This is a genomic window from Fictibacillus sp. UD (assembly GCF_043558025.1).
Lineage (GTDB): Bacteria > Bacillota > Bacilli > Bacillales > Fictibacillaceae > Fictibacillus.
On the sequence record NZ_JARUHH010000012.1, the window covers coordinates 1 to 57,671 of the forward strand.

Consider the following 57,671-nt stretch of genomic DNA (forward strand, 5'->3'; position numbering starts at 1 on the left):
GAAGCACAAGCTGTTACCGTACAAGAGTTCATTCCTTTTGCACCAATTGTAATTGAAACTTGGCCTGAAGCCATGTCCGGAATCATCATCGGTACGAAGAATGGACTTACACGTCTAACCCCTTTTGCTTCAAAAATACGAAACTGCTCTTCATGTGTATCCATTCCACCAATACCAGAACCAATCCACACACCTACGCGCGGAGCGATTTCTTCAGTGATATCTAAATTTGCATCTTTAACAGCCATGATAGACGCAGCAACAGCAAATTGTGTAAAACGATCCATTCGGCGTGCTTCTCTTTTATCCATAAAATCTTCCGGGTTAAATTCTGTTGCTTCTGCGGCAACTTTTACAGGAAACTTTTCAGAGTCTCTTCTTGTAAGCGGACCTACCCCGCTTTGACCTTCAACAATCTTTTTCCATGTTTCTTCTACACTGTTTCCAAGAGGAGTTACGGCTCCCATGCCTGTTACGACTACTCTTTTTTTCATTGTAAAACCAACTCTCCTTTGTACATCATTGTTAGTTAGGGCTTATCTTCCCCAGCGAAGCGCAACAGCACCCCAAGTAAGTCCGCCACCGAATCCAACAAGTACGATTGTATGATCTTCTTTTATTCTACCATCTTTTAGTGCTTCTTTTAATGCCATCGGAATGGATGCTGATGACGTATTGCCAAAGCGATCGATCGTCATGACCATTTTTTCTTTCGGTAGTTCTAATCTTTCTCTTGATGCTTCCATAATTCTAATATTAGCTTGATGTGGTATTAAAAAGTCAACGTCTTCTTTAGTAAGCCCTGCTTTATGAACTACATTCAGTGATGACTCACCCATTTGCCGCACTGCAAATTTAAAAACTTCGCGTCCGTTCATATGGATAAATTCATTTTGATAAAGATGTTTTGCACCTGTTCCGTCAGATCCAAGCTCAAATGAAAGAATACCTCTTCCTTCACTCACCTTAGATAGAACTGCAGCACCTGCTCCATCTCCAAAAAGTACAGCTGTATTACGATCTTTCCAGTCTGTAATCTTTGATAGCTTTTCAGCACCAACGACTAGAACATTTTTGTACGTGCCCGTTTCAATAAATTGCTTTGCTACGACCAAGCCGTAAATAAACCCAGCACAAGCTGCGCTGACATCCATTCCAACAGCGTTTTTGGCACCTAAATAATCTTGGAGCTGGCAAGCAACTGAAGGAAAAGGATTATCTGGTGTAACTGTAGCTACAACAATAAGATCGATCTCTTCTGCTGAAATACCTGCATCTTTCAGTGCATCTTCAGCTGCAAATCGAGCCATATGAGATGTTGTCATTGATTCTTCTGCAATTCTACGTTCTACGATTCCTGTTCGAGTCCGAATCCACTCGTCGTTTGTATCTACCATTTTTTCCAGGTCGGAGTTCGCTAGAATTTTTTCCGGGATATAGCTGCCCATCCCAATGATTCCTGCATTCATAACATTACCCCTTTGGCTTAAAAATTTTAAATAGTTTATATCAATTATTATGACCTGGTACTAATTTTATGTTATCTATATGAATTTGTCTAGTTAAAGTTCTTTTCTTTCACCAATACAGTGCTTAGGGCATATCCTGTATGGAAGAAAAATGTAAGTTTAGTGAAATTGATACTAGGAGTGGTTCAACATGCATAATCCTCAAGCTAGACAGCAGCCAATGTATCCTCCGCAGTTTCCTGGACGTTTCCCTATGGGCCATAATCAGCATCAGCATATGCAACAAGGTTTCCCACCTCCACAACATTTTGGTGGCCCTGGATTCAGAGGCATGCCTGTACCTTTTCACCAACCAATGCCTCGCCCATTTTTACATTCTTTCAGAACGCAGGAAGGCTCACTGGATTATAATAAAATTTTCGCCGTTATCGATCAATCCGTTAAAGTCGCACAACAGATCTCACCTATCTTCTCTGCGTTTAAAAAGAAGTAAAAAAGCCAACCCGACACGGGCTGGCTTTTTCTTATGTTTACTTATTCTCTTCTTTACCAAGTTCGTAAGCGTCGTTCATCACATTCATCAAAAGCTGAAGCATCGGCTGAACATCTTCCATACCTAGCTCAATTCCTTTTTTCTCAAGAAATGCTTGTGCTTCAGGCAGATTACTCATAGCGATCTGCATAAATTTCATGTTGCGTTCTGTATCCATTTTTTAAGATCCTCCCTTTCTATATGTACACGGATTATTAACCCGCTTTCTATTATAAAGAAAAGTGAGTGATGGACAAATGTTTTGTGATTAAATTTCATTATAAATGCTGACCGTTTTGTTATCCCTTCACTAATACTGGCTAGGGTATTCGGATAATTTATTCAAGAAATTTCCGGAATAATCCTAGAAATTTCGAAAGAATTACAGCGAGTTTTGCTCATTTATCGGCGAGTCGACATACCTCGACACCGATTCACCAACTATATACCCTAAACAATTTACAATTATAGCCCCACAAAATCAAAATAGGTGCTCCCGAAATCTTCAAGAGCACCTTTACAGCTATATTTCTTTTGAATTCGGCTTTGATTTTTTGTTTTTGTTTCTAAAATGCATGATCTGCTTCATGATGCCTTCTTTTATTTTCGTCTTTGCTCGAAATCCAAGTTCCGCTTCAGCTTTTTCACCTTTAATCCTCATCTTTCTTTTTTCTTTAAATGATAATTTATCTGCTTTTAATTCGGTCAAGCCTTCCAACCACTGGTTTGGGTTTCCGCTTGAAATGTTATAGATTTCGTTCTTTGCTGGGGACTTTCCGGCTAAGTACAGCGCCTCAGCTGCATCGTCAACGAATAACACGTCTTCTGTAATCGAATCTTTTGAAATGGACTCACTTCTTTCCTGATCCTGATCTTCTATCGATATCACTTGCTGGTACGTATGATGCTCTGGCTGCCCTGGTCCATATACTGTTGGTAACCGCATTATTACAAACGGAAAATCGTACTGTTCGGCTAACTGTTTCACCATATTTTCTTCTGTTAGCTTGATAAGTCCAAACAAGGTTTCTGGATTTTTAGGGGAAGTTTCAAGAACATCACCTTGTCTTTTGCCATATACATCATACGAGGAAACGTATACAAGTTTTGTTTGACTATTCGCAAATGAAGCCACTTTTTTCAATACAGAAACATGCCTTTGTACTTCATCCTCTATATTTGCCCACGGTGCAGTAGGTTTGACTGAACAAGCCAGGTGAAAGATTACATCACATCCGTTAGTGTGAGGCTGAAGGTCGGCTTCATTAATATCCATAGGAAGGTATTGAAATCCAGCGTGACGTGCAATATAGTCTATCCGGTCTGGAGAAGCTGCCATATCTATGCCGACTACATCAACTTCTTCATCCAATAAACGGCTGCACAAATGATAACCGATAAAACCTGCCGCTCCTGTTACAAATGCCTTTTTCATGTAAGAGCCTCCAGTTCCATTTTTCTCCTCTTACTATCCTATGGGGAAGCTCCTAAGAATACGATACTTTTTTTCCACACAAAAACCTCATTGATTACTTCTTTTCAATGAGGTTCATAACACTTTTTCATGATTTTTAAAAAACGCTTGAAATGCCCTGGCTGGATTGAATGTCGTTTCAGGTACATGAATGGAAAGGGTAATCGGGGCATGAATATCTAGTCTTCTCTTTTCGTATGACCTGCTGTGATCTTTGAAATTAAAAGCTACACCTCTTGCGGCATGCCATATTTGAACCGGAGTTTTTGCTTTAAGATCTTTTATGGAAGGAAGACTGTCAATAAGAAGCTCTACATCATCTACTTGTGTTTGATAAGCGGAACTAATTTCTCTTATCAGCCTTTTAAAGAATAAACGGTTTTGTCTTTCATGGTTAAAATGATGCTTTAAATCTATACAAGGATTAATAAAAAGGGCGGAACGAATTTGATTTTCCATGTCCTCCATAAGTCGCAGTGCAACGAGCGAACCCATGCCCTCCGCGATCAAATGTATATTGGGATTTAAGATTTCATGTTTCATTACATAATGGTATAGTCTCTTTGCAAGTATTACTGATGCAGGACTGCCCCAATGTCTTCCATATAAGTTAGAATAAAATATGGTGTATCCTTGATTTTTGAGGGATTGTATGAGGTTAGCGCGTTCAGTGTTTTGTTTCCAAAGACTTGTATATTCATCAACATAATGGCTGCAATCGCCGATGATCATAACTGCAAAACCATTCGGCTGCTCTGGTAGATGTATGATATTCCATTGATTATCAATTTGGAAAGTGCGTTTATCGATACTCACTATTCTCCCCTCGCATTTGCTTTTCTTATCTAATGTATGCAGGGGAAAATTTTTAGCTAAAGTTATATGCCTAAGTTTTAAGAATCGAGCTCTTTTTTAAGCTGTTCTAACGTTTCTTTTCCTTGTTGAGTCAAGTTCTTTTCATCTTGTTCTTCCAACGCCTTTAATTCCTCCCACTTTTGCTCCATTTTTTTACCTCCTTTATTTTGCACATGAAAGTGTTCAGCATGTTGGTTTATGTACCTTCTTCTTTGTTCATGCACTTTATCCTGTTAAGCATGAACAATTTATGAAAATTATTAACATTTATGACATAATGTTAGATAAAATACAGAAAGAATCTTTCCCTTTATCTCAACTTTTGTTACTATACAGAAGGGTAAAGAATTCGTTTACATAAAGAGGTGAATGTAGCATGCGTTATATTTGGACGTTAATTTGGTCTTTATTATTAAGCAATATGATTTTTTATGTGCTTGTTTCAATGCAAGGCGGAACATTCGATTTTGTAAAAGCTTCTATTTTCGGAGTAGTATTTACAGTCGTTATTTCTGTATTAGGTGAATTACTGCCAGCAAAAAGCGAAGAGATATAAGATAAAAACCCGGACTGTTTCCGGGTTTTTATTTTTGTTATGGCTTTCTTTTATATGACCACACGCGATTATGGTTTGTTGTTTCCGGAAAACGGTCACCTGCTGATAAATGAATCTGCTGTGGATCATTTACCATGCTTCCTGTCTCACCGATCTCAACATACATCCCATTATTCGGTGCTTTTTGACCATGTTTAAAATGTTTGTTCTGCCCCATTTGATGTACCCTCCTTTCTTTTATAGGTTACCCGCGGTTCGCTCGATAACACTTGCTAAAAAAAAGAAGTAATAACAACAAAAATTTGCCTAATATGCTCCATTAACTCCCGCTACGGCATGCAGCGGAAACACACAACGATAGATCTGATAGTTTCTAACATCATACTGAGCGTCTTGATTACGGTTTTCTTGCTGCTTTTCAACATACGGTATCGCAAAATAAACGTTCTGCTGATCAACATACTCAATAAATCCCGTATATGTTATACCATCCATCAACATTAATTGAACATGCTGGTTTCTGTTTTTCATACATGTTTTATATATTTTTTTAAACGGTGAACGGCCCATTCCTGCTGACTGCACTCCGAAGTTTTGTGATCCTCCAAACGGATATGGTTGTGGATACATATTACCCCCTCCTTTTACCACATCCTATTCAAAGAAAAAGAAGATGGTACTTGTGCCTAATTACAATTGTGAAGGGATTGAAAAATAAGTGGAGAAAGGTACATGTGAGCTTTGCAGAAGAGAACCCGTCGAATTAACGGTTCATCATTTGATTCCAAAAGAAGAAGGCGGCCGCTTTTCGGAAACCGCTAATCTTTGTATTCCTTGTCATAAACAGATTCACTTTCTATATACAAATGCTGAACTTGCATTACTTTACGCTACTATTGAATCTCTAAGAAATGCTCCTGATTTAAAAAAATTTCTTAAATGGTTAAGAAAGCAGCCTGCCTCTGCATTACCACGTATGAAAAAATCAAATCGACTAAAGAGAAGGAGATGATGATATGAATGAATTAGTGGGCACTTGTGGAAAATGCGGTAAAGACCTATATTGCACAGACGGCTTTTTTCAAGGGTACGTAATAGATGGATCAAATATATGCTATACCTGTTTTGAGCAAAACAAAAAGGAATCTGACGAGTAACTGCAGTCAAATTCCTTTTTGTTATTTACTTAAAGATTATAGCTTTTGCCTTTTTATTTCTCATCATTTGCAAGTTGATTGGAGTGCAAGGTGCGTGCCTCCTGCGGGACAGGTGGGCAGTCCGAAAAGTGGAAGTGGCTCGTTCAGCCCCGACAAGTAAAAGGTGAATGAGCTAGCAAGGCGCACTTTGCCTTGTGGGCCATTTAACTTTTGACCTCGAGGGGCTAGCCGCTACAACTAGACAGGTGAGACACTTATACGTGAAACGTACGAATGTGGCTCACCGCCTGCCCCGCGGAAAGCGAGCACCTGGAACGGAAATCAACTACTTTCAAAAAGTTTACAAAAACAGCCTCTAAAATAGATCAGCCACCACTAACAGGCGGAATGAAGGCTACTGTATCACCATCTTTAACTTCATCAGTAAGCTCTACATATTCTTCATTCACTGCAACGAGTGCATGTTCAATTCCGTTAAGCTGTCCCACCTGATTTTGCAGCAGACTTCTGATTTCCTCTACTGATCGGGTTGAGTCCACATCAATTGATACTTTTTCTGTTTCTGCTTGCTGTGCTAAACTTGCAAACAATAAAATGTGTACCATTATTTCTCCACTCCTTCTGGATGACCAGCAGGATAGCTTTCTGTTCCCTTTTGATTGCCAACCCACTCTTCTCCATCTGTATAATGTTCTTTTTTCCAGATTGGAACAATTTCTTTAATACGCTCAATCGCGTAACGGCTTGCTTCAAAAGCATCTTGACGGTGAGGAGTTGATACAGCGATTGTGACAGCAACATCAGAAATTTGAAGTGTTCCGATTCGATGAGTAATAGCAATTATAGCATTCGGCCATTTCTCTTGAATCTCGTCTCCAATTTTTTGGAGCTGTTTTTCAGCCATTGGTACATACGCTTCATAATGAAGAAATTTAGTTTGTTTATCCCCTGTCATCTCTCTAACCGTTCCAATAAATACAGAAATTGCTCCTGCATTATGATGGACCACTTGATCAATAACGTCTTGATTATTAATAGGCTCTGTCGCAATATTAAACCGTTTCATGATCCTTTTCTCTCCTTATGGCACTTCAGGATATAACTCGATAGATAATCTAACCATTTTTCTTCCTCTGCCCAATAAAAATGAGGGTTATCTGTGCTTTGTTCAATTTGATTATCATGTATTCGTGCTATAACATGTTCTGACTGACTTAAAAGGTCTTCTTCACCTTTATTGTCACGAAATAGCACTACTCTTGGGTATTGAAATGTTTTGTATCCCTCTATTAAAATGCAATCCATTTTTAATACCGTATAAATGGCTATTACTTGATCAATTGATAACTCTGAATCCAAAGACAAAATTGAATTTTTTGCTGATGTAACACTCGTTATATACGCCCCTGCATTGCGATGCCGTTCAGTGTCTTTGCCAAAATCGTTAAGTTCCAGGCTGTCACCGTGTCCGTGATGTTTTAAAACCCCGGTTTGTAAACGGTGCTTCTCTAATCTTTTGATCAATTTTGTGATTAAGGTTGTTTTTCCGCTGTTTTGGTAACCGACGACTTGGAGAATAACGGGTGGTTCCAAGGCCATGCACTCCCTTCTCCATGCCATGTAAGAACAGCAACCTCACTTCCTTTTTCCCACCCTCTTGTACCGCCTGGCAAGACGATCAGACAATTTGCTTCAATGAGTGATGAGACGGAGCTCGATTTATCCAGACCAGCAGGAGTCACGATTTTCCTATCATATTCTTCTGTTAAAGTAGCTCTTACAAACCGAGTGAAAGGATTAGGTTTAGGAAAATCACTTGCTAGTGTGGCTTTTGTGACAGCGCAATGCGGTTTATGCATCTTCATGCCTGATAAAATCACTGGCCTTACAAACAGTTCAGCACCTACAAAGCAAGCTGATGGGTTTCCAGAAAGACCAAACAGCCATTTGCCTTTGTGTACAGCTACCGTTGTCACGCTGCCAGGCCGCATAGCGATCTTATTAAACAGCACTTCTGCTCCTAACTTTTCATAGATCGCAGGAAGATAGTCATAGTCACCCACAGAGACACCACCGGTTGTGATTAAAATATCTGTCTCTTTCAGATATTTTTTTACACTTTGATACAGAGAATCAAAATCATCTTCTCTGTGCTGATATAACTTCACTTCTGCCCCCATTGCTCTTACTTGTGCTGCGGTCATGTAAGCATTGCTGTTTCTAATCTTTCCAGGCTGAAGATTTTCATGTACATCAAGAAGTTCAGTTCCTGTTGAAAGAATTCCGACGACAGGCTTTTTGTATACAGGTACCAGGTGATAGCCAAATGTCGCAAGAATCGCAACAATACCGGGTGTGATTTTTGTACCTGCTTTCACTAATAGCTTTCCTTGCTTTGTATCTTCACCTTGGAAAGAGATATTTTCATCTTTTTTTACAGATCTTTTTATTTCTATATAAGGTGTTTCTTGATTTGTCATTTCTTTTACAAGTTCGAGCATGATTACAGCGTCTGCACCCTCTGGAATCTTTGCCCCTGTCATGATGCGAATTGCAGTACCGCTTTTGACGCTATTTGATGCGACATGCCCCGCTCCTATAGTCTCAACTACTTTTAACGTTACTGGGTTGGTTTGGGAAGCAACCTTCGTATCTGCAGAAAAGATAGCAAATCCATCATAAGGGGAACGGTTAAAAGGAGGAACGTCATGTGTTGCTATTAAATTCTCCGCTACTATTCGATCATCACTCTCAGTAAGAGGTACTTTCTCTGTACCCCATAATCTTGAATGTGTCATTATTTTATGTACAGCGTCAGCTACGGGAAGTGGTGTTCTTTTTGTAACAGGCAAAGAATTCCCTCCTTTAATTAATTTTCAGAAAATAAACACTTTTCAGTTTACTTTTGAGGACAAGTTTGTTATTATTTTTTTAAATTATAGAAAGGATGTTGAACATATGAAGGTTTCTTATGAATATTACCACCGTTCTGGCTATAAAGTAACCATTACCGACATCCCAGAAGAATTTAACGAACAAGGAGTTTTCTCACTCCGCATCATGCATTCCCTGCAAAAACAAATCGACGAAATTGATCATATGTATCAGCCAAAAAGAACATATAGACTTAAACTGGAAGAAACGGGGTAATGATTACACCGTTTCTTTTTTTACTTTCAATTGTTGTGTGATCCATTCTACTGCATTTAAATAGGCAGCACGTGAAACTTTATGACCTGATGTTTTGTCGTTCATATAAACGGATTGACTGTTTTTAGTTAAGGTCTCAACATATGGTTTTGCAAACTCATAAGGGATAACAGCATCGACTTCACTATGCCAAATAAATAACGGTCTGTTGTTTAATTTTTCGATATTCATCGTAAGATCATAATCCTTGATAAAGGCAATGGATTTCTCAAGTTCATTCATAGTAAGCGGGATCTCATAACCAGCTTTTTGTATTCTTTCAATTTGCCACCTTGCAAATTTTTCGTGAGCTGGTGTACCCATAAGCGCACATCCAGCATTAATTTCATGGTTATTTACAAGTGATCCGTACGTAATAATAGCCCCCATTGAAGTTCCACCAACAGCGATTTGGCCTTCTGCAACGAGTTCGTTATCATTAGCCCAGTCGATTATTGTGTTAACATCCTGGATGCCTTGATGAACAATATTCCAAAAATCGTAATCCATACTTTTTGGAGGGTTTGATACAATGCGTTCCCCATGATGAAGAGCATCTGGTAAGATCACTCGAAATCCTTTTTCGGCGAGGGAATAGGCAAAGTGTAAATTATGTTCTTTGGCACTTGTGTATCCATGTATAAAAATAAACAGCGGCAATGCTTTACCGGTATTTTCTTTTTTTCAGCCATTAAGAAAGGAATATCGTTAACCGTTCCTTTTTGTATTGAAACCATAAAGTGTATCTCCCTCTTTCTCTTTTTTTCCATCTTATCATGAGACATGTTTCTTTTTCATGAATGAAGACCTGTCTGAATAGACTTTTTCTAAGTAAAATAATACACTTTACGTAAAGCATTCTAAAAAAGGCAGGTACTTTCGTGACACAACCATACTTAATTGCACTGGATCTTGACGGAACGTTATTGACAGATGAAAAAAAGATTCCCCGTAAAACTAAAGAAATACTTTTTAAGCTGATTGATCTAGGACATCATGTTTGCATTTCTACTGGCAGACCGTTCCGTTCATCTAACATGTATTACGAAGAACTTGAGTTGAAAACTCCCATCGTTAATTTTAATGGAGCATTCGTGCACCATCCGCATGACGCTGAATTTGGTATTCACCATTCACCACTTGAACTGAATGTAGCCAAGAGGATTATTACAGCCTGTGAAACGTTTAAAGTAAAAAATATTATGGTAGAAGTTTTGGACGACGTCTATTTAAAAAGACCCGATGAAGTAATTGTAAACACCTTCATCATGAATGAGAATCCTCTTCAAATTGGTGATCTGCATAAAACGCTTAAAGAAGATCCAACGGCGATTTTAGTTCATCCAGAAGATCATCATATTGCAGAATTAAGAGCGATGCTTGAAAAAGAACATGCTGAAGTGGTTGATCAAAGAGTCTGGGCAGCACCTTGGAATATTATTGAGGTTATCCGCTCTGGAATCAGTAAAGCAACAGGGCTTAAAAAAATCGCCGAATATTATAATATTCCGCAAGAACGCATTATTGCTTTTGGCGATGAAGACAATGATTTTGAGATGATTGAATATGCAGGCCATGGTGTGGCAATGGGAAATGCTATTGATGAATTGAAAGAACGTGCAAACTATGTAACATTAACAAACCAGGAAGAAGGAATTGCTCATTATTTAAAAAATGTTTTGAAATTGGTTTGATTTTTTTCGTATACCTTTGTTGATCTTGAAAGTGTTGATTTCCGTTACAGGCGCTCGCTTTCCGCGGGGCAGGCGGTGAGCCACATTTGGACGTGTAACTCTTAAGTGTCTCACCTGCCCGCCTGTCCCGCAGGAGTCTCGCACCTTGCACTCCAATCAACTTTGCAAAGAGGACATGGAAAAAAGCTACTACTTACAAAAAAGAAGCAATCCAAAAAATCTCCAGCCGAAAATCAGCTGGGGATTTTTTGTTTTTCCATTTCTTTTTATGTTGGAATGATTTTATGACTACATATTGTACTAACTACGGTAAAAACTAAACTTACGGGAGAAAAGGAGGTATTCCAATGAGCAAAAAGAGCCGTTCAAAACGCACCATCAAGCAAGGTGCAGATATGGTTAGCCAAGAAACAACAATGGCTTTCAGTAAAGATGAACAAGAAGATCGTAAACGCGAAAAAGAAGAGAGAAATTCATTAGGAGGCATATAACGATGGCAAACAAATTATTTCAAATCGCTAAAAATGCCGTTCAGCAGGCTGTTGGCAAGGTACAAAATTCAACACATGAGCTGAATAACAATATTTCAAACAGTCAACATTCCGCTCATGCTGAACTTTCTGGTCATGATATGGAAGTTGCACAAAATGCTCTTTCTTCTGCGATGGCTAATTCATCAGATGCAGAGCGTGCGCAACTTGCTGAATTTCAAAAGGAACTTGATGCACATTCTCATTCTGGAGCATCCCAAAATACACTTTCTGAACAAATTACTTCTGGACATGCTGAACCCGGCCACTCAGAGTCTGGGCAGCCTCAATCTTTCTCTCAAGCGACTGGATTAAGTTTAGAAGACGCACAGAGCCTATTGGAAGAAAATCCAGATTCTTTAAAGTAAAAAAATAAATAATAAACAGCTTTCTCTTTTATGGAGAAAGCTGTTTTTTTGGAAAAGTTATCGCTGTTAACATGTTTATTTTTCTTAGTACCAGTTCAGCTAACTCCTCATAGCCAAACTTATTAAAATGGAGCCCATCGTCAATTACATATTTTTGAATGTTTCTTTCAACGAGGGTTTCGAACAAAGGGACATATGAGGTTCCCTCGTGTTTTGCGACCTTTTTTACGATCTGAGCGTATTTTTTCATTCTTTCATTTGTCCGAGCTTTTTGCTGTTCTTCGTAAACTGGTGCTGGACTTATTAAGATCACTTTTTCTGCACCAATCTTATTCACCATGTATGTGAGGTTTTTTTCGTATTCTTTTAAAGGAATGAGTCTATGATCACTTGAATCGTTCGCTCCAAAAAGAATCGTCACAAAATCAGGCTGATGACGTAATACATCGTCTTGCAGTCTGACTAGAGCAGCCCTTGTCGTTTCTGCAGGGATACCAGCATTCATGACCACCCACTCTGTTAGCTCTTGCCTCAAACGGGAAGTTAATCTTAGCGAGCCATCTTTACTCTTTTCTTTTGAAGTGATGCTGTCTCCAAAACAAACAAGAGTCTTCATTCTTACTCATCTCCCTTTCGATACCTATTATTAAACTATTCGAAAGAAATTTCCATTTATCAAACGTCAAACACTCAATAAATTTGTTATAATGTGTTATGTGAAAGAGACATCTAACGTTTTAGAGTAATTTTGGGGGCATTGTATGAAAATATATCGTGTAACGAATGAAGCTGAATCACATATCATCGAAGAAATTGCACACTTATTTCTGCAGCAGCGAACGATGGATGGTGAGCCAGAAGAACAATCCAGAACGCTTGCGGGTATTAAGATGGCACTTGATAATCCTGATAAAAGCGGGATTATTATTGCTGAAGAAGAAAATTCTGTGATTGGTATCGCCTTTTTCAATTTGGGAGTAAGTCTTCGCATCGGTGGACCTTATTTATGGTTAAACGAGCTTTATGTACACGAAGAACACCGAAACAAAGGAATCGCACGGAAACTTTTGCTTCATTTAATCTATTGGGCTGAACGTGATGGTATCAAATCCATTGAACTCGAAACAGGAATAAACAATTCTGTAACGAAGCATTTGTATAACTCACTGGATTTTCATGATATCATCTCTAAAAGATATGCATTTCACTTTTGATTCTAAAATATGAAGGAGTGTTCAAACATGGCAATCGAATTTTCGATCCAACCTACACCAAACCCAAACGCAATTAAATTTGATGGTTCAGAGAAATTTTTAGAAGGCAGACTTTCTGCACGAGTTGGGGATGAATCAGATTCAGCTCTAGCTAAAGCGTTATTATCCATTGACGGTGTAGAATCAATTTTTGGTTTTGAGAACTTTATTACGGTTAATAAGACGAACGACAGTGACTGGAACGAATTAATGCCAGAAATTCAAAAAGCGTTAGAAGAGAATGCATAAAATTTAATTTATCGTTGGAAACCAGCCTTTTTTTAATTCAGGCTGGTTTTTTAAATTGAGGCGATATTGATTACTTAAATCTTTGTAATGGCACAGCAAGTATATCAGTCCTCTCACCATCTTTTGGACTGAAATAGAAAAGTTCTAACATAAGCGTACCGTTAATGGGAAGGTCTTCCTCTGGAATTTTAATCGCAAAAGAAAATGGTGCCCATGCTGGTGCAGCTTCACTCGTTTGCTCATGCTTCTCTACGAAAATGGTATGTCCATCTGAAACTGTATAAGCAAAAGATGCCTCGAAAACTCTTGCCTCTCCAGAAACCTTGTAAACACCATCTTTGCCGGAAAAATGGATGTTCCGAAATGAATTGTTCTTCACGTCACCTAAGCCGGCTTGTAAGGTAAGTGTTTCTTCCACTGTTAAATCTTCTGTCTTAAGAGCTCCTGGTGTGATCTTACTTGGAGTGAAAGCCGCTTTCACTTTATAGATTCCTGCTTTTCTTTCTTCTGCAGGAACCCTCCACTTCGATTTCCATATATGGCTTGCTCCAGCTTTAATCTGAACGTTCTCTTGTTTCTGCTCATATGTTTTACCCTTTGAATGTCTAAACACCTCTTTGTTCGATGAATTTGAAACGGTTACATCGAACATTTTAGAACTTTTGAAACTCAGTGTTACCGTGTGATTGCTTTGGTTTTCAATCACAGCCAAAAAGTCTATTCCATTATTTCTTTGCTGAATGGAAATGACAGGCTTTAGCTGAGAGCTTACATTACCCGTTTTACTCTCAGGTTTCTTTTCTTCTTTGGTGCAGGCAGAAAGAATGGATGTTGTAACAACAATTGATAAGAAGATGGCGAATAAGGACTTTGTCAATTGCTTCATAATGATGATCACCTCAATTACATTTTTACCTTTATATGGTGAATTTATTGAAAAGATTCATAAATAAAAACACGGTATGGACCTTGTCCATACCGTGTGTACATTTTTGAAGATTTTGTATTTGTGTGGGGTCAGACCCCCTTAGTCATTTCTGAAGAAGCCGTAGATGCCTGTGGTGTGAACGATGTTCGTAAAGGCATTCGGGTCTACTTCTTTTAGGACTTGCTCCAGATCATATAGTTCATAACGAGTAATGACGATGATAAGCATTTCTTTCTCTTGCTTAGAAAATGCTCCTTTAGCAGGAACGATTGTAATTCCACGAACCATTTTACCGTGGATTGCTTCTTGTATCTCTTTCCCTTTTTTCGTGACAATCATAGCGGTCAGCTTTTCGTGACGCGTATGTACGGCATCAATAACTCGGGAAGATACGTAAAGTGCAACAAGTGTGTACAGCGCCTTTTCCCATCCGAAAAGAAATCCAGCAGCAAGAATGATTAATCCATTAAGGACGAAAAAGTAACCGCCGATTGGTTTGTTTTTCATTCTGGAAAGAATCATCGCTATGATATCTAATCCTCCAGTAGATGCCCCATACTTTAATGTAATCCCTACACCTAATGCAGCAATTACTCCTCCAAACACAGCATTCAGCAAAATATCCGTTGAGACAACGGTTATTGGAATGATTTCAAGGAATGCCGTAATCATGATAACACTTAAGAAGCTGTATATCGTAAATGACTTTCCTACTTTCATCCAACCTAAAATCGTAACCGGAATATTAAATAATAAGTACAGAATACCAGTACTAATAGGGAAAGCAGTATTGACAAGCAAAGATGATATTAACTGTGAAACCCCTGTAAATCCGCTCGCATAAACTTTAGCTGGAATTAAAAACATGTTCAGTGAAACGGCATTCAATAGAGAGCCTACAATAATAAAAAAGATTTTTTTAAATTCTGTTGTACCAAGATCGCTTAAGCGAAAACGTTCTGTCATGTGTGAGGGCCCCTCCTTTCTTAATCCAAGATTCATTTTTAACAGAAAAGGATATACCCCGTCAATAGCCAAATGAGCTATTTTTTATACATGAACATTGCCTTTTCATTCCATCACAAGTTAAACTATAGAAAAAAGCCAAGCAGGTGAAATAATAATGACTACGATAATTACCGATACAGGTTCAGATTTACCTAAACAGATTTTAGATGAGTACGAAATTACGATGCTCCCTTTAGTTGTACAGGTAAATAATGAAGAGTTTCTCGATCGATCGAATATTGAACCAAAGCAGCTATATACATACATGAAGGATGGCTCTGTTCCAAAAACCGCACAAGTCCCTCCATCCATAATTAAAGAAACTTTAGCCTCATTTGCTCGAAATAGACAACCTGCCATCTATGTAACACTGTCTTCCGGCATTAGCGGCACCTATCAGACTGCTGTACTTATGAAAAACGAAGTGCTTGAAGAATATCCAGACGCTCAAATTGAGGTCTTTGATAGTCAATCGGCATCATTGGGTTATGGCTTAATGGTTTATGAAGCAGCCAAAGAAGCTAAAGACGGAAAGTCTTTCGATGAAATCATACATACACTTCAACATTACCGTGATCATCTTGAACATATTTTTACCGTTGATGACCTTGAATATTTATTGCGAGGCGGACGAGTCAGCAAAACCGCAGCAGTAATGGGTACACTGTTGAAAATTAAACCCGTTTTACATATGGAAGATGGCAAGCTGTTTCCTTTAGAAAAACTGCGCGGAAAGAAAAAAGTTCTTGGTCGCATGGTAGAGATTATGAAAGAACGCGCTACATCACTTAATGACATTACAATTGGAATCAGTCATGCGGATGATACCGAAACGGCCCAAGCATTAAAAGAACTTATTATTGAAGAGACCGGAAACAAAAACATCTTAATTACGATGATTGGCTGCGCAATCGGCGCACATGCCGGTCCGGGTACAATCGCGTTATTCTTTTTAAATACACCTAAAAAAGTTTCTTAAAACATTATGAATAAATGACTACCTTCTGACAGATGTTAGTGACAGGAGGGATATTCATGACACATCGTAATACAAAAGACAACAATAAACGCCCTGAAGATAATCAGGCGATGAATCAATTGAAAAATGAAGCAGAACTTGAAATAAAGCAAAAAGGCAAACAGCCCTATTCTAAAGAGCCTGATCGTCTATAAAAAGCCAAATTAAAAAGCCCCCTTATCAGGGAGCTTTTTTCTTTTGAAAACACTTCATTTATATCAAAGGAAAATGAATAGTAAAACACGTGAAGTCTTCCCCTGAACTTACATCAATTGACCCGTTGTGTTTTTCAACGATCTGTTTACAAACAGAGAGACCAAGACCCGTCCCAAGAGACTTCGTTGTAACAAACGGTTCAAACACGTTATCAAGCAAATATTCAGGAATGGGATTACCGTTGTTGCAGATCGCCAGTTCAACTGTTTGATTTTCGCTTCTTTTTAATGAAACTTTGATCTTTCTTTCACCATTCCAGCCGCTAAGCTCTTCGACAGCGTTAACAAGGATATTTAATAACACTTGCTTGATTTGTGCGCTATCCCCTTCAATCAGAGCTTTATCTCCGAACTCTGCACTCGTAACAATATTCGCTTCCGTAAACCGAGGATACATGAACTCCATCATTTCCTTAAGCAGCGATGTTAGCGGAATTTTTTCAAGCTTATCTTCTAAGCCTCTCATTTTTGATAAATAAAGAAACTGAGTGATTTTTTCTTCAAGACTTTTCATCTCATTTTGAATGATATCGAAGTAATACTGTGATTGATCTGTTTTTTCCAGCTCTTTTTGCAACAGGTAAATGAAACCCTTTACAGATGTTAGCGGATTACGGAATTCATGTGCAAAGCTAGCTGCAATCTGACCAAGCATGGTCAATCGATCATGATGCATCTCTTGAATGAACTGATTTTTTCGGTCGATAATGGAATCCTTGAGTGCTGTGTATTCTTTCACGCTTAAAAATACAAGCTGATCAAAATAGCGCTGCATCTTTAAGACACCATCGCCTTTTGCTTGGTCATTTAACAATGAACACATTAATAGCTCATATACGATGCTCCGTCCCACATTGATGTTGTGGACAAAGTCCCCTACGTTCGCTTTAGCTTCAATCCGCTCTTTTGCAATCTTGCTTGTTAATGCATGCAATCTTTCAAGTGACCCTGTTTCCAAAAAGTTGATCAGTTCTACAATGGTTTGATGTCCGTTCTTTTTTACTTCTTCATAGAAAGGGTCATTTTGAGGCAACAGTACTCTTTCCAGCCATTTTTCTACAATGCTTGATTTTTGTTCGCTTAAAAAATGAGCGAGTTCTGTATTTGTTTTTGTGTTTGTACTGCTATCCAATATAATCACCCTTTAAGTAAAACGAATTCTCTCCCCATTATGAATGATATTGCATATTTCTACAATGCATTGTCGAAATCTGTATAATCTATGGAAAAATATACATGATGTACTACAGTATGGAGAAACTATCTCATAAATGAGTTTGAAAGGATGGTTTCCATGCATACGATGTGGAAAGGTGCAATCAGCTTCGGTCTAGTAAACATTCCGATTAAGCTGTTTGCTGCTACTGAAAATAAAGATATAAAAATGAGGTATCTTCACGAAAAGTGCCATAGTCCTGTTCAATATGAAAAGATCTGTCCTGTTTGTGAAGAAACTGTAGATTCAAAGGAAATTGTTAAAGGGTATGAATACGAACCAGGGAAGTTTGTCGTAGTAGAAAAGGAAGAATTAGACGAGCTAGCTGGTGTATCTGATAAATCCATTGAAATCATTGATTTTATCCAGTTAGATGAGATCGATCCCATTTTTTATAATCGTTCCTATTTCATCGGCCCTGGAGAAAATGGTACAAAATCATTTGCTCTTCTTAAGAAAGCAATGGAAGATACGGGGAAAATCGGGCTAGCTAAATTTACTTTAAGATCCAAAGAACATCTTGCTGCAGTTCGTGTTTATAAGAATGGTCTTGTTTTGGAGACGATTTTTTATCCAGACGAAGTTAGAAATGTTGACCATGTACCTGGTTTAACAGACGATGTTTCACTAAATGATAAAGAAGTTGAGATGGCAAAACAGCTGATTGAACAATTAACGTCTCCGTTTGAACCAGAAAAATATGAAGATGAATACCGTGAAGCCGTTCTGGAATTGATCAACAGCAAGATTTCTGGTGATGAAGTAAAAGTAGCTAAAGAAAAACCAAAAACCAATGTTGTGGATCTTATGGAAGCACTTCAAGCATCCATCAATGAAAGTAAAGGGAAAGATTCTGAAGATAAAGGAAAGAAAACGAAAGAAGCGTCATCTAAGAAAAGTACTGACGAAACAAAACCCAAAAAGAAAAAATCATCCGCAAAAAAGAAAGCTAGTTCATGATCAGTACGTTTTTAAAACCCATGCTCCCTTCTCTCTCAACCGATTTACCTAAAGGTGAGAATTGGGTATATGAAGTGAAATATGACGGGTTCAGATGTCTTTTATATTGGGACGAATCCTCCATCATCATGACTTCTAGAAACGGTCACAACCTTCATACTATTTTCCCAGAGATCCCTAATCGCTTAAAGCATTTTGAGGGAGACATTAAACACCTTTTTCCCCTTTTAATTGATGGAGAGCTTTGCATACTTGAAAGTCCTTTTAAAGCGAGCTTTGAACAGATTCAAAAAAGAGGAAGACTCAAACAAAGTGATAAAATTAAACAGGCATCTGAACTCTTCCCTTCATCTTATTGTGCGTTTGATCTACTCGCGATGGAAGGCAAGTATATATATCAGCAGCCCTTTTTAGAAAGAAAAGAAAAGCTGCAGCATCTCCTTCAAATGCTTGAGGTTTCAGTAAATGAAGTATCACTTACAAGCCGTATGAATTATGTTCCTTTTACTTCTGACATAATAATGCTGAAAAAGACGGTTCAAACATACAAAAGTGAAGGGATTGTGGCAAAGGATATTAGTAACAAATGGTCACCCGGAGTAAGGGCTAATAAATGGATTAAAGTGAAAAACCTTATAATAAATACATTTTTCGTCCTTGGCTATGATACGGAGAACGGCTTTTTCCATGTAGGTGTTATAAAAGATCATACCATTTTCTCTACAGGATTGTTTTCTCATGGAATTTCTCCTGAAGAGAAAGAAGCATTGATTCAGATTGTGAAAAAAAATCAAAACGGAAAATCGGGTTCTCTCATTTTGATAGAACCTTCAATTTGCGTAGACATTTCCTATTTGGAGCTGTATAAGAACCAACTAAGACAGCCTAGGTTTGTATCTTTCCGATTTGATGTAAATTGGGAGGAATGCACATGGGAAAGCCTGCAAAAGAACAATTAAACCTAAACGTTAACGGTGAAGTTGTCACTTTGACTAGCCCTGATAAGCCACTTTGGCCAGAACTCGGTATTGTGAAGGTAGAATATATTAATTATTTGACTCAAATCGCTCCCTATATGCTCCCTTTTTTAAGAGACCGAGCTTTAACCGTTATTAGGTATCCTCATGGCGTTGGTGATGAGCGATTTTATCAAAAAAATTGCCCGGATTATGCTCCAATCTTTGTAAACACCGTGAAGGAAGATGACATCAATTATATCGTGTGCAACAACTTGCCGACTTTATTGTGGCTCGGAAATCAGCTAGCCTTTGAGTTTCACATACCTTATCGAACAGCAAGTACGAGTTATCCGTCAGAAATCGTTATGGATCTAGACCCTCCTTCCAGAAATGAGTTTCATCTATCTGTTGAAGCAGCTATTATGATTAAAGAAATTTGTGACAAGTTAAACCTTACTACATTCATTAAAACGAGCGGAAATAAAGGTATGCAAATATACATACCGCTACCAGATGATCGGGTAACTTTTGACGATTCCCGCCGATTTACAGAGTTCCTTGCTCATTATCTGATTCAGCAAGAGCCTAAATGGTTTACAATTGAACGATTGAAGAAAAACCGAGGAAACAGATGTTATATAGACTATATTCAGCATGCGGAAGGTAAAACCATTATTGCCCCTTATTCTGTAAGAGGTAATGAAGACGCTCTTATTGCTACACCATTATACTGGCATGAAGTGAATCAGACTTTAAAACCCGAAATGTTCCCTTTAAACGTAATACATGATCGATTGAAAGAAGTTGGCGATCCATTTAAAGACTTCTTTAATGCCAAAAGTAATCAGCCGATTTTGCCTGTCATAAAAGCACTAAAAGAAAAAAGCCTCTAAGAAGATAAGAGAATCTATCTTCTTGAGGCTTTGTTTTTTTATTTGCCTGTTTTCGTAAAGTTGTTAGTGTAAGTGGTTGATTTCCGTTCCAGGTGCTCGCTTTCCGCGGGCAGGCGGTGAGCCACATTTGTACGTTTCACTCTTAAGTGTCTCACCTGCCCGCCTGTCCCGCAGGAGTCTCGTCCCTTACACTCCAATCAACTGTCACAGAAGAAAAAAAATGAAAGCAGCTTTCCTTCTTAAAACAGCATTTTATTTAGACTGTTTTTGCAAACTATGTTGCTTTTGGAAGTGATTGATCCCGTTATAGTATGCTCGCTTTCCGCGATGCCAGCGGTGAGCAACATTTTAGAAAACAGCCTTTATTTAACACTGCTGCAAGTCTGTCGTTTCACTAATTCAAATGGTACGACAACTCGCTTTGCTGGTTTATCAGGTGAGTTAATGCATTCTAGCAATCCTTTAGCAGCTTCATAACCGAGTTTAAATATATTAATATCTACAGAAGTTAATGAAGGTGATGAGAGTTCGGACAACATAACATTATTGAAACTCAATAATGATATATCTCCAGGAACACTTACTCCTAGTTCATTTAGTGTACTTAGTACGCCAAATGACATAACATCATCAATTACCAAGAGTGCGGATGGAGGCTCTTTTAAAGCGAGAAGCTCTTTAACCGCTTCCTGCCCTCCTTCTTTTAGGAACTCCTCATGCACAATATATTCGTCTTTGTAAGGAAGCCCTGCGTTTCTAATGGCTTTTTCGTATCCCAATAACCGGTCAATGGTTACTACTAAATTAAGATTTCCACCTACAAAACCAATTCGTTCATGTCCGAGTGAAATCAGATATTCCGTCATTTCTTGTGCTGCCTTAAAGTTATCATTATCAATATGAGTAATGTTTTCCGCGTTCTTAAACGGCTTACCGATTACGGTAAACGGAAATTTCTGTTCTTGCAAATAGCACATGATTCGGTCATCCACACGGGAATATAACATCACGATCCCATCAACACGGCGTCCTTGCACCATACGGACTACCCCTTCAAATATTTCATCTTCCGTATTTCCCGTTGACATATATAGAGCATATTCTTGTTCGTGAGCAATTGTACTGATCCCTCTGATTACTTCAGGAAAAAAGGGGTTTTGGAATGCTTTATCGGCTGAGCTTGGCATAACGAGTCCTATAGCCTGTGTGCTTCGGTTTGCTAAACTTCTAGCATTGAAGTTTGGATGATAGCCAAGATAGTCCATTGCTTCTTTTACTTTTCGTTTTGTTTTTTCTGATATGCGAGGGTTGTTCGCGATTACCCTCGATACGGTAGATGGAGCAACATCTGCTAATTTTGCTACATCTTTTATTGTAACTGACATGTTATAGTCCTCCTTTCAGACTATTTGGCTTTGTGTATACGCTTTCTTAATCCTACATAATTGTATAGAATTTGTAGTATAAAAGAAATATTAATTTTTACACATTGTAACGCTTGAAAGTGGTTGATTTTCGTTACAGGGGTTTCGCTTTCCGCGGGGCAGGCGGTGAGCCCCTTGCCGCTTTGCGCCCTAGGGGTCTCACCTGACCGCTTGTCCCGCAGGAGTCTCTTCCCTTTCACTCCAATCAACTTGCAAAAGAAGAGAAAAGAATATAACCAAAGAACCAATATTTTAAGAACGCCTTTTCCTTTTTAAAAATAGATATAGGATTATACCCATTGCAGCAATTAGTCCAATAGTTAGGAGATAAGTCCTCCATTGAGTGTCGGCCTTTTGCACAGCATATATCTGCGCTTTTTCTCCATCTAGAGTCAGGTCCACTTTGTTTTTCTTCACCTTAATTTCATCTTTAGATAGTAGACTTACTAGTTTTTTATTTTGTAAACCCTTATCTGCAAATGAGATGGTATTTTTCTTTTTGTCGTTGTTATAGACGATATACAATGTTTCATCTTTAAAAGAACGCTTAAAGACAGCAGTTCCGCCTTTATCTACCATCATGGAATAATCTCCTCGTCGAAGAGCAGGATGGTTTTGTCTAAGCTTTCCTAACTTGGCTGTGAAAGCTTCCATATTCTTATTTTGCGAAAAATCCATCATACGGCGGTTGTCAGGATCCTTAGCACCATCCATCATGTGTTCTGTTCCTTGGTAAAGGATTGGAATTCCAGGAGCAGTGTATAGATAGGTTAATGCCATCTTCAGTCTTTTCTCTGGATTTTCTTGCTTCAACAATACTTCACGCACGAAACGAATGTTGTCGTGATTATCAATAAAGTTACCTAGTGTGTAAGGATCTTCATAATAAAACTTGTTTCTTTCCCATACTGAATTCAATTCTGAAAGTGATTGTCCGCTTTGTCTAAATATACGAACCATTTCATTAAACAAAGGATAATCAACAAAAGATTCAATTCCTGCTTTGTTGTAATCTGCGATATATCTTGGATCGTTGTGCCACACTTCTCCAATCAAATAAAAGCCAGGCTTCGTTTGCTTAACCCGTTCAGAGAATTCCTTCCAAAAATCTTTCGGAACGTGTTTTACCGTATCTAAACGATATCCGTCAATATCCGTTTCTTTTATCCAATACTCCGCCATATCCAAAAGATAATTTCGTGTTTCTGCATTTTCAGTATTGAGATCAGGCAACCCTGCTAGCCATCCGTTTTCAACTTCTTGTTGGTTATCCCAGTTTCCGATCTCCATCTGTGGATGAAACCAGTCCTTTTTTTCTGCGTCATTTAACCAAGGGTGCTGATAGCCTGTGTGGTTCACAACTAAATCTAAAATAACTTTGATGTCACGATCATGAGCTTTTTTCACAAGCTTCTTTAAATCTTCCTTAGAGCCAAAATGCTCTTCCGTTTCGTAAAAGTCCTCAGTCCAGTAACCGTGGTACCCTTTTGGCTCATTTTTAACAACGGGTGTAAGCCAAATTGCTGTTACACCTAGGTCACTTAAATAATCAAGCTTTTCTGTAATTCCTTTAAAATCACCGCCGTGATAAGCGGCAGGATCATTTAGGTCTACTTCAAAGTCATTGCTTTTGTCACCATTCTGAAACCTGTCTACCATAATAAAGTAGATGGTTTCGTCTTTCCATGATCGCTCTTCCTTTTTTTCTGCAAGCGCTTTATTTTGAACAGATAAAAAAAGAAGAAACGACATAGCCAAGAACATCATTCTTTTGCCCATCGCCGTTCCTCCTAGAGTGCGTTGCTGTTTTTAACCTTTTGTACCACCGGCAGTAAGTCCAGAGATGAAGTAACGCTGCAATGATAAGAAAAGCAGACCAATCGGAATTGCTACTAAAACAGAACCTGCTGCAAAAAGTGTAAAGCTGTTTCCAAATTCATTCTTAATCATGTTAAACAAACCAACCGCAAGTGTCATCTTTTCATCTGAGCTGATCAGAATAGAAGCTAAGATAAAATCAGCGAACGGTGAAATGAAACTAAATAGTGCGATTACCGCAAGAATTGGCTTTGATAGCGGAAGAATGATCTGCCAAAAGATACGGAAGTGTCCAGCACCATCAATACGTGCAGATTCATCTAGTTCTTTTGGAATCGTATCATAATAGTTCTTCGCTAAGTACGTGTTCATCGGAATTAATCCACCCACGTAAACAAGTATTAATGCAAAGTGTGTATCAAGCAAACCTACTTGGTATGCAAGGATATAGATTGCCAAGATTGCTACGAATTGCGGAATCATCTGCAAGATTAAGAAAAGAAGCAATCCGTTCTTACGTCCAACAAACTTGTATCTTGAAAAGGCATAAGCTGTAAGGCCGATAAAGATAACAGAAAGCACCATTGTGATAAAGCAAATTTTCAGCGTGTTCCAGTACCAAATCAAGTAATCTGTTTCAGCGAAAAGCTTTTTATAATGAGTCAATGTTGCATTCTCAGGAATGATCGTTGAGCTCGATAAAGTGTTACCTGGGTTGAAGGAAGATCCAATTACCCAGAGAATCGGATAGATAACAATAGCAATAGCCGACAATAAAACTAGATAGGACAGAGTTAAACGAATTCTTCTTGCTGTTTTTATACTCATATTAAATCATTCCTTCGTCCTTAAATGATTTCGTTTTTCTAAACTGCCACAGGGCAAGTGAAACGATAATTAACGATAGTAATACAGTTACAGCTGCAGCCTTGCTATATTGAGCTGAAGTCATCGTTAAGTTATAGATCCATGAGATGAGGATATCTGTTCCTCCTGCATTTTGATCAGCTACTGCAGGACCACCGTTGTTAAAGAGATAGATAACGTTAAAGTTATTAAAGTTAAACGTGTATTGTGTAATCAAGATTGGTGCTGTTGTAAATAGAATCATTGGCAGTGTAATTTTACGGAACTTATCCAAGTTTGATGCTCCATCTACTGTCGCTGCTTCATACAGTTCACCAGGAATTGATTGAAGTACACCAGTCGTCATCGCCATGATGAACGGGAAACCTAGCCATGATTGAATAAAGATTAAAGCAATCTTCGTGTAAAAAGGATCTGTCATCCAAGGTATGGAATCGATTCCAAGTGGTGCTAAAATTGATTGGTTAATCGCCCCAAATGTGTCATTAAACAATCCTGAGAAAATTAAAATGGATACAAATGCTGGTACTGCCCATGGCAAGATCAAAAGTGTTCGAATAAGACCTTTAAATTTGATTTCCTTTTGGTTTAAAACCACCGCTAAGAAAATACCAACTGAAACTTGAAGCGTTGTTGCAGTGAAAGTCCAGATGATCGTCCAAGCAAATACAGAGATGAATGTTTCACGCCAAATATCTAATGAGAATATTTCAATAAAGTTTTTAAATCCTACCCAATCCACTAGTTTTGCTGGTGGAGAGTTATATAAGTTATAGTTCGTAAAAGCAAGAAGCAACATGAAAATAATCGGAAAAATGACTACAAAGATTAATAATAGGAATCCAGGACCAACCATTAAGTATGGGAATCCTTTATCGACTACATTGTGGTATTGCTCTTTTAGCGAGCTTAATTTCAAGCCATTATCACGCTTTTTCCCATTCTGGAAAGCATCATAAATGTTAAAAGAGTAAAAACCTAATCCGATCCCTACTACAAGTATCGATATAACCCCGTTTACTAACAAGAATATGGAGTGATCTCGAGGCACTTCAGTACCAAGTGTAACAATTCCCCAAAGTCCGATATTTAGAAAATCCAGAAACGCAATAAAATAACTTGCTGCTAAAATTAAGAATGCGAAACCTTTAACAAATTGTTTGTTATAAAATTGCCCCATTCCTGGAATGATGGACAGCAGAGCTGCCGTCTTACGATGTGTCATTACAGGGTTCCCCTTTCTTTTGCCCACTAACTGTTTTGTGTTTTGTTCGAAAGATCTTAGGACCCATTCACAAGCAAAATCTTTCCAACAAACACAATAGTTAGAGAAAGCAGTACCCGCGACTTTTGGGTACCGCTTTCCTCTAATTATTTATTACTTGCTGTGGTTTGCTTTAATGTTTTGTCCAATAGTCTTTACTGCACTGTCTAGAGCAGCTTTTGGCTCAGACTTACCAGTTGCAGATAATTGAAGTGCGTTTGCAGCTGGAGCCCAAACTTCTGCCATTTCAGGAATGTTAGGCATTGGAACTCCACGTTCTGATTGAACAGCTACAGCTTTAGCTGCTTCGTTATCTGCAATGATTGGGTCCTCCATTAGAGATACAACTGGAGGGATTTCTGCTGTTTTCTCGAAACGAGTTTTAGCACTCTCTTCGTTCGTGATAAACTCAACAAGCTTTGAAGCCCACTCTTTGTTTTCAGAGAATTGGCTTACATTATAACCTTTAACTCCGATGAACGTTTTTACATACTCACCGTTTGGAAGCTTAGGCATTGGCGCAACACCGATATCGATGCCAGCATCTTTGTAGCCTTGGAATGACCAAGGACCGTTCATTACAGAAGCAACTTTACCTTCTTGGAAAAGTCCGTCGATTGTTTGTCCAGCTTTTTCACCAATGATACCTTTAGGGAATAATCCATCCTTGTACCAGCTAGTAATGTAACTTAATCCTTCAACAGCACCTTCATTAGCAAGGCCAAGGTCTTGTGGATCTAGAGTACCGTTGTCGTCTTTAAATACATAGCTTCCGTATCCAGAAAGGACACCGTTTGCAAAGTAGAAGTCAGTCCAGTTTGCAAGGAATCCGTATTGTGCTCCACCTTTGTCACCCTTAGAGAAAGCAAGTACATCGTCTAAAGATTCTGGTGCTTCTGGCATTTGCTTTTTGTTATAGATGAAAACTGGTGTTTCAGTTGACTTTGGAAGACCATAAAGGTTTCCGTCATATGTTAATGCGTTAATTGAAGATTCAGTGTAAAGCTTTGTAACATCATCAGAAACTTCGATTGGTGCGATTAGTCCTTCAATTGCTAAAGGTCCAATACGGTCATGAGGAGTTGTGATAACGTCTGGTCCTTTTTTAGCTGGTCCATCAAGACGAAGCTTTTCTTGCTGGTCAAGCATTGGGATTTCTTTCATCTCAACTTTGATGCCGTATTTCTCTTCAAACTTTTTGATAGCGTCTTGAGTACCAGAACCTTTTTCTTGGTCTTCCCAGATCACTAATTTTTCAGGCTTGTCTGCCGCCTTTTCTTTCTTACCGCCAGTAGAAGAGCTGTCATCTTGCGGTCCGCAAGCAGCTAGAGCACTTGCAGCTAGAGCAAAAGTTAATGGTAATGCTAATAACTTTTTCATCAATTGTACCCCCTATTGTAATTGGAAATTCGAAGCATACAAACGTTTGCACAGATTAGCAAAAAAAATGATTTTCTGTCTTTTTTGAAGTTTTTCGCTGTTTATGAAAACGATTGCATTACGTGCTCAATTTCATTATACCTATGCTTTGAATTTTTACAATACTTTTTTAATTATTTTTGTTTTCGCTTTCATTTTTCTTGATTTATTTTATGTAAGCGGTTTATACTATCATCATTACAAGTTGAAGGCAATGTACGATCCTTATGCGGGTACAACCTAGGAAGTCTATAGGTTGTGCCCTATTTTTATTTTCTAGGATAATGAAGGGAGATTTAAATATGTTAAAAGAAGCAATCTATCACAGAGCAGGAAACAACTATGCGTATGCTTATGATGAGAAGACACTTCACATCCGTCTGCGCACCAAAAAAGGAGACGCTGATTCAGTTTCTTTAATCCATGGTGATCCATATGACTGGACAAAGGAAGGCTGGCAAACATCACAGACTCCCATGACATTAAGCGGTACAGATGAGTATTTTGATTATTACTTTATTGCGATAGAGCCCCCTTACCGCCGCTTGCGTTATGGATTTGAACTAAAAAGCGGTTACGAAACGCTGATCTATACAGAAAAAGGCTTTTATAAGGAAGCGCCATTTGATGACACAGCTTATTATTTCTGCTTTCCATTCTTAAATGGTATTGATGTGTTTCGTGCTCCTTCATGGGTAAAAGACACCGTTTGGTACCAGATCTTCCCTGAACGTTTTGCAAATGGTGACAAGAGCAACGATCCTGAAGGTTCTCTTCCATGGGCAAGTGAAGAACCGAAGTTTAACAACTTCTTCGGTGGAGATTTTCAAGGTGTGATCGATCATATTGACCACCTCGTCAAACTTGGTGTGACAGGAATCTACTTCACTCCTATCTTCAAGGCAAAATCTAACCACAAATATGATACGATTGATTACTTAGAAATCGATCCTCAGTTTGGTGATAAAGAAACGTTTAAGCAATTGGTAAAGATTTGCCACGAGAACGGTATAAAAGTAATGCTAGATGCTGTGTTCAATCATAGCGGATACTATTTTGAACCGTTTCAAGATGTATTAAGAAATCAAGAGAATTCTAATTATAAGAACTGGTTTCATTTAATAGAGTTTCCTATTCAAACAGAACCACGTCCAAATTATGATACATTTGCTTTTGAAAAATCTATGCCAAAATTAAATACAGAACACCCTGAGGTCCGAGATTATTTGCTAAAGGTTGCCCGCTATTGGATTGAGGAGTTTGACATTGATGGATGGAGACTTGATGTAGCCAATGAAGTGGACCACTCCTTCTGGAGAGAATTCAGAACAGCTGTTAAATCAATAAAACCTGAAGCTTATATCTTAGGAGAAATCTGGCATGATTCGATGAGCTGGCTGCAAGGCGATCAGTTCGATGCCGTTATGAACTATCCATTTACAAATGCAGCACTTGATTTTGTAGCGAAAGAAACAATCGATGCAAAAGTCTTTGCTGAGAAAATGACTTCTGTGCTCCATATGTATCCTGAGAACATAAATGAAGCTGCTTTCAACCTGTTAGGCTCTCATGATACGAAGCGTGTTCTAACATTCTGTGAAGAAAATAAAGATAAGATGAAGCTGCTTTTCCTTTTAATGCTAACGTCTAAAGGAACGCCTTGCATCTATTACGGTGATGAGATCGGCATGACTGGCGGTAATGATCCTGGCTGCAGAAAATGCATGGAATGGGAAGAAACGAAACAAGACTTAGATCTTTTCGGCCATATCCAATCTCTGCTGTCGCTTCGTAAAGAACATAAAGTTTTAGCTAACGATGGTGAAATAAAGTTCATATCTGCAGAAGGCAAAACTCTTGTATACGAGCGATCCACTGATGAAGAAAGTGTGCTGATTCTTTTGAATGCTAGTGATAAAGATAATGAGCTCTCATTTGAAATTCCTAAAGGCTACGTCCACCTTTTTGGCTCTGCCTTTACAAAATCGTTGCCTGCATATGGCTTCAGTATGTACAGAAAAATATAGTAATTTTTGCATAGTAGCTGGACATTCTTTAGCTTTGCCTCATTGAAAAGTTGCTTGGAGTGGAAGATGCGAGACTCCTGCAGGACGAGTGGTCAGGTGGAGACTCCTAAAGGCGCAAAGCGGCAGGAGGCTCACCGGACGCCCTGCGGAAAGCGAGCATCTGAAACGGAGAGCAACTCCTTTCAAAATACTACAAAGCAAAATCAACCACCCCCTTACCCTAAACAGTAAGGGGATTTTATTTCGGTTACTTAACTTTCCTGCTACAATAGGAAAATATTCAATCAACACGATGGAGAGGGATGTACATGAAAGGAAACAATGCCGCAAAGCTTTCCCTTTTTGCCATTACGTGGCCGATTTTTATAGAAATTATGCTTCATATGTTAATGGGTAACGCGGATACACTTATGCTTAGTCAATATTCGGACCATTCAGTAGCTGCAGTTGGCCTTACCAACCAGCTGTTATCGATCGTAATCGTCATGTTTGGTTTTGTGGCTACAGGTGCAAGTGTCGTCATCGCACAAGCGATTGGAGCTAAACTGCAGAGAACCGCAGCTGAAGTTGCAGTTGTTGCGATAATGGGAAACTTGCTTTTTGGATTGATATTAAGTGCCATATTAGTAATCTGGGGAGATGTGTTTTTAAGATGGATGAACACACCACCTGAATTAATGGCTGAAGCATCCAGCTACCTTTTGATTGTTGGAGGATTCTCATTTATTCAATCTGTCATTATGACGATAGGAGCTGCTATCAGAAGTTATGGATTTACGAAAGATGCAATGTATGTCACGATCGGCATGAACATCTTAAACGTATTTGGTAACTATTTATTTATTTTTGGAGCGTTCGGTTTCCCTGTTTTAGGAGTTGAAGGTGTAGCGATCTCAACTTCTGTCAGCCGTTTTCTAGGTTTAGTGGTGATCCTTTATCTATTATTTAAGCGATCTTCTATTCCTCTTCCTTTTTCGAGCTCTATTAAATTGTTCCCTCTGCACATTAAGAGCGTCTTAAAAATCGGATTGCCTTCTGCTGGCGAGCATCTTTCGTACAGCGGATCTCAAATGCTGATTACGTTTTTTATTACGCTGATCGGAACAACTGCACTGACAACGAAGGTTTATACATTTAATATCATGATGTTTATCTTCCTGTTTGCGGTTGCGATTGGGCAAGGTACACAGATTTTAATCGGTCATTTAATTGGTGCTAAATCGTATGATTCTGCGTATAAAATGTGTTTGAAAAGCCAGACGTACGCCATGATCATTAGCTTTTTGATGGCTGGGATTGCTTCTCTGTTTGCAAAACCGCTTCTTTCCATATTTACAGATAACCCTGAGATTATTAGAGAAGGTACCTTGTTGTTGTACTTAACATTGTTACTTGAACCAGGTCGTTCTTTTAACCTTGTTATTATTTCAAGTTTACGTGCGGCTGGTGATGTTAAGTTTCCAGTTGTAATGGGCGTCATTTCCATGTGGGGTGTAAGTGTACCTCTCGCCTACCTTTTAGGCATTACGTTTGATTTAGGCTTAGTTGGGATTTGGCTTGCGTTTACAGCAGACGAATGGCTTCGAGGGTTGTTCATGCTTTCGAGGTGGCGAAAGAGAAAATGGCAAAAACAGCATATCATACAAAGAGAAGCCACTGCCTAGATAGGTAAAAACCGGAAAACATGACGTTTTCCGGTTTTTTATTTAATCAACTATATTAATGTGATAATCAGTTAACCAGCTATCTATTTGCGCAAGGTGCGCCATTAGCTGTGGTCCTGTCATCAACTGGCCAAACCATGGCTCTTTAAAAGTTTCCCCGTTCGTATCAATGATCTCTTGCACTTTTTTGCGGTTTAGCACTTCAAAAAGTGGTGAATCCTTTTTCGAAACGATAGATTGCAGCCAGTCTTTAACTCCATTCGTATAATCTGGATGGAACGTTTTAGGATACGGGCTCTTCTTGCGGTACAATACATCTTTCGGTAGAAATCCTGTTAATGCTTTTCTCAGGATCCCCTTCTCTCTTCCGTCTAACATCTTCATGTCCCAGGGAATGTTCCATGCGTATTCTACAATTCTATGATCGGCAAACGGTACCCTTACCTCTAATGAAGCTCCCATACTCATACGGTCTTTTCGATCTAAGAGTGTAGTCATAAACCAAATCATATTGAGATAAAAAATTTCGCGGCGTCTAGCTTCTAACTTTGTCTCTCCATCCAGTACTGGTGTCTCATTCACCGTTTCTTCGTATCTTTGCTGAACATAAGATGCTAGATTCAGTTTTTTAGACCAAGAATCTTGCAGCAAATTTTGACGGGCTTCTGTTGAACGCATCCAAGGAAACATCGGACGGTTTAAAAGCTCTTCTTTATGAAACCATGGATATCCGCCAAAGATCTCGTCTGCACATTCACCCGACAATGCAACAGTAGACTGGAGTTTAATTTGCCGGCAGAACCATAATAATGAAGAATCTACATCAGCCATTCCCGGGAGATCACGAACCGTTACAGCTTCTCGCAAATGATTGATTAATAGATCATTGTCGATCACACAGCTATGATGAACAGAACCTGTCGCTCCCACCATTTGATTGATCCAGTACGCATCTGAATTCGGCTGGTAGTCGCTTGCTTTGAAATATTTATCATTGTCTACATAGTCGATGCTGAACGTGTGAAGTTCACCTTTATTTTCTTCTTTAAAATAATTTGCCGCGATTGCGGTTATTGCACTGGAATCCAGTCCGCCTGAAAGAAAAGTACAAACAGGTACATCTGCTACTAATTGCCGAGTAACTGCATCATTTACAAGATACCGTACATTTTCGATCGTATCATGGAGCGAATCTTGGTGAGGTTTGCTCTCAACGTTCCAATAGCGCCAAATCTTTAATCCGTTTTTCGTATACGTTGCTGCATGTGCAGGACGCAGTTCTTTTATGCCTTTATAAACCCCGTTACCTGGTGTTCGAGATGGTCCAAGGCCAAATACTTCCTGCAAACCTTCCCGGTCAACTTCAGCCTTAATGTCAGGATGAGCTAATATTGATTTTATTTCAGAACCAAATAGGAACATGCCGCCTTGTTCTGTGTAAAAAAATGGTTTTACTCCTAAACGGTCTCGGGCAACAAATAAACTTTGCTTCTCTTCGTCCCAGATGCCAAACGCAAAGATTCCGTTAAATTTTTCAATACAGCTTTCTCCCCATTCTATATAGGAAAATAGCAGAACTTCGGTGTCAGAGTGCCCCTCGAAACGATAGCCTAGTTGTAAAAGCTCTTTCCGGAGATCTTCAGTATTGTACAATTCACCGTTGTAGCAAAGGGTATAGTTTGTTTTGTTCTTTGACCTTGTCATTGGCTGAACGCCGCCTTCAATATCAACAACGGCTAATCTAGCGTGACCAAAGCCAGCATGTGTGGTGCTCCAGACATTAAGTGCATCTGGCCCTCTTTTAGATAAAGGTGTCGCCATTTTAATTAAAATATTTTTTTCTTTAATGAGGTTACGATTCCAATCTGCCCAACCCGTTATTCCGCACATTGGTTTCATCCTTTCTATACAAACTCCATTTCTAGTACGTATGCCCATTACTCAGCATATGCTTTTACCCCTGTATGGGTGTTACTGAAAATATTTGTGCATAATCTCCCAATTTGTATATAATGAATACATATTTCAGAAGATAAAGGTGATTATTGGATGCCACAGTCGAAGTTTTTTCGTATCGGTTACGGTTTGCTCCTCATTTTTCTTATTATTTTAGTCGGAACAAAGATTGATTTTATTTTCAGACCCATCGTCGTTCTTGTACAAACGTTATTTTTTCCGTTTTTGCTAGGGGGGGTTCTATACTATTTGTTCCGTCCCGTTGTTCAGTTTTTACATAAACGAAACGTTCCAAAGGTATTATCCATCCTGCTCATTTATCTGCTTGCAATCGGACTTTTTGTACTATTGTTCTATTCCATTGGTCCAGTACTGCAGAGACAGGTAAGTAATTTAGTAGAAAATACCCCAGCTTTGATTGACGCTATTCGTTCAAAACTGAATGATCTGCAGCAAAACGAATGGGTAAATCGTTTCCAGGAAAGTGAACAATTTGATGTAAAAGAGATTTCGGATAAAGTGTCAGCTTATCTTTCCAACAGTGCTCAAACCATTGGAACGAACATCGCAAACTTTATCGGAATCATCACCAACATTGTTATGATTTTTGTCACGGTTCCGTTCATTCTTTATTACATGTTAAAAGAAGGCGAAAAAGCACCACAAATGGTGCTGCAAACGCTGCCTGAAAGACAGCGTAATAATGGAACAAAAATTTTAAAAGACATGGATATCGCGCTAAGTTCATATATTCAAGGTCAAATTTTAGTTAGTGTTTGCGTTGGAACAATGCTGTACATTGGATACCTGGTAATTGGAATTGAGTACTCTCTAATCCTCGCTATCATCGCCATGTTCACGAATGTTATTCCGTTCCTCGGTCCCATTATCGGAGTTGTGCCAGCACTTATCGTAGCAATCGTAGATTCTCCAGCTATGGTCATCAAAGTACTTGTCGTGATGGTAATAGCTCAGCAAATTGAAGGAAATGTCATCTCACCTCAAGTGATGGGTAAAAAGCTCGACATCCACCCCCTGACAATTATTTCAATCTTGCTTGTAGCTGGAAGTCTTGGCGGATTACTCGGGTTGATCCTCGCTGTTCCGGTATATGCTGTATTGAAGGTTATTGCGTTGGATACGTATAGACTCATTAATTTGAGAAGAACAAAAGAGTTATAGTACAAGAAATAATTGGAAAAAGCACTGGCTAATTAAGGGCCCGTGCTTTTTTTCGTGGATTATGATGATAGTTTCATATGGCGCTCGTATTTTTCATATGGCGCTCGTATTTTTCATATGGCGCTCGTATTTTTCATATGGCGCTCGTATTTTTCATATGGCGCTCGTCCAGCGTGCTGTCAGCCGCTGGACGAGCTTCAAAACAGTGGCTTCTCGAATATTGCAAAAGAAAAGCACACCATTTCAATAAAAATGGTGTGCTTCAAATCATTACTTTGCTTCTTGTGGCTCTTTATCGTAGATTGGAACCCAGCCTTCTTTTGATTTGAAAATTCTTACCGCTACTACTTTGCGGTCCGCTTGCAGTGTGAAGTAATGACGGAAGTTTTCTGGAACCGAGATCAAGTCTCCTGGCTCTAGTTCTACATCAAAAAACCTTCCGTTTGGCCCCTCAATGGCAAAAATCCCGTGTCCTGAAACGATAAAGCGAACTTCGTCATCTGTGTGGTGGTGTTCTGCTAAGAAATTTTTCAGAAGTTCATCTAAGTTCGGTGTTGCGTCAGAGAGGGAAATTACATCTTCAGTAACATATCCTCTGCGCTCAGAAATATCGTCGATCTCGCTGCGGAAAGTTTGAATCACTTCTGCTTTATCTTCATCACTTAACGCGTAGTTTTCGCGAAGATGTGCTGGAAGCTTTTCAATGTCCCATTTTTCGTAAATAACTTCCTGTGAGTTTAGATAAGCTTCTACTTCACTTTGGTTTTCAATTCTTTCGTTGTTATCATGAAATCTGAGTTGTGCCATTTTTAACGCCTCCAAATGAGTTATTTTTATTAAAAAAAGATAGAGTTTGCAGTTTTATGTGGTAAGAAAACAAAAACTCAAAAGCTTCTAGGTGCTTCTTCGCTTCAAATGCGTTTCTGCCCCATACGGTGATACCGTGATTTCGAATAAGTACTGCTTTCGTGTCAGGCTTTATTACTGCACCAACGGCTTCAGAAAGCTTTAATAAATCCGCATAATTTTCCACGATAGGAACAGTTATACTGCCATCTTCTTCCCATATTCCGAATGCTTTTATCAGCTCCTGACCTTGGAAAGTAATTTCCCCTTGATCTCCATACAACTCTGAGATCAAGTTGTTATCAACCGTATGAACGTGCAAACAGCAGCCAGCATCTGTTAAGCGATAGACTTCACAATGTATGCCTGTTTCTGCTGAAGCTTTAAGGTGAGTTTCATCAACTGGTCTGCCATACTCATCAACTAGAAGAAAGTCTTCAGAAGTACGTTTCGTTTTATCCTTTCCGCTTGCTGATACAAAAAAGGTAAGCGGTGATTCACTGACTTTTATAGATACATTACCGCTCGTGCCTGGAAACCAGTTCCGTGCTGCAAGTTCATCTTTAACATCAGCAAGCTCATTCCAGCGCTGTTGTTTACTCAACTTCGTACACCTCTTTTCTCCAATGCATGAATAATGTCATGAAACGTTTCAAAAGGTGTGTAAGAAATTTGGTTTTCCTCACATTTTTCAATCAGATAGTCTCTTGCAAAAACGAAGTCAGCTAATTTGGATGCTTGCAAATCGGTGATTGAATCACCAATTACAATTTTCTCTACATCTCTGTACTGATGGTCCAATCGACGAATGAAAGAAGGCTTGCAGCAGCCGCAATCGTTCGTACACAAATCATCACATGCGTTCGGCCACAGAATTTTTATCGTGTCACCTGAAAAGTTACTAGCATTGCAGATGATGTGCTCACGCTCAATTTTGTTTTCCAGGACAGGATGGACAAAAAAATCAATTCCCCCGCTTACGATATAAAGCGGTATGTTTTCAGCTTTGGTAAAATCAATAAACTCCTGAAAGCCGTCTCTAATCTTGGAACGGGTTAATACGAATTCAATAATTTCTTGCTTTTTATCTGAAGAAATTCTTGAAAACATCTTTCCGACTCCTTCACGGATGGAGATGGTTTCATTCAAAATATCTTTCACGATCGGTTGCCAGCCCTCAGGCGAAAACTCCTCCATGATCGCGACAATGTTATCCTTTTCGGTAACTGTGCCATCAAAATCGCAAAAAATTACAGATCCATTTCTAGTCATTTAACCGGCACCCCTCCCCATAGCTCAAGGGCTTTTTGAAGTTCAGCGTGTTTCTCTGCGTATTGTTCAAAGTCTTCACCTTTCACAACCGCATCTACAGCTTGACGGAACGCTCTTGCACCGCCTGCTGCTCCATCAGGATGTCCATGAATTCCTCCACCTGCATTAATGACGCTATCCACACCAAAATCGTTATATAGAACGGGTGTTAAACCTGGATGGATACCTGCTGACGGTACCGGGAATGACTTTTTCAGTGAAATGCCGTCTGTCGTTAATGAATCAGCTATGCTTAATGTTTCATTGCGATCGAGCGCCACACTTCCATATGGAGATGGGAACAACACAAGGTCAGCTCCAGCATAGCGAAGCAGTTTTCCTAGCAAAACTGAATACCCGATTCCGTAAAGGGAAGATGAGCCAATCGCTCCCGATAATGCCGGATGTGCCATGATTGGCAGCGGAATCTCTTTGTCCTCTGCCAATTCTTGCAGCACATCTGGCCCATAGGACAGAACGTTGAACAATAATGCATTCGCACCTAATTCTGCTGCACGTCTTGCTTTATGACGAAGCTCACTTGTTCTGCCTGTCAGGTTTACCGCGTAAAGTGTCTTTTCACCTGTACGATTCTGAACGGAATCCAACACTTCTTTTGCCGTCTTAATTCGTTCTTCAAAAGGAGTAAGCGGATTTTCAAACAATATCTCGTCATCTTTTACAAGGTCCACGCCGCCTAATGCCTGTTCATAAAGCTGCTGCTTGAAAAATGAAAGGTCTTTACCAAGAACTCCTTTAAAGATGCTCATTACAAGAGGGCGATCTTGAACACCAAGAATATCTCGTATTCCGGAAATACCGTATTTTGGACCTGGAAAACTTTGTTCTAACTGTTTATCAAATTCTAAATCTATCAGCTTGATCTCTCCATCTAAAGAAAGCTTTCCGAAAACTGTAGTAAGGATGGCCGGGAGATCGTTAGAAAAGTTGGCAGAAGGATACGAAATCTTTAGCAAACCTCTCGTTCTTTTGCTGCCTAGATACTGATCAGCAGCTGCATCTCCAGGAAGTTCAATTACTTCTTCAACGATTCCTTTATGTTTTAAAAGTTGATCCTGCTCGAGCTGAGGAAGATCTGTCCAGGAACCTACGGTCAGACCGAGTGCAATTCCTTCTGCTTTTTTCTCTAAGTTATCTTTTTTGTCATGTACTAAGTATGTGGCTGTAATTTTACTCATGTTGGTTTAACTCCTTTCAAACGTGCAAAAAGCCCCTTCACGAGGAAGGGGCGTCATAATAGTGACAGTTCCGCTTCCTCTTATCTCTCAGCCTGATTTCGTAAGGCTGCAAGAATTAGCACCGTTTTCAGCTAAATAAAAAAGCTGAATGGTTGCCGGGTTTCATCGGGCTAGTCCCTCCACCTGCTCTTAATAAGAGTGCAAATTGTTAGAATATAATTTTAATTGTGATTATGACAGTGCATGAAGAATCTGTCAACCCCAATTTCTTATAGACGATGTTCGATATACAACGAAGTTTTTGAATGAGGTTGATTTCCGTTTCAGGTGCTCGCTTTCCGCGGGGCAGGCGGTGAGCCACATTCGTAACGTTTCACTCTTAAGTGTCTCACCTGCCCGCCTGTCCCGCAGGAGTCTCCCACCTTCCACTACAACCAACTCGTCAATGTAGTATTTAAAAAAACGACTAAAAATCATTCATGAGAAATAAATCTTCTCTAAAAAATTTTTAAAACACCTTAGTGATTCTGTCAGCAGCTTCAATCAATCGTTCTTCTGACGTCAAAAGGCCAGCGCGGACATAGTTGTCGCCTTCACTTCCGAATCCGATTCCTGGTGCGACTACAACGTGGGCTTTCTCCAGCAAATAGTCTGCGAATGTTTCAGATGTGTATCCTTCTGGTACAGGAAGCCAGCAGAAAAATGATCCTTTTGGTGCTTCAACGTTCCATCCGTTTTCATTCAAACGCCCGATGAACGCATCACGGCGGCGTTCATAAGTATCGACCAATTCATCCACACATTGCTGTGATCCGTTAAGCGCTTCTGCTGCAGCATGCTGCACCGCTCCAAACAAGCTCACATAAAAATGGTCTTGCAGAAGATTAATAGATTCGATAACAGACTCGTTTCCGACAGCAAAACCTACCCGCCATCCTGCCATGTTGTACGTTTTTGAAAGCGTATAAATTTCGATCCCGACGTCTTTTGCTCCTTCAACTTGTAAAAAGCTTACTGGTTTTTCACCATCAAAACCAATCGCACCATACGCAAAGTCATGACAAACTAAAATATCATGCTTTTTAGCAAGCTCGATCGTCTCTTCAAAAAACGCTTCAGTTGCTACGCCGGCTGTCGGGTTATTCGGGTAGTTTAAAAACATAAGTTTCGCTGTATCAAGTACCGAATCTGAAAGTTCATCATAACGCGGCAAAAAATCGTTTTCTTGGCGAAGCGGCATCGTCTCCATTTTCGCTCCTGCCATCGCTACACCTGACCAATAGTCCGGATATCCTGGGTCCGGAACGAGCGCAACATCCCCTGGATTTAAATAGCACTGTGATAACTCTACTAAACCCACTTTTCCACCAAAGAGTACGGCAACTTCTTTCTCTGAATCGAGTGACACACCATATTCTCGTTCATAAAAATCTGCAGCTGCCTGCTTCAAAAATCCATGTCCGCGAAACGGTGAGTATTTATGATAATCAGGTCTGTCAGCCCCCTCTTTTAGAGCTTCAACAATATGCTGAGGCGTTGGCTGATCTGGATTTCCTTGTCCAAGATTAATAACGTCATAGCCTTGTTCTACATAGTGAGATACTTTTTTTACAAGCTTGGCGAAAAATTGCTCTGGCAGCTTCCCCATTACTTCGGCCTGTTCAAAACGTTTCACATCGATCACTTCCAGTCTAATTTGAATGTTCTTGAAATTCTAATCAGTTATGTTATACGCTTAAGGAAATTCTGTAAAGACTTTTTTACACGATGGGGGTCCAATTATGAAAATTGCCTGTATACAAGTAGATGTCCAGTATGGCAATCCTGATAAAAACTATGAACACATTGAAAATAAAATACGTGAGACGGTAAATGCGCATCATCCTGATACGATTATTCTGCCAGAACTTTGGGATACAGGATATGACTTAACTCGCTTAGATCAGATTAGTGATCACTATGGAGAGCGTGCTAAAAACTGGCTAAGCAAACTATCAAAAGAGCTTAATATTAATATTGTCGGTGGATCTGTCGCGTTTCGGGACGGCAACTCTGTATACAATACATCCCTTACTTTTAACCGAAACGGAGAGCATATCGGCACTTATTCAAAGGCTCACCTGATTACGCTAATGGAAGAAGAGAAATACATCTCACCTGGAAAAAACAGCAGTCTGTTTACAATTGACGGCAATCTTTCTTCTGCTGCAATCTGTTATGACATTCGTTTTCCAGAATGGATTCGTGCACCGTTTGTTAATGGAGCAAAGATTTTGTTCGTTCCGGCACAGTGGCCGATCCAAAGACAGACTCACTGGAGAGCACTTCTTATCGCGCGTGCTATTGAGAATCAATGCTATGTTGTCGCGTGTAATCGTGTCGGGAAAGATCCAAACAACACGTTTGCTGGTCAATCCATGATTATTGATCCTTGGGGAGATATCATTGCTGAAGCTTCTACCCATAGTGAGGAGATTCTGACAGCAGATATTTCTCCGAGTTTAGTAGACGAGGTCCGTTTGAAGGTTCCAGTATTTAACGATCGACGAACCGATCTTTATTAATTTTTTTAAAAATTTGTTGTTGACAGACCTTCCTATCACGTTGTAGTATAACGATTATGAATTGCGCGAATATTAACACGCATTAAAAAAACGAATAATTTGGTCTCTTATCAAGAGCAGGTGGAGGGATATGGCCCGATGAAACCCAGCAACCGACCGTAATACCATTGTGAGATGGGGCGCCCGCATTATACGGGGAGCCGCTGATATGATTTCAGCGTATGGCACGGTGCTAATTCCGGCAAAACAACATGTTTTGCTAAGATAAGAGGCGCGGGAGAACTAACATTCCGAGCCTCTTTTCTTATACGAAAAGAGGCTCTTTTTATTTGTATCTATTCTATTCTTAGAAATTGCTTGTGATGGTTTAGCAAATTCTCTTCATTGCAAGTTGATTGAAGTGTAAGGTGCGAGACTCCTGGAGGATAAGCGGGACAGGTGAGACACCTATGTGCGCAACGCGCAGAGGTGGCTCACCGCACGCCCCCCGGAAAGCGAGCATCCTGTAACGGAAATCAACCACTTTCAAGAGCAACAATGCTATACAAAAACAGCTTTTTATTTCAAATAAATTCCGGGGGGAAACAAAAAATGAGCGTACAAGTAAAACCTACATATGAACCGTTAAACGAACTAACAGTCCTTGAAGTCGTGAAGCCTCTAGATTTCTTTGATGAAGCTGAACAAAACAGCTTGTCTGTTAAAGAAATCGGTGATGGCAACCTTAATTTAGTTTTTCATATCGAAAACCCAGAATCAAAAAAAGCATTAATCGTTAAACAAGCACTTCCCTATGCAAAAGTGGTTGGTGAAAGCTGGCCCCTTACACTTGACCGAGCAAGAATTGAAAGTGAAGCTCTCTTAAAAGAAGCTGAATCGGTTCCACACCTCGTTCCAAAAGTTTATTATTCAGATTCAACATTAGCTGTTACGGTCATGGAAGATCTGTCGGATCATGTAATCCTTCGCAAAGGACTCATTGAAGGTCACACATACCCAACTTTGGCTGAGGATATTGGAACATTTGCTGCTAAAACAGCTTTTTATTCCAGTGATTTTTATCTGCATCCATTTGAGAAAAAAGAACAAGTTGGACGTTTTTCAAACCCTGAACTTTGCAAGATTACCGAAGATTTAGTGTTTACAGATCCGTTCTTTAATCATGATACGAACGATTTCCCCGCTGAACTTCAAAATGAAGTCGAAAAAATTTGGAATGACAAAGAACTGCTTAGAGAAGTAGCTCAACTGCGATTTACGTTTTTAACAAAAGCTGAGATCCTGCTTCACGGTGATCTTCATTCAGGCAGTATCTTCGTTAAAAATAATTCTACTAAAGTGATTGATCCTGAGTTTGCTTTCTACGGACCTGCTGGTTTCGATATCGCTCACTTTATAGCGAATCTAGCTCTTAACCATCTGTCACAGAACGCTCATGCAAAAGAGCCGTTCAATCGTGAATCTTTACAGTCTTACCTTTTACAAACGATCGAGAAGACGTGGAATACGTACAGCGAAACATTTACACAGCTGTGGAACGAGAAAGCGACGGATCCTTTTGCTAAGACAGAAGGCGTTTTAGAGAACTTCTTACAAAAAACGTTCCAAGAAGCAATCGGTTATGCAGGCTGTGAAATCATCCGAAGAACAATCGGTCTTGCCCATGTTGCAGACCTTGACACCATTCCGCAAAAAGAAGTGGAACTGTTTTATAAGAAAAAAGCATTAGAGCTTGGAAGTGCTCTTATTAAAAACCAAAGTAAAATTACAAACATCACAGAATTGACTGACTTGATTAGAGGTGCTTAAGAAATGACTGTAGCTGAAAAATGGGTTCCTTCTGTTCGTTACAGAGGCGATCATCTGCTTATATTGGATCAACAACAACTTCCCCACCACACCGTTTACTTGAATGTAACAACGATTGAACATGTATGGGATGCAATATCAAAGCTTAAAGTTCGCGGAGCTCCCGCGATCGGTATAGCTGCCGCTTTCGGTCTTGCGCTATGGAGCAATACAGAAAAAGAAAATGATCTTCAGCAGTTTTTAGAAAAACTGCAAACACAAAGAGACTATCTTGCCTCTTCCCGTCCAACTGCTGTTAATTTATTTTGGGCGATCGATCGTGTCGTCGCTTCAGCTCAAGAAGCATCATCAGTTACAGGCGCGAAGAAAAGAATTGAAACAGAAGCTCTTTCCATTCAAGAAGAAGATGAGAATACGTGCCGTAAAATTGGTGAATATGCCTTGTCCCTTCTGCAAGATGGAGATGCGGTAATGACGATTTGTAACGCTGGCGCTATCGCTACAAGCAAATACGGAACCGCTTTAGCTCCGTTTCATCTCGCAAAAGAAAAAGGATGGGATCTATCGGTTTACGCGAACGAAACACGGCCTGTTTTGCAAGGTGCTCGACTGACTGCTTGGGAACTTCAGGCAAATGATATCGATGTGACGCTCATTACTGACAATATGGCAGCACATACGTTAAAAACAAAAAACATTAAAGCGGTAATCGTAGGCTGTGACCGTGTAGCTGCAAATGGAGATACGGCAAATAAAATTGGTACGTTCGGCCTTGCTCTGCAAGCTAAAGCTTTAGGCATCCCCTTTTATGTTGCCTGCCCCCTCTCTACCTTAGATCTTAGAACGGCAAGCGGTGATGACATACCTATTGAGGAGCGTCCTGAAGAAGAAGTTACTCATCTAAACGGTATCCGCATTGCACCTGAAGGGATTAAAGTATTCAACCCCGCTTTTGACGTAACGCCTGCGGAATACATTTCAGCCATCATTACGGAAAAAGGCATCGTAAGCGGCAATTATACAGAAGCATTATCAACACTAAAGGAGGAACAGAAGTGAAGCCCTACAAAGTACTAGCAACAGCTTTCCTGACAGCATCTCTGCTTTTAACAGGGTGCACAAGTGAACAGGATGCACTTACAAATAAAACAGAAACAAAACCAGCATCAGCTACTGAATCAAAATCTAAAGAAACCAAGTCAGCAGCAGCATCGAGTGAAGTTCCAGATCAGCTTCAAAAACCATTAAAGATCGCATCCATTAATCAATTTTCAATCGGGACATTCTCTTCGCAATATATTAGCGGCGTGAAGAAACAGGTTGAAGAATTCGGTGGTGAGGTTCAGATCTACAACGCTGATAACGACCTTTCAAAAATGGCTGCTTACGTCGAAACAGCGGTTAACCAGCAGGTTGATGGGATTTTAATCGACCATGGACGTGCAGATGCAATCGCTCCAAGTGTAAAGAAAGCGGTCAAAGCAGGAATTCCTGTAGTCGCGTTTGATAGCGACATCAACATTCCAGGTGTTACTGTAATCGACCAGGATGACTATAGCCTCTCTTGGAATGCTCTTCGATCGATGGCTCAAGACCTGAACGGTAAAGGTGAGATCGTCTATGTGTGGGTTGGCGGTTTTACACCGATGGAACGAAGAAACGTAATGTATGAGGCTTTTAAGAAACGCTATCCCTCTATAAAAGAAATCGCACGTTTTGGTACGGCGACGCAGAACACTGCTCTTGATACACAATCTCAGATGGAAGCTCTTCTTCAAAAGTACCCGAACAAAGGTGATATTGATGCGGTATTTGCGCCATGGGATGAATTTGCTAAAGGTGTAACTCGTGCGATTCAGCAAGCTGGCCGCGATGAGATCAAAGTATACGGAATCGATTTAAGTGATGAAGATCTTCAATTGATGCAAGAAGAAAACAGCCCATGGGTATCCACTGCAGCAACAGATCCTGCTGATGTTGGAAAGCTGCAAGTACGCTTCCTCTATCAAAAAGTTGCAGGTGAAGAAACGCCGCAAATTTATAGCGTTCAGCCTCATCTTGTTGAAAAAGAAGATCTTCCAAAATCTAAAGTTTCCATGGATGAGATCGGTAAGTACGTGGAAGGCTGGGGTAAATCAGAAGCTGGCACTTCACCTTGGATGGAAAACTTAAAGAAGGCTAATCAATAATGACTATACTCTCATTAACTTCTATACAAAAGTCGTTTGGTGATCAAACTGTACTAAAAGGAGTGGACTTTACCGTAGCTAGCGGTGAGGTCCATGCTCTTTTAGGAGCAAATGGTGCAGGAAAAAGTACATTAATGAAAATTTTATCCGGTGATTATGAACGAGACGGGGGCATCATCACGATAGATGATAATAAACAGCACTTTAAAACTCCTGCCGATGCTAAGGAAGCTGGCATTGAAATGGTTGTGCAAGAGGTCGATACAGCTCTTGTTCCTTCCTTAAGCATTGCAGAAAACGTTACGATGAATGCTTTCATCACGGGACCGGCATTCTTTTCTTGGAGAAAACGGCATAAACGGGCTAAGGAACTTTTAAGAAGAGTTGGTTTGGATCTTGATCCCTCTCTTCCCCTCTCTCATTGTTCATTAGCTGAAAAGCAGTTAGTTCTTATTGCAAAAGCTCTATCTCGTGAAATTTCATTTATTATTCTCGATGAACCTACAGCTGCCCTTAGCACGAAAGAAGCTCAACACCTTTTTAGCGTACTTCGCGAACTTCAAAATCAAGGCGTCGGAATTATCTATATTTCCCACCGATTACCCGAAGTAATGGAGCTTTCAACTCAAGTTACGGTCTTAAAAGATGGCTACGTCACGCTTCAAAATGAAACTTCTAAATGTACATCGGAAGAAATCGTGCGGGCCATGTTAGGAAACGAACTGGTTGAACTTTTAAATGACGATGAAGACCGCGTTTTGGGAGATACCCTGTTAGAAGTTAAGAATTTTAACGTCCCAGCTACAAGTGAACGTATTTCATTGTCAGTACGAGAAGGAGAGATCGTTGGAGTAGCTGGCCTTGTTGGTGCAGGAAAAACAGAAACAGCAAGAGCTCTATTCGGCGCTGACCCATCAGGTGACTATCTATCTATTAAAGGTAAAAAGATAAGAATTACGAACCCTCTAAAAGCCATCTCGTCAGGCATTGGGTTTGTTCCAGAAGAACGCCGCAAAGAGGGCATACTCGTTGATTTTAATGTTGTGGAAAACTTAACGCTTCCTGTATTAAAACAGTTTACGAAGTTTGGTTTCATTCAAAAAAGACAAGAAAAAGCTGAAGCTGAAAAATGGATCAAACAGCTTGGTATTAAGACACAAAAGTCATCTCTGCTTCTTAATCACTTAAGCGGCGGTAATCAGCAGAAAGCTGCTATTGGAAAGTGGCTATTAAATGACGGAGAGGTTTTCATTTTTGATGAGCCAACAAAAGGAATCGATGTAGGAGCAAAGCAAGATGTGTTTCAGTGCATTAAGAATTTAGCGCAAAACAAAAAAGGCATCCTCTACTTCACGAGTGAGATCCAGGAGCTGCTCGCTTTTTGTGACCGGATCCTCGTCATGTACGATGGAAAAATTGCTGGAGAACTGAGCAAGAAAGAGGCTACTACCGAAAAAATTATGCAATATGCAACAGGAGGTCATTATGGCACAGTACGTTCATAAAGAACATGTAGAGAATGACATAAACAGAACAAAATACACATTTCAAGAGAAGATTTTTCCCTTTCTCTATCGATACGGAACACTTCTTGTTATTTTATTAACAGTAATTGGCTTTAGTCTTGCCAATGACAAGTTCTTAAGCTATCAAAACTTTACTGATATTCTGCGCTCCGTTTCTATCATTACATTGCTGGCGATCGGTGTAACGATTTCTCTTATTGTCGGAGGCTTCGACCTTTCAGTAGGTTCAACTGCTAGCCTTGCAACCGTTACGAGTGCCGCAGCTCTTGTACTGTATCGCCAGGAAACGATCATCGCCATTCTAATCCCAATTGTGATTGGACTTTTAGTAGGTCTATTAAACTCGTTCTTCGTTGTTAAGGTAAGACTTCCAGATCTTCTTGCAACACTTGCCGTGATGTATATCATTAACGGATTGCATTTGACGTTCACAAAAGGCTTTTCAATCTATAACAACATGCCTCTAACAGATGGCGGAACAGCACCTGGCGTCTTTCTTCCTTCGTTCCTTTTCATCGGACAGGGCGAGATTTTATCAGTTCCGGTACCTGTTATCATCATGCTGATCGCTGTTGTTGTTGTTCACGTGATACTTCAGCAGACCCGTTTTGGCAGATTATTATACATTACAGGTGGAAATGAAGAAGCTGCACGATTATCCGGTGTTCCCGTTCAACGCTATAAAATGTATGCCTATCTTTTATCTGCGTTCTTTGCCACTCTAGCAGGTATCTTATTGGCATCTCGAATCGGTACGGGTCAGGTGTCTGCCGGAGCTCCTCTGTTAATGGATGGTGTTGCTGCTGCCTTTATTGGTTTCTCGGTATTTGGAGCAGGAAAACCAAACGTGATTGGTACTTTTATTGGGGCTGTTCTTATAGGAATTCTACTAAATGGTCTAACCATGCTGAACGTGCCATATTATGCACAAGATATCGTTAAAGGATCTATTCTTATCGGCGCTTTAGCGTTTATGTATTACGAGAAGAAAAAATAAGGCTTACTTGAAAACTTTGTTTATTCATCAAAAGTACGAAGAATAATACGGTTCACAATGAAAGCATGCATCGTAATTCAATAGCTTTTAGAAGCTGTATTCTTAAAGGCTGTCCATCGCTGACTTTCAAAAGAAAACCTCCTGAACAGTTGATTGGAGTGTAAGGTGGGAGACTCCTGGGGGATCAGCGGGACAGGTGAGACACCTAAGAGCGAAGCGCCGAGGTGGCTCACCGCACGTCCCCCGGAAAGCGAGCACCTGAAACGGAAATCAACACTTCCAATAGTACTACTTTAAAAAACAGCACACCCATTAGGATGTGCTGTTTTTTGATGTCATATATTCTTCTAAAAATTGTTCGGCTTCACATGCTCGCATCGGCTTACTGATGATATACCCTTGTGCTGTATGACACCCGTATTCACGGAGCAGCTTCATTTGCTCGTATGTTTCAACACCTTCTGCTACCGTTGAAAGCGAGAGCCCTTCACACATCATAATAATAGCCTTAATAATGGCAGCATCACTTGTGTTGAAGTAATCATCGCTTAAATGTCTGATAAAACTTTGATCGATCTTTAAGTAATCAACCGGAAAATCCTTTAAGTAACTGAGCGAACTATAGCCCGTACCAAAATCATCAATGGATAACCGAACACCCAGTTCTCTTAATTCTTCCATAATGCTAATGCTGTATTGCACATTTTGAATCATTGTACTCTCTGTTAACTCTAGATGAAGATATTCTGCAGAAACCCCTGCAGTTTCAAGCGCTTCTTTTACTTCATAAACAAAAGATAATCTTTGAAACTGCCTGCCTGATACGTTTACAGAGATTGATAAATGATGCGCTCCACCATCATGCCATCGTTTTAACTGTTTACAAGATTCCATCAGAACAAAACGGCCAATTTCATCAATGAGCCCTATCTCTTCTGCTAACGGTATAAATTGCATAGGAGATACTAGACCCAGTTCCGGATGGTTCCATCGTACAAGAGCTTCAAATCCTATGACCTTGTCAGTCTTCAAGCAATATTGCGGCTGAAAATATGGTTCGAGTTCTCCTTTTTGCACCGCTTTTCGTAAAAAGCCTTCCAGCTTTAGCCGTTCAAGTGTAAAAGCATTCATCTCATCTGTAAAAAACTCTCTCTTCCCGCGCCCTTTTTCTTTTGCTTTATGAAGCGCAGTATCTGCATTCTTTATAAGCACATCAGCACTTGTACTATCATTTGGATAGACGCTGATACCGATTGATGTACTCACTGTATACTCTTGTCCATCTAAATAGATAGGCACCTTAAGTGCTTCCACAATGCGGTTTGCCGTATCAATGATGTCACCTGGTTTATTCATTGATGTTAAAACGAGCGTAAATAAATCACCTGCAAAACGGCATAAAAGATCTTGGCTATTGATGACTTGCCTTAGCTGTTTACTTACATGTTTTAACACAACGTCTCCGATATGATGCCCCAAGCTTTCATTAATGATTTTAAAATGATCAATATCAATAAACATTACCGCAAGTTGGTCGCGCGAATAATCGCTCTCTGAAACAAGCTCTCGAAGTCTTTTTTCAAACAACCCGCGGTTTGGCAGTCCCGTAAGAGAATCATGAAATGCTAACTGTTCAATCTCTTCCTCTGCTTTTTTCTGCCATGTAATGTTTTTTCCGATACCATACACCCCTACTACCTGCTGATTGACCACGATTGGAATGTTTGTAATGCTGCTTAAAATATGAGTGCCGTCTTTTTTCTTGATGCTCGTTACAAAAGTTTGTGGCTTATCATGCACAGCAAGCCTGAAATGTTCAACAACACGGTTATGATCTTCTTCACACACGAAGTTAAGGGCGTGAGATTGAAGCATCTCTTCTTGTGAGAATCCTAAAGACTGAACGAGTGCGTGATTTACACTCGTAATGAAACCAGTCAAATCCATGGAATAGATCATATCTGGATTATGATCAAACAATGATTTGTAGCGCTGTTCAGATTCTAGCAGGTTATCATTCAGCTCTTCCATCTCTTTTGTGCTCGATTGGATCAAGTGAGAGAGTGCGAGCAAGTCATCTATTTCTTTTGACTGTTCAGGAATAGTAGAATCAAACTTTTTTTGCAGTGTCGCATCATTCGATTCACTCACAGCAAGTATCGTTAATGCGTGTGACAGCATCTGTAAGGTGGTGCCATCGTGAAAGTATTCTCCGTACGTAAAGAACCCAACAGTTGGGACAAACTGATCAATCACTAGAAATTCTTCTTCTAATGTACTGTTTAAAAATCGTCTTCTCGCCATGCATGAATAAAGGAATATAGCTTCAGCCGGCTTATCCTGAATCTCTTTCGTTACAAAATCAATACTTTTTAAAGAAAGTGCTGCATCTCTATAGCCGATTTGAATCTTAGTGCCTAAATTTATTTTCTGATGAAACTGAATTGGTTCTCCAGGATTCGATGATTTTATTGATAACGGATGATAGGTTTTACCTTTTTTTATAATTAATGGATATTCCAAGGCAGAAGCTGGCAATTTATCTGCTATTTCCTTACCCATATATTGCTTATAAAGATCATAGATCGATCTTCCTTCAATCTCCAATTCTCCATCAAGAGATACATCTGTTACCGTGAATACTTTACCAGCTGGTTTCCATTCTGTGTAAGAATGTGTATGAAGATAGAGGTCTTCACTATCAATAGCAGCTGCGACTACCCCTTTATCAAAAACGCCTGTCTCTGTAAATAGAACAACATTTTCATATTGTCCGTTATCTCCACCGTTTCCACCAGCGATATATACATTTGGAGCTGTCTCATGAAATGCTTGCAGAAACGAAGAGCTTTCCATGTGCATACCATCACCGAACGCAAATACAAGTTTAGTTGAATTCTGAATGACTTCTTTAGCTAAACTTGTCCCTAAGTCTCTGCTGTTCTTATTTTCCTCTAGTGGAATATAGAACGTTCTCGGAACAGACTTATTAAAAACAGAAACAGAAATAACCGTTTCCCCTGTAGTGACACGGCCGCTTAATATCTCACCATCTGTTGTAACACCGATTATCTTAGCCTGAGGTAAACTAAACAACAGTTGCTTACGCAGATCATTGATCCAGTGCTTATCAACCCTGCCTGTAAAAACTTGAATTAAGATGTTTTCATGTTTCTTAAGTTTATTTTTAACGATCCACTTTTGTAGATCCATTTCACTTTTAAATAAATAATTGTGGGTTTGCATGCTTACACCTCATCTGCCAGGAAAACGCATTTTATGAAAAGTTATACTAATCACCTTTAATATCGGTGTACATTCCGCTTTGTTAACAAAAATACATGCTGGTTATTTTATCCAATAAAAAAAATCGCCCACTAATGCAGGCGATTTGATTTCCTATCCAATAACAGCGTAACCATAGAATAATACTAATATTAATGACACCCAGAAGAACACCCAATTCAACATACGGCCTTCACCGCGTTTTCTTTGTACAAGGATGATTTCCATTAAACCAATCAGTACAATTCCAAGGGTACCTTTAATAATTAGCGGCCCTTTATTAACAATTCCTGGGTCCGTTAAGTAGTTTGCGAGCATATGTCCACCTGTTGCAAGGATGGCTAAGTACAAAACTCGCAGAATCATGTGAAAAATTTTTGATTTTTTTTCGGCATTTTTTTTGTATAGCATATACGTTACAAAGAACAAAATTAACGCCAGAAACCATGATGTAACATGAGCATGAATCATAAATATATCCTCCTATGTATAATTCTCCATATTACTATAACACGAACTCCCTAGAACTAGGCAATATAAAGAGTTACCCCTATAAAGTAAGCACTTTCATTGCTATAATAGCAATGTGAGAAATCTTGCAGAATAGAGGTGTTTCCTTTGAAACAGACAGAAACGAAAAATACGGAAACTGTAATATCTAAGACGGAACAATATGGTGCACAAAACTATCATCCGCTTCCAATCGTAATTTCGAAAGCTGAAGGTGTATGGGTAACAGATCCTGAAGGTAACCGTTACATGGACATGCTTAGTGCCTACTCTGCGGTTAACCAAGGTCACCGTCACCCTAAAATCATTCAAGCGTTAAAAGACCAAGCGGACAAAGTAACGCTTACTTCACGAGCTTTCCACAATGACCAACTTGGTGATTTTTATGAAAAAGTATCAGGCTTAACGAAAAAAGACATGGTTCTCCCGATGAACACAGGTGCTGAAGCTGTAGAAACAGCAATTAAGGCTGTTCGCCGCTGGGCTTATGATGTAAAAGGTGTTGCTGATAACCAAGCAGAAATCATCGTTTGTGAAGGTAACTTCCACGGACGTACGATGACTGCGGTATCTATGTCATCTGATCCTGACTATCAGCGTGGATTTGGTCCAATGCTTCCTGGTATCAAGCTTATCCCTTACGGTGATCTCGATGCATTAAAAGCAGCGATCACACCAAACACAGCTGCATTCATTCTAGAGCCGATCCAAGGTGAAGCTGGAATCGTTATTCCACGCGAAGGATTCCTTAAAGAAGCGCTTGACGTATGTAAAGCGGAGAACGTTCTTTTTGTAGCAGATGAAATTCAATCTGGATTAGGCCGTTCTGGTAAAATGTTTGCTTGTGACTGGGAAGAAATCGAGCCTGACATGTACATCCTAGGAAAAGCACTTGGCGGAGGTGTTATGCCGATCTCTTGTGTAGCCGCTAACCGTGAAGTACTTGGCGTATTCAACCCTGGTTCTCACGGATCTACATTCGGTGGAAACCCATTATCTTGTGCGGTATCTGTCGCTTCAGTAGAAGTGCTTGTAGAAGAGAACTTAGTTGAGCGTTCCTTTAAGCTTGGGGAGTACTTCTTAGGCGAGTTGAAGAAAATCGACAACCCAGTCATTAAAGAAGTACGCGGAAAAGGCTTGTTCATCGGAGTTGAATTGAACGAACCTGCTCGTTCATATTGCGAACGTTTAAAAGAGCAAGGATTGTTATGTAAAGAAACACACGAAAACGTAATTCGTTTTGCTCCTCCTCTCATTATTTCTGAAGAAGATCTTGATTGGGCGATCGAACGTATTAAAAACGTACTTTCTGTGTAATTTTTTTAGGCTGTTTTTGAATACATTGTTGTCTTTGAAAGAGTTGGTTTCCGCTCCAGGTTGCTCGCTTTCCACGGGGCGTACGGTGAGCCTCCTGCCGCTTTGCGCCATTAGGAGTCTCCACCTGACCGCTCGTCCCGTAGGAGTCGGCAACCTTCCGCTCCAACCACCTTATCAATGAAGATAAATAGCAACAATCCTTTAAAAAAAGAGCGTTTTTTAAAGAGAGCTGACTCTGAGTAGTCAGCTCTTTGTTTTTTTTGCTTAAAATACATAATTAATGTTCATTTTCGAACGGCGAAACTGTCTCTAAAGAGATACTACACGGGGTATTTAGCAGTATCAGAGCTGTTGACTCCACAAAAAACAGGGTCCAATCCACGAGTTTTGGATGTCAATCCACAAGTTTTAGCCTCCAATCAAAAAGTTTTTGTGGTTTATCCACGAGTCTACAATCCTCGACAAATCGTGCACTGCCAAATACCCCTATACATACAAAAAGAAGCAGCCGCCGCTGCTTCTTTTTTTCGTACAATCTTCTTTATAGAGCTTTAACCATTCCGCCATCAATCAACAGTGACTGCCCAGTGATATACGTATTAGCTACAGAGCATAAAAACACGACCATCTTCGCAAACTCTTCCGGCTTACCATAACGCCCAAGCGGAATGCCGCTTTCCATGGCAGTTTTCACCTCTTCTGCGGAAACACCTTTCTTCTCGGCCACCATCTGATCTAATTCACCGACGCGATCTGTTCCAATTCGTCCTGGACCAATCGTGTTAATCAGAATACCGTCTTTGCCTAACTCTTGAGAGAGACTTTTTGATAGGCCATTAATCGCTGTACGGAATGTGTTTGATAAGATAAGTCCGTCGATCGGCTGCTTAAAGGAAGAAGACGCGATATTCACGATACGTCCACCACCATTTTTTCTCATGTTCGGCGTAACGGCACGAACAGATCTAACTAGACTCAACAGCGTTAATTCGAATGCACCTTGCCAATGCTCGTCTTCAAAATCATTAAACGTGCCTGCTGGAGGTCCGCCGGCGTTGTTTACCAGCACATCGATACTGCCTAGCTTATCTACCGTCTCTGCCACTAATTCATCAATCTCATTTCGCTGCGTGATGTCACACACTTTAAAATGAACGACAGAACCTGTTTCACTCTTGATCTCTTCTGCAGTTTTAGAAAGCTGCACTTCATCACGGCTTGTCAGCATCACGTTTGCGCCTTCTCTTGCAAACTCCAATGCACAAGCTTTTCCGAGCCCTTTACTAGAAGCAAGAACTAGTACATTCTTTCCTTTTAACCCCAAATCCATATGGTCATCACCCAATTTCTCAAGTAGTTTTTTATAATACGTAGCTAACGTATTTTGTCTCCAAGTACGCTTCCATTCCTTCTACTCCGCCTTCTCGGCCAAGACCGCTCTCTTTCATGCCGCCGAACGGTGCTTGTGCAGCAGATGGAACACCATCATTCCAGCCGATAATTCCATAATCCAGCCCTTCAACGACTTGTGTTCCTTTGGACATGCTTTCGGTATACACGTATGCGGCTAATCCAAAAGGACTTGTGTTTGCGAGCTCGATGCCTTCTTCGACAGAACCGATTTTTTGAATCGGAATAACCGGTCCAAACGTCTCTTCATTCATAATGAGCATATCTTGAGTTACGTTTTTAAGAACAGTTGGCTCATAGTAATACGCACCGTTTTCCGCTCTTCCTTTACCGCCCGTAACACACTCTGCACCATTTGAAACAGCGTTTTCCACATGTTCAGAAATTTTTTCATAGCCATCTTTATTAATGATCGGTCCAATGTCCGTACCTTCTTCAAGACCGTTACCCACTTTTAGTTTCTTAGCTTCAGCCGCAACAAGTTCTACAAACTCATCATATACGTTTTCTTGAACATATACGCGGTTGATACAAATACAGGTTTGACCAGCGTTACGAAACTTGGAAGCTACGATTCCTGCTACTGCTTTTTTGAGATCTGCATCCTCCAGCACAACTGCAGGTGCATGACCGCCTAATTCCATTGATACGTTCTTAACCGTTGCTGCACTCTGTTCGATTAATTTTTTTCCTATCTCAGTAGAACCTGTGAACGTTACTTTTCTTACTTTTTCAGAATCCATAATCGCTTTTCCGATCACAGACGATGATCCTGTTACTAGATTGATAACGCCTTTTGGAAAGCCAGCTTGATCGGCAAGTTCTACTAACTTAATTGCGGTAAGTGGTGTCTCTTTTGGAGGCTTCACGATAAACGTGCAGCCTGCAGCGAGAGCAGGGCCTAACTTTCTTGTAATCATAGCAGCCGGGAAGTTCCATGGCGTAATCGCGGCAACAACTCCAACAGGCTGCCTTAACACTTGCATTCGTTTATTTTCAGCACTTGAAGGTATCGTTCTGCCGTACACACGCTTTCCTTCTTCTGCGTACCATTTGATAAAGGAAGCGGCATACATCACTTCACCAACAGATTCTTTTAAGGGTTTACCCATTTCAAGCGTCATCAGTTCAGCTAGTTCTTCCTTTTGTTCAATCATCAAATCATGCAGTTTCATGAGGTATTCAGCTCGTTCATACGCAGTTAATTTGGACCAGCGAGGAAATGCATTGTGTGCCGCATCAATCGCTGCATCTGTTTCTTCTTTTCCACCAGATGGTACCGTTCCCACCACTTCACCGTTTGCAGGGTTATATACCTCTATTTTTTCAAGTGAGTTTCCTGTCCATGAACCGTTAATATAAAGCAGCTTTTCCATGTGAATTCCTCCTCTATGTAACTAGTTAATTCGACTTCATTCTACTATTTCATTACGAAGCGTCCCGATTCCTTCTATTGTAATTTCTATTGAATCTCCCACTTTTAAAAATACGGGCGGTTTCATTCCCTTTCCAACTCCTGCAGGTGTACCTGTGGCGATAATATCTCCAGCTTCGAGGGTCATCCCTTTTGAAAGTTCCTCAATCATGGTTGGAATATCGAAAATAAAATCAGACGTGTTCCCATTCTGTCTTACTTCCCCATTTACTTTTGTAACAATACTAAGATTCTCAGGATTTGGAACCGCAGAGTGATGTACAATCCATGGCCCCATCGGACATGTCCCGTTTAAACTTTTTCCAAGTAAAAATTGCTTATGTCTTTGCTGAAGATCACGTGCTGTTATATCGTTAATTATCGTATAGCCAAACACGTGGTTCATCGCGTCTTCCTTCGTAATACCTGTACCCGTTTTTCCGATAATTATCGCGAGTTCTCCTTCATAATCAAGTTGAGCTGTAATGGACGAATGACTCGGAATTACTTCATCGTGACCGATTACAGAGGTTGGAACTTTAGAAAAAACCATGATATCTTCGGGAATATCTGCTTCGCTTCCCATTTCAATTGCATGATCTCTATAATTTTTCCCGATGCAAAAAACATTTTTACTAGGACGCGGAATAGGAGCTAGAAGTTTTATATCGCTCAATAAGTATGTATGTTTTACCGCTTCCTCCATGCTGACCAATTTCTCTGTTCTTCCTAAAAAAACATCACCTAGAGAGATCGCTTCACGTAAAGTTGCCGGAAGGTCCACATTCTTGATGCTTGCAAGACTTGATAGATCGATAACCTGATCCTCTTTAACTAAACCGATAAAGTGCTGCTCATTACGTATGGCTGTAACAAATTTCATGGTCAATATTTCCCCCTCTAAAACGCTTACACCGTAATTAGTTCTACTATATAGTGCCAGCCTCTGAACCGTAAAGAAATTTGCTGTATGAAACGGACCAAATCAAGTTTTTGATTCGTTATAAAATATGATAAAATAGTATGTCATCTAAAACACCCTTATCTAGGGTTACAATAATGAGGTTATTAATATGAAAACTGTACTAAGTACGCTAAATGCTAAATATATACACACGTGTCTTGCGCTTCGCTATTTAAAATCATATAGCGAGCCTGAATTTCCTGTAACGATTCGTGAATTTACAATTAAAGACCCTTCTCTTAACATCGTCACCGATCTTTACAGTCAAGATCCTGATGTTCTCGGATTCAGCTGCTATATTTGGAACATCGAAGAGACGATAAAAGTAATTCAGATGTTTAAAAAGATTAAGCCTGAAACGAAGATCGTCTTAGGTGGTCCTGAAGTTTCTTATGATGTCGCGCATTGGCTTGAAAGCATCCCTGAAGTAGACTTTATCGTAGTAAATGAAGGAGAGGAAACATTCAAGCATCTGTTAACTCAAATTCAAAACGATGCTGGCTTTGAAACCGTTGCTGGTCTTGCTTACCGAAAAGACGGAAAACCTAAGATCAATGGACCGAGAGAAAAACTCGACTTAAAGACTGTTCCATCTCCTTTCCGCTTTGAAGAAGATATTCAGTCTCTCTCAAAACGTATTACTTATTTTGAAACGAGCCGAGGCTGTCCTTACTCTTGTGCTTTTTGTTTATCTTCGATCGAAGTAGGCGTACGTTATTTTGATCCAAAACTTGTGAAAGACGATTTAATCTTTTTGATGGATAACGGTGCGAAGATTATTAAGTTCGTTGACAGAACCTTCAACATTCGCAGAGACTATGCACTTGATATGTTTTCTTTCTTAATTGAAAACAGAAGGCCAGGCGTCGTTTTTCAGTTTGAGATTACAGCCGATATCATGAGACCTGAAGTGATTGAGTACTTGAATGAACATGCTCCAAAAGGATTGTTCCGTTTTGAGATCGGAGTTCAATCTACGAATGATGCAGTAAACGAACTCGTTCAGCGCCGGCAAAACTTTGAGAAGCTTACTCGTACGGTAACAACTGTGCGCGACGGTGGAAAAATTGTTCAACATTTAGACTTAATCGCTGGATTGCCTGAAGAAGATTATAACTCGTTTCGTAAAACATTTAACGATGTGTTTGCGTTTGGAATTGAAGAAGTGCAGTTAGGCTTCTTAAAAATGTTACGAGGAACAGGGCTTCGACTTACAGCTGAAAAGCATGATTATGTGTATATGGATCATTCTCCATATGAGATATTAGGAAATAACGTGTTAACGTTCGATGAGATCATCCGCATCAAACAAGTTGAAGATGTGCTGGAGAAATATTGGAACGATCACAGAATGGATCATACGGTAAAATACTTGATTCATAACGTGTTTGAGTCACCGTTTGACTTCTTCCAAGAGTTCGGAACGTATTGGGAAACACGAGGCTGGTCGAGAATCGGTCATCAGCTGGAAGACCTGTTTAATCGTTTAATCGCTTTTCTACAGGAAGCTGCACCACATGCGTTGCCTGTTGCCGAAAGTTTGATGAAGCTCGATTACTTAGAGCGTCAGCAGTTTAAGCCGCGTAAGCCTTGGTGGGAAAACACACAAAACAAGGAAGAAACATCTAAGATTTTATCTGTGCTTGCTCAAAGTCCTGAATTAATTAAAGGGTTTCCTGCTCTTTCTGAAAAAGATCTGCACAAGCATGCTTTTGTTACAGAAACAGCCATTGATCCGTTGTCTGATGAGCTGCAGGCAATAGAAGGAAATGACTTCTTGCTGATTGCTTTGTTTGATCCTAAGCAGCAAAGCACGAGAATATTTAGCACTTCAAAAGAATCATTGCAAGTAAAAAGGGACGCGTAAATTGCGTCCCTTTTTGTTATATAGGATTGTTAATTCTAGTTCCTTTTGAATGTGGTTGATTTCCGCTCCAGGTTGCTCGCTTTCCGCGGGGCAGGGCGGTGAGCCACATTCGTACGTTTCACTCTTAAGTGTCTCACCTGTCTAGTTGCAGTGGCTAGCCCCTCGAGGTCAAAAGTTAAATGGTCAAAAAGGCAAAGTGCGCCTTTCTTGCCCATTCACCTTTTGCTTGTCGGGGCTGAGCGAGCCACTTCCACTTTTCGGACTGCCCGCCTGTCCCGCAGGAGTCTCGCACCTTGCGCTCCAATCAACTAGTCAATGA

At 39.8% G+C, this 57,671-nt stretch carries 61 protein-coding genes and 2 riboswitches; of the genes, 27 read left to right on the forward strand and 34 right to left on the reverse strand.

Annotated elements, in window-relative coordinates; genetic code table 11:
- Window positions 1-494: beta-ketoacyl synthase N-terminal-like domain-containing protein (locus tag P8610_RS15610; RefSeq protein WP_394605153.1), on the reverse strand; the 494-nt coding region annotated here is incomplete at its 3' end.
- Window positions 495-536: 42 nt separating this feature from the next.
- The gene (locus P8610_RS15615) at window positions 537-1,469 is read right to left on the reverse strand and encodes a beta-ketoacyl-ACP synthase III (protein WP_394605154.1); all 933 of its coding nucleotides are present in this window, start codon (window positions 1,467-1,469) and stop codon (window positions 537-539) included.
- A gap of 190 nt (window positions 1,470-1,659) precedes the next feature.
- On the opposite strand from P8610_RS15615, the gene P8610_RS15620 reads away from it, so the two are divergent.
- Complete coding sequence (locus P8610_RS15620; protein WP_289495918.1) at window positions 1,660-1,962, forward strand: YppG family protein; 303 nt, start codon at window positions 1,660-1,662, stop codon at window positions 1,960-1,962.
- A 37-nt stretch (window positions 1,963-1,999) separates the two neighbouring features.
- Here P8610_RS15620 and P8610_RS15625 read toward each other — a convergent pair whose 3' ends face one another.
- The 3 genes from P8610_RS15625 to P8610_RS15635 form a co-directional block, all read right to left on the reverse strand.
- On the reverse strand, window positions 2,000-2,179 hold the full coding sequence (locus P8610_RS15625) for a ComZ family protein (protein WP_394605155.1): 180 nt from the start codon (window positions 2,177-2,179) through the stop codon (window positions 2,000-2,002).
- A gap of 345 nt (window positions 2,180-2,524) precedes the next feature.
- Entirely contained in the window at window positions 2,525-3,436 is a 912-nt protein-coding gene (locus P8610_RS15630) for an NAD-dependent epimerase/dehydratase family protein (RefSeq protein WP_394605156.1), read from the reverse strand.
- A 114-nt stretch (window positions 3,437-3,550) separates the two neighbouring features.
- Window positions 3,551-4,291, reverse strand: a complete 741-nt coding sequence (locus tag P8610_RS15635) for an alpha/beta hydrolase (protein WP_394605157.1) — start codon at window positions 4,289-4,291, stop codon at window positions 3,551-3,553.
- A gap of 415 nt (window positions 4,292-4,706) precedes the next feature.
- Here P8610_RS15635 and P8610_RS15640 point away from each other — a divergent pair, with 415 nt between their 5' ends.
- Window positions 4,707-4,886 carry a YjzD family protein gene (locus tag P8610_RS15640; RefSeq protein ID WP_394605158.1) on the forward strand — a complete coding sequence of 60 codons (180 nt, stop codon included), beginning with the start codon at window positions 4,707-4,709 and terminating at the stop codon, window positions 4,884-4,886.
- Window positions 4,887-4,923: 37 nt separating this feature from the next.
- Here P8610_RS15640 and P8610_RS15645 read toward each other — a convergent pair whose 3' ends face one another.
- Window positions 4,924-5,103 carry a YjzC family protein gene (locus P8610_RS15645; protein ID WP_289495922.1) on the reverse strand — a complete coding sequence of 60 codons (180 nt, stop codon included), beginning with the start codon at window positions 5,101-5,103 and terminating at the stop codon, window positions 4,924-4,926.
- Window positions 5,104-5,192: 89 nt separating this feature from the next.
- Complete coding sequence (locus P8610_RS15650; RefSeq protein ID WP_394605159.1) at window positions 5,193-5,516, reverse strand: hypothetical protein; 324 nt, start codon at window positions 5,514-5,516, stop codon at window positions 5,193-5,195.
- Between the two features lie 88 nt (window positions 5,517-5,604).
- Between P8610_RS15650 and P8610_RS15655 the strand changes: the two genes are divergently transcribed.
- A complete protein-coding gene (locus P8610_RS15655; protein ID WP_394605160.1) occupies window positions 5,605-5,898 on the forward strand; it encodes an HNH endonuclease in 294 nt (97 codons plus the stop codon).
- Between the two features lie 339 nt (window positions 5,899-6,237).
- Complete coding sequence (locus P8610_RS15660) at window positions 6,238-6,402, forward strand: hypothetical protein (RefSeq protein WP_394605161.1); 165 nt, start codon at window positions 6,238-6,240, stop codon at window positions 6,400-6,402.
- Between the two features lie 6 nt (window positions 6,403-6,408).
- On the opposite strand, the gene moaD is transcribed toward P8610_RS15660, so the two are convergent.
- The 4 genes from moaD to P8610_RS15680 are packed head-to-tail and all read right to left on the reverse strand — an operon-like array spanning window position 6,409 to window position 8,895.
- The gene (moaD, locus tag P8610_RS15665; RefSeq protein ID WP_394605162.1) at window positions 6,409-6,648 is read right to left on the reverse strand and encodes a molybdopterin converting factor subunit 1; all 240 of its coding nucleotides are present in this window, start codon (window positions 6,646-6,648) and stop codon (window positions 6,409-6,411) included.
- A complete protein-coding gene (locus tag P8610_RS15670) occupies window positions 6,648-7,109 on the reverse strand; it encodes a molybdenum cofactor biosynthesis protein MoaE (protein ID WP_394605163.1) in 462 nt (153 codons plus the stop codon). The genes moaD and P8610_RS15670 overlap by 1 nt, the downstream gene beginning before the upstream one ends.
- Window positions 7,106-7,636 carry a molybdopterin-guanine dinucleotide biosynthesis protein B gene (gene mobB, locus P8610_RS15675; protein WP_394605164.1) on the reverse strand — a complete coding sequence of 177 codons (531 nt, stop codon included), beginning with the start codon at window positions 7,634-7,636 and terminating at the stop codon, window positions 7,106-7,108. Before mobB ends, P8610_RS15670 begins: the two co-directional genes overlap by 4 nt.
- Window positions 7,576-8,895, reverse strand: coding sequence for a molybdopterin molybdotransferase MoeA (locus P8610_RS15680; RefSeq protein WP_394605165.1), 1,320 nt, complete (start codon window positions 8,893-8,895; stop codon window positions 7,576-7,578). The genes mobB and P8610_RS15680 overlap by 61 nt, the downstream gene beginning before the upstream one ends.
- Window positions 8,896-9,001: 106 nt before the next feature.
- On the opposite strand from P8610_RS15680, the gene P8610_RS15685 reads away from it, so the two are divergent.
- Window positions 9,002-9,193, forward strand: coding sequence for a hypothetical protein (locus P8610_RS15685; protein WP_137789879.1), 192 nt, complete (start codon window positions 9,002-9,004; stop codon window positions 9,191-9,193).
- A gap of 3 nt (window positions 9,194-9,196) precedes the next feature.
- Here the strand turns inward: P8610_RS15685 and P8610_RS15690 are convergent, their stop codons facing one another.
- The gene (locus P8610_RS15690; protein ID WP_394605166.1) at window positions 9,197-9,892 is read right to left on the reverse strand and encodes an alpha/beta fold hydrolase; all 696 of its coding nucleotides are present in this window, start codon (window positions 9,890-9,892) and stop codon (window positions 9,197-9,199) included.
- Between the two features lie 221 nt (window positions 9,893-10,113).
- Between P8610_RS15690 and P8610_RS15695 the strand changes: the two genes are divergently transcribed.
- Window positions 10,114-10,926, forward strand: a complete 813-nt coding sequence (locus P8610_RS15695; protein WP_394605167.1) for a Cof-type HAD-IIB family hydrolase — start codon at window positions 10,114-10,116, stop codon at window positions 10,924-10,926.
- Here P8610_RS15695 and P8610_RS15700 read toward each other — a convergent pair.
- Entirely contained in the window at window positions 10,900-11,070 is a 171-nt protein-coding gene (locus P8610_RS15700) for a hypothetical protein (RefSeq protein ID WP_394605168.1), read from the reverse strand. The two genes, P8610_RS15695 and P8610_RS15700, sit on opposite strands and share 27 nt — an antisense overlap.
- Window positions 11,071-11,273: 203 nt before the next feature.
- Between P8610_RS15700 and P8610_RS15705 the strand changes: the two genes are divergently transcribed.
- Window positions 11,274-11,417: a hypothetical protein gene (locus tag P8610_RS15705; RefSeq protein WP_289495932.1), complete on the forward strand. Its 144-nt coding sequence runs from the start codon at window positions 11,274-11,276 to the stop codon at window positions 11,415-11,417.
- 2 nt (window positions 11,418-11,419) lie between these two features.
- Window positions 11,420-11,824: a DUF3813 domain-containing protein gene (locus P8610_RS15710; protein WP_394605169.1), complete on the forward strand. Its 405-nt coding sequence runs from the start codon at window positions 11,420-11,422 to the stop codon at window positions 11,822-11,824.
- 28 nt (window positions 11,825-11,852) lie between these two features.
- Here P8610_RS15710 and P8610_RS15715 read toward each other — a convergent pair whose 3' ends face one another.
- Window positions 11,853-12,440 carry a GDSL-type esterase/lipase family protein gene (locus P8610_RS15715; protein ID WP_289495933.1) on the reverse strand — a complete coding sequence of 196 codons (588 nt, stop codon included), beginning with the start codon at window positions 12,438-12,440 and terminating at the stop codon, window positions 11,853-11,855.
- A gap of 145 nt (window positions 12,441-12,585) precedes the next feature.
- Between P8610_RS15715 and P8610_RS15720 the strand changes: the two genes are divergently transcribed.
- Complete coding sequence (locus P8610_RS15720; RefSeq protein ID WP_289495934.1) at window positions 12,586-13,038, forward strand: GNAT family N-acetyltransferase; 453 nt, start codon at window positions 12,586-12,588, stop codon at window positions 13,036-13,038.
- A gap of 27 nt (window positions 13,039-13,065) precedes the next feature.
- Window positions 13,066-13,326, forward strand: coding sequence for a NifU N-terminal domain-containing protein (locus P8610_RS15725; RefSeq protein ID WP_289495935.1), 261 nt, complete (start codon window positions 13,066-13,068; stop codon window positions 13,324-13,326).
- 70 nt (window positions 13,327-13,396) lie between these two features.
- Here the strand turns inward: P8610_RS15725 and P8610_RS15730 are convergent, their stop codons facing one another.
- Window positions 13,397-14,212, reverse strand: a complete 816-nt coding sequence (locus P8610_RS15730; RefSeq protein WP_394605170.1) for a BsuPI-related putative proteinase inhibitor — start codon at window positions 14,210-14,212, stop codon at window positions 13,397-13,399.
- 141 nt (window positions 14,213-14,353) lie between these two features.
- On the reverse strand, window positions 14,354-15,220 hold the full coding sequence (locus tag P8610_RS15735; RefSeq protein ID WP_394605171.1) for a YitT family protein: 867 nt from the start codon (window positions 15,218-15,220) through the stop codon (window positions 14,354-14,356).
- A 157-nt stretch (window positions 15,221-15,377) separates the two neighbouring features.
- Between P8610_RS15735 and P8610_RS15740 the strand changes: the two genes are divergently transcribed.
- Window positions 15,378-16,241, forward strand: coding sequence for a DegV family protein (locus tag P8610_RS15740; protein ID WP_394605172.1), 864 nt, complete (start codon window positions 15,378-15,380; stop codon window positions 16,239-16,241).
- A 56-nt stretch (window positions 16,242-16,297) separates the two neighbouring features.
- Entirely contained in the window at window positions 16,298-16,435 is a 138-nt protein-coding gene (locus P8610_RS15745) for a hypothetical protein (protein ID WP_394605173.1), read from the forward strand.
- Between the two features lie 58 nt (window positions 16,436-16,493).
- Here the strand turns inward: P8610_RS15745 and P8610_RS15750 are convergent, their stop codons facing one another.
- Window positions 16,494-17,627 (reverse strand): histidine kinase N-terminal domain-containing protein, encoded by a 1,134-nt coding sequence (locus tag P8610_RS15750; protein WP_394605174.1) that lies wholly within the window; start codon window positions 17,625-17,627, stop codon window positions 16,494-16,496.
- Between the two features lie 162 nt (window positions 17,628-17,789).
- Between P8610_RS15750 and P8610_RS15755 the strand changes: the two genes are divergently transcribed.
- From P8610_RS15755 to ligD, 3 genes are read left to right on the forward strand one after another with little or no spacing between them, the layout of a single operon-like run.
- Complete coding sequence (locus tag P8610_RS15755) at window positions 17,790-18,671, forward strand: Ku protein (RefSeq protein ID WP_394605175.1); 882 nt, start codon at window positions 17,790-17,792, stop codon at window positions 18,669-18,671.
- The gene (locus P8610_RS15760; protein ID WP_394605176.1) at window positions 18,668-19,630 is read left to right on the forward strand and encodes an RNA ligase family protein; all 963 of its coding nucleotides are present in this window, start codon (window positions 18,668-18,670) and stop codon (window positions 19,628-19,630) included. Before P8610_RS15755 ends, P8610_RS15760 begins: the two co-directional genes overlap by 4 nt.
- A complete protein-coding gene (gene ligD / locus P8610_RS15765) occupies window positions 19,603-20,523 on the forward strand; it encodes a non-homologous end-joining DNA ligase (RefSeq protein WP_394605177.1) in 921 nt (306 codons plus the stop codon). The genes P8610_RS15760 and ligD overlap by 28 nt, the downstream gene beginning before the upstream one ends.
- Window positions 20,524-20,561: 38 nt before the next feature.
- Here ligD and P8610_RS15770 read toward each other — a convergent pair whose 3' ends face one another.
- From P8610_RS15770 to P8610_RS15795, 6 genes are all read right to left on the reverse strand, one after another.
- Window positions 20,562-20,720, reverse strand: a complete 159-nt coding sequence (locus P8610_RS15770) for a hypothetical protein (protein ID WP_394605178.1) — start codon at window positions 20,718-20,720, stop codon at window positions 20,562-20,564.
- Window positions 20,721-20,885: 165 nt separating this feature from the next.
- Window positions 20,886-21,908 (reverse strand): LacI family DNA-binding transcriptional regulator, encoded by a 1,023-nt coding sequence (locus tag P8610_RS15775; protein WP_289495945.1) that lies wholly within the window; start codon window positions 21,906-21,908, stop codon window positions 20,886-20,888.
- 291 nt (window positions 21,909-22,199) lie between these two features.
- Entirely contained in the window at window positions 22,200-23,726 is a 1,527-nt protein-coding gene (locus P8610_RS15780) for an alpha-amylase family glycosyl hydrolase (protein ID WP_394605179.1), read from the reverse strand.
- A 30-nt stretch (window positions 23,727-23,756) separates the two neighbouring features.
- Window positions 23,757-24,593: a sugar ABC transporter permease gene (locus tag P8610_RS15785; protein WP_066246030.1), complete on the reverse strand. Its 837-nt coding sequence runs from the start codon at window positions 24,591-24,593 to the stop codon at window positions 23,757-23,759.
- 1 nt (window position 24,594) lies between these two features.
- A complete protein-coding gene (locus P8610_RS15790) occupies window positions 24,595-25,857 on the reverse strand; it encodes a sugar ABC transporter permease (protein WP_394605180.1) in 1,263 nt (420 codons plus the stop codon).
- Window positions 25,858-26,010: 153 nt separating this feature from the next.
- Window positions 26,011-27,276 carry an extracellular solute-binding protein gene (locus tag P8610_RS15795; protein WP_289495948.1) on the reverse strand — a complete coding sequence of 422 codons (1,266 nt, stop codon included), beginning with the start codon at window positions 27,274-27,276 and terminating at the stop codon, window positions 26,011-26,013.
- Window positions 27,277-27,617: 341 nt separating this feature from the next.
- Between P8610_RS15795 and P8610_RS15800 the strand changes: the two genes are divergently transcribed.
- From P8610_RS15800 to P8610_RS15810, 3 genes are all read left to right on the forward strand, one after another.
- Complete coding sequence (locus P8610_RS15800; protein WP_394605181.1) at window positions 27,618-29,342, forward strand: alpha-glycosidase; 1,725 nt, start codon at window positions 27,618-27,620, stop codon at window positions 29,340-29,342.
- Window positions 29,343-29,408: 66 nt separating this feature from the next.
- Window positions 29,409-29,573, forward strand: coding sequence for a hypothetical protein (locus P8610_RS15805; protein ID WP_394605182.1), 165 nt, complete (start codon window positions 29,409-29,411; stop codon window positions 29,571-29,573).
- Between the two features lie 77 nt (window positions 29,574-29,650).
- A complete protein-coding gene (locus P8610_RS15810; RefSeq protein ID WP_394605183.1) occupies window positions 29,651-31,006 on the forward strand; it encodes an MATE family efflux transporter in 1,356 nt (451 codons plus the stop codon).
- A gap of 42 nt (window positions 31,007-31,048) precedes the next feature.
- Here P8610_RS15810 and asnB read toward each other — a convergent pair whose 3' ends face one another.
- A complete protein-coding gene (gene asnB / locus P8610_RS15815) occupies window positions 31,049-32,896 on the reverse strand; it encodes an asparagine synthase (glutamine-hydrolyzing) (protein ID WP_394605184.1) in 1,848 nt (615 codons plus the stop codon).
- A gap of 159 nt (window positions 32,897-33,055) precedes the next feature.
- On the opposite strand from asnB, the gene P8610_RS15820 reads away from it, so the two are divergent.
- Complete coding sequence (locus tag P8610_RS15820; protein ID WP_394605185.1) at window positions 33,056-34,144, forward strand: AI-2E family transporter; 1,089 nt, start codon at window positions 33,056-33,058, stop codon at window positions 34,142-34,144.
- 270 nt (window positions 34,145-34,414) lie between these two features.
- Here P8610_RS15820 and P8610_RS15825 read toward each other — a convergent pair whose 3' ends face one another.
- From P8610_RS15825 to P8610_RS15845, 5 genes are all read right to left on the reverse strand, one after another.
- Window positions 34,415-34,951, reverse strand: a complete 537-nt coding sequence (locus tag P8610_RS15825) for a 1,2-dihydroxy-3-keto-5-methylthiopentene dioxygenase (RefSeq protein ID WP_289495952.1) — start codon at window positions 34,949-34,951, stop codon at window positions 34,415-34,417.
- On the reverse strand, window positions 34,929-35,594 hold the full coding sequence (locus P8610_RS15830) for a methylthioribulose 1-phosphate dehydratase (protein WP_394605186.1): 666 nt from the start codon (window positions 35,592-35,594) through the stop codon (window positions 34,929-34,931). Before P8610_RS15830 ends, P8610_RS15825 begins: the two co-directional genes overlap by 23 nt.
- A complete protein-coding gene (locus P8610_RS15835; protein ID WP_394605187.1) occupies window positions 35,591-36,262 on the reverse strand; it encodes a 2-hydroxy-3-keto-5-methylthiopentenyl-1-phosphate phosphatase in 672 nt (223 codons plus the stop codon). The genes P8610_RS15830 and P8610_RS15835 overlap by 4 nt, the downstream gene beginning before the upstream one ends.
- A complete protein-coding gene (locus P8610_RS15840) occupies window positions 36,259-37,500 on the reverse strand; it encodes a 2,3-diketo-5-methylthiopentyl-1-phosphate enolase (RefSeq protein ID WP_394605188.1) in 1,242 nt (413 codons plus the stop codon). Before P8610_RS15840 ends, P8610_RS15835 begins: the two co-directional genes overlap by 4 nt.
- A gap of 77 nt (window positions 37,501-37,577) precedes the next feature.
- Window positions 37,578-37,699, reverse strand: a riboswitch (SAM riboswitch).
- A 309-nt stretch (window positions 37,700-38,008) separates the two neighbouring features.
- The gene (locus tag P8610_RS15845; RefSeq protein ID WP_394605189.1) at window positions 38,009-39,175 is read right to left on the reverse strand and encodes a pyridoxal phosphate-dependent aminotransferase; all 1,167 of its coding nucleotides are present in this window, start codon (window positions 39,173-39,175) and stop codon (window positions 38,009-38,011) included.
- Window positions 39,176-39,281: 106 nt separating this feature from the next.
- Here P8610_RS15845 and P8610_RS15850 point away from each other — a divergent pair, with 106 nt between their 5' ends.
- The 6 genes from P8610_RS15850 to P8610_RS15875 all read left to right on the forward strand — a co-directional run bounded on the left by P8610_RS15850 (window position 39,282) and on the right by P8610_RS15875 (window position 46,585).
- Window positions 39,282-40,064: a carbon-nitrogen family hydrolase gene (locus P8610_RS15850; RefSeq protein WP_394605190.1), complete on the forward strand. Its 783-nt coding sequence runs from the start codon at window positions 39,282-39,284 to the stop codon at window positions 40,062-40,064.
- A 104-nt stretch (window positions 40,065-40,168) separates the two neighbouring features.
- Window positions 40,169-40,335, forward strand: a riboswitch (SAM riboswitch).
- A 320-nt stretch (window positions 40,336-40,655) separates the two neighbouring features.
- Window positions 40,656-41,873: an S-methyl-5-thioribose kinase gene (gene mtnK, locus P8610_RS15855; protein WP_394605192.1), complete on the forward strand. Its 1,218-nt coding sequence runs from the start codon at window positions 40,656-40,658 to the stop codon at window positions 41,871-41,873.
- A gap of 3 nt (window positions 41,874-41,876) precedes the next feature.
- Window positions 41,877-42,932, forward strand: a complete 1,056-nt coding sequence (gene mtnA / locus P8610_RS15860; protein WP_394605194.1) for an S-methyl-5-thioribose-1-phosphate isomerase — start codon at window positions 41,877-41,879, stop codon at window positions 42,930-42,932.
- A complete protein-coding gene (locus tag P8610_RS15865; RefSeq protein ID WP_394605195.1) occupies window positions 42,929-44,062 on the forward strand; it encodes a sugar ABC transporter substrate-binding protein in 1,134 nt (377 codons plus the stop codon). The genes mtnA and P8610_RS15865 overlap by 4 nt, the downstream gene beginning before the upstream one ends.
- A complete protein-coding gene (locus P8610_RS15870; protein ID WP_394605196.1) occupies window positions 44,062-45,567 on the forward strand; it encodes a sugar ABC transporter ATP-binding protein in 1,506 nt (501 codons plus the stop codon). Before P8610_RS15865 ends, P8610_RS15870 begins: the two co-directional genes overlap by 1 nt.
- Window positions 45,548-46,585, forward strand: a complete 1,038-nt coding sequence (locus P8610_RS15875; RefSeq protein WP_394605198.1) for an ABC transporter permease — start codon at window positions 45,548-45,550, stop codon at window positions 46,583-46,585. Before P8610_RS15870 ends, P8610_RS15875 begins: the two co-directional genes overlap by 20 nt.
- A gap of 312 nt (window positions 46,586-46,897) precedes the next feature.
- On the opposite strand, the gene P8610_RS15880 is transcribed toward P8610_RS15875, so the two are convergent.
- Window positions 46,898-49,831, reverse strand: a complete 2,934-nt coding sequence (locus P8610_RS15880) for a bifunctional diguanylate cyclase/phosphodiesterase (RefSeq protein ID WP_394605199.1) — start codon at window positions 49,829-49,831, stop codon at window positions 46,898-46,900.
- Between the two features lie 153 nt (window positions 49,832-49,984).
- A complete protein-coding gene (locus P8610_RS15885; protein ID WP_394605200.1) occupies window positions 49,985-50,341 on the reverse strand; it encodes a DUF1516 family protein in 357 nt (118 codons plus the stop codon).
- 147 nt (window positions 50,342-50,488) lie between these two features.
- Between P8610_RS15885 and P8610_RS15890 the strand changes: the two genes are divergently transcribed.
- A complete protein-coding gene (locus P8610_RS15890; protein ID WP_394605201.1) occupies window positions 50,489-51,697 on the forward strand; it encodes an ornithine--oxo-acid transaminase in 1,209 nt (402 codons plus the stop codon).
- 541 nt (window positions 51,698-52,238) lie between these two features.
- Here the strand turns inward: P8610_RS15890 and P8610_RS15895 are convergent.
- From P8610_RS15895 to P8610_RS15905, 3 genes are read right to left on the reverse strand one after another with little or no spacing between them, the layout of a single operon-like run.
- Window positions 52,239-53,027 (reverse strand): SDR family oxidoreductase, encoded by a 789-nt coding sequence (locus P8610_RS15895; protein WP_394605202.1) that lies wholly within the window; start codon window positions 53,025-53,027, stop codon window positions 52,239-52,241.
- A gap of 31 nt (window positions 53,028-53,058) precedes the next feature.
- Window positions 53,059-54,483, reverse strand: coding sequence for an NAD-dependent succinate-semialdehyde dehydrogenase (locus P8610_RS15900; RefSeq protein ID WP_394605203.1), 1,425 nt, complete (start codon window positions 54,481-54,483; stop codon window positions 53,059-53,061).
- Between the two features lie 36 nt (window positions 54,484-54,519).
- Window positions 54,520-55,404 carry a fumarylacetoacetate hydrolase family protein gene (locus P8610_RS15905; protein WP_394605204.1) on the reverse strand — a complete coding sequence of 295 codons (885 nt, stop codon included), beginning with the start codon at window positions 55,402-55,404 and terminating at the stop codon, window positions 54,520-54,522.
- Window positions 55,405-55,594: 190 nt separating this feature from the next.
- Here P8610_RS15905 and P8610_RS15910 point away from each other — a divergent pair, with 190 nt between their 5' ends.
- On the forward strand, window positions 55,595-57,352 hold the full coding sequence (locus P8610_RS15910; RefSeq protein WP_394605205.1) for a B12-binding domain-containing radical SAM protein: 1,758 nt from the start codon (window positions 55,595-55,597) through the stop codon (window positions 57,350-57,352).
- Window positions 57,353-57,671 lie beyond the last annotated feature (319 nt).

Coding starts and splice junctions, on each gene's coding strand:
- P8610_RS15880 (WP_394605199.1), bottom strand. CDS start 49,831: ATGCAAACCCACAATTATTTATTTAAAAGTGAAATGGATCTACAAAAG.
- P8610_RS15790 (WP_394605180.1), bottom strand. CDS start 25,857: ATGACACATCGTAAGACGGCAGCTCTGCTGTCCATCATTCCAGGAATG.
- P8610_RS15795 (WP_289495948.1), bottom strand. CDS start 27,276: ATGAAAAAGTTATTAGCATTACCATTAACTTTTGCTCTAGCTGCAAGT.
- P8610_RS15810 (WP_394605183.1), top strand. CDS start 29,651: ATGAAAGGAAACAATGCCGCAAAGCTTTCCCTTTTTGCCATTACGTGG.
- P8610_RS15625 (WP_394605155.1), bottom strand. CDS start 2,179: ATGGATACAGAACGCAACATGAAATTTATGCAGATCGCTATGAGTAAT.
- P8610_RS15645 (WP_289495922.1), bottom strand. CDS start 5,103: ATGGGGCAGAACAAACATTTTAAACATGGTCAAAAAGCACCGAATAAT.
- mtnK (WP_394605192.1), top strand. CDS start 40,656: ATGAGCGTACAAGTAAAACCTACATATGAACCGTTAAACGAACTAACA.
- P8610_RS15905 (WP_394605204.1), bottom strand. CDS start 55,404: ATGAAATTTGTTACAGCCATACGTAATGAGCAGCACTTTATCGGTTTA.
- P8610_RS15885 (WP_394605200.1), bottom strand. CDS start 50,341: ATGATTCATGCTCATGTTACATCATGGTTTCTGGCGTTAATTTTGTTC.
- P8610_RS15620 (WP_289495918.1), top strand. CDS start 1,660: ATGCATAATCCTCAAGCTAGACAGCAGCCAATGTATCCTCCGCAGTTT.
- P8610_RS15850 (WP_394605190.1), top strand. CDS start 39,282: ATGAAAATTGCCTGTATACAAGTAGATGTCCAGTATGGCAATCCTGAT.
- P8610_RS15710 (WP_394605169.1), top strand. CDS start 11,420: ATGGCAAACAAATTATTTCAAATCGCTAAAAATGCCGTTCAGCAGGCT.
- P8610_RS15630 (WP_394605156.1), bottom strand. CDS start 3,436: ATGAAAAAGGCATTTGTAACAGGAGCGGCAGGTTTTATCGGTTATCAT.
- P8610_RS15840 (WP_394605188.1), bottom strand. CDS start 37,500: ATGAGTAAAATTACAGCCACATACTTAGTACATGACAAAAAAGATAAC.
- P8610_RS15615 (WP_394605154.1), bottom strand. CDS start 1,469: ATGAATGCAGGAATCATTGGGATGGGCAGCTATATCCCGGAAAAAATT.
- P8610_RS15760 (WP_394605176.1), top strand. CDS start 18,668: ATGATCAGTACGTTTTTAAAACCCATGCTCCCTTCTCTCTCAACCGAT.
- P8610_RS15745 (WP_394605173.1), top strand. CDS start 16,298: ATGACACATCGTAATACAAAAGACAACAATAAACGCCCTGAAGATAAT.
- P8610_RS15870 (WP_394605196.1), top strand. CDS start 44,062: ATGACTATACTCTCATTAACTTCTATACAAAAGTCGTTTGGTGATCAA.
- P8610_RS15775 (WP_289495945.1), bottom strand. CDS start 21,908: ATGTCAGTTACAATAAAAGATGTAGCAAAATTAGCAGATGTTGCTCCA.
- asnB (WP_394605184.1), bottom strand. CDS start 32,896: ATGTGCGGAATAACGGGTTGGGCAGATTGGAATCGTAACCTCATTAAA.
- P8610_RS15670 (WP_394605163.1), bottom strand. CDS start 7,109: ATGAAACGGTTTAATATTGCGACAGAGCCTATTAATAATCAAGACGTT.
- P8610_RS15725 (WP_289495935.1), top strand. CDS start 13,066: ATGGCAATCGAATTTTCGATCCAACCTACACCAAACCCAAACGCAATT.
- P8610_RS15805 (WP_394605182.1), top strand. CDS start 29,409: ATGCGAGACTCCTGCAGGACGAGTGGTCAGGTGGAGACTCCTAAAGGC.
- P8610_RS15705 (WP_289495932.1), top strand. CDS start 11,274: ATGAGCAAAAAGAGCCGTTCAAAACGCACCATCAAGCAAGGTGCAGAT.
- mtnA (WP_394605194.1), top strand. CDS start 41,877: ATGACTGTAGCTGAAAAATGGGTTCCTTCTGTTCGTTACAGAGGCGAT.
- P8610_RS15895 (WP_394605202.1), bottom strand. CDS start 53,027: ATGGATTTGGGGTTAAAAGGAAAGAATGTACTAGTTCTTGCTTCTAGT.
- P8610_RS15780 (WP_394605179.1), bottom strand. CDS start 23,726: ATGGGCAAAAGAATGATGTTCTTGGCTATGTCGTTTCTTCTTTTTTTA.
- ligD (WP_394605177.1), top strand. CDS start 19,603: ATGGGAAAGCCTGCAAAAGAACAATTAAACCTAAACGTTAACGGTGAA.
- P8610_RS15640 (WP_394605158.1), top strand. CDS start 4,707: ATGCGTTATATTTGGACGTTAATTTGGTCTTTATTATTAAGCAATATG.
- P8610_RS15900 (WP_394605203.1), bottom strand. CDS start 54,483: ATGGAAAAGCTGCTTTATATTAACGGTTCATGGACAGGAAACTCACTT.
- P8610_RS15715 (WP_289495933.1), bottom strand. CDS start 12,440: ATGAAGACTCTTGTTTGTTTTGGAGACAGCATCACTTCAAAAGAAAAG.
- P8610_RS15740 (WP_394605172.1), top strand. CDS start 15,378: ATGACTACGATAATTACCGATACAGGTTCAGATTTACCTAAACAGATT.
- P8610_RS15800 (WP_394605181.1), top strand. CDS start 27,618: ATGTTAAAAGAAGCAATCTATCACAGAGCAGGAAACAACTATGCGTAT.
- P8610_RS15785 (WP_066246030.1), bottom strand. CDS start 24,593: ATGAGTATAAAAACAGCAAGAAGAATTCGTTTAACTCTGTCCTATCTA.
- P8610_RS15735 (WP_394605171.1), bottom strand. CDS start 15,220: ATGACAGAACGTTTTCGCTTAAGCGATCTTGGTACAACAGAATTTAAA.
- P8610_RS15685 (WP_137789879.1), top strand. CDS start 9,002: ATGAAGGTTTCTTATGAATATTACCACCGTTCTGGCTATAAAGTAACC.
- P8610_RS15650 (WP_394605159.1), bottom strand. CDS start 5,516: ATGTATCCACAACCATATCCGTTTGGAGGATCACAAAACTTCGGAGTG.
- P8610_RS15835 (WP_394605187.1), bottom strand. CDS start 36,262: ATGACTAGAAATGGATCTGTAATTTTTTGCGATTTTGATGGCACAGTT.
- P8610_RS15720 (WP_289495934.1), top strand. CDS start 12,586: ATGAAAATATATCGTGTAACGAATGAAGCTGAATCACATATCATCGAA.
- P8610_RS15820 (WP_394605185.1), top strand. CDS start 33,056: ATGCCACAGTCGAAGTTTTTTCGTATCGGTTACGGTTTGCTCCTCATT.
- P8610_RS15730 (WP_394605170.1), bottom strand. CDS start 14,212: ATGAAGCAATTGACAAAGTCCTTATTCGCCATCTTCTTATCAATTGTT.
- P8610_RS15755 (WP_394605175.1), top strand. CDS start 17,790: ATGCATACGATGTGGAAAGGTGCAATCAGCTTCGGTCTAGTAAACATT.
- moaD (WP_394605162.1), bottom strand. CDS start 6,648: ATGGTACACATTTTATTGTTTGCAAGTTTAGCACAGCAAGCAGAAACA.
- P8610_RS15825 (WP_289495952.1), bottom strand. CDS start 34,951: ATGGCACAACTCAGATTTCATGATAACAACGAAAGAATTGAAAACCAA.
- P8610_RS15910 (WP_394605205.1), top strand. CDS start 55,595: ATGAAAACTGTACTAAGTACGCTAAATGCTAAATATATACACACGTGT.
- P8610_RS15875 (WP_394605198.1), top strand. CDS start 45,548: ATGGCACAGTACGTTCATAAAGAACATGTAGAGAATGACATAAACAGA.